This is a genomic window from Palleronia sp. (assembly GCF_042089775.1).
Lineage (GTDB): Bacteria > Pseudomonadota > Alphaproteobacteria > Rhodobacterales > Rhodobacteraceae > Palleronia.
In genome coordinates this window covers 1-54823 of the sequence record NZ_JBELKF010000011.1, presented here as the reverse complement: position 1 = coordinate 54823, position 54823 = coordinate 1, and the positions used below count along the sequence as shown (strand labels likewise).

Here is a 54823-nt window from a genome sequence, read left to right as displayed (position 1 = left end):
CGCCAACTCGCGGCTGACCCGCCGCTTCGGCGTCCGGCGCCTGTCGCAGACGGCGCTGGTGGCCTTCATAATCCTTGGAGGAATCCATCTCGGGCTGGCGATCGCCTTTGGCGGCGCGACGCCATTTCCGCTGTTCATGGTGATGTTCATCATGACGATGTGCTGCTTCGGCTTCGTCCCGCCGAACCTGAACGCGCTGGCCATGCAGCCGATGGGCCATGTCGCCGGCGTCGCCTCGGCGGTCTTGGGATGCGCGCAGACCTTGGGCGGCGGCATTCTGGGTGGCGCGGTGGCCTACCTCTACGACGGGACACTCGTGCCGCTGCTGAGCGGCTTCCTCGGCCTATCGATCCTCGCGCTGGCCCTCGTCGCCGTGGCCGAGCGCGGGCGGTTGTTCCGGGACGATTAACCGTTCATCTTGCTGAGGACGGCCTGCATCTCGGCCAGCTGGCGGCGGATCTCATCAAGTTCCGCCTCCTTCTTTTCGACCTCCTTCACGGGCACCGTCGACCCCGCCTCGGACGCGGTCGAACCCGCTGCGGCCGACCAACCGCCGGTCATCGCCTTCAGGAACGCCTCTTGCTGCTTCTGCATGGCGCCGAAAGCCGGCACGGCGGCCATCGGGCCCATCATGTTGGCCTGCCCCTTGCGCAGCATGTCAAACGACATCTGCAGGAACTGGGGCACGACCGAGTTGGCCTGCGTGGTGTAGGAGCGGACGAGATCCGTCAGCACCTCGATCGGCAGGACGCTTTCACCCTTCGATTCGTGCTCGGCCACGATCTGCAAAAGATACTGACGGGTCAGGTCGTCGCCCGACTTCAGATCGATCACCTTGATGTCCCGGCCGTCGCGGATGAACCCGGCGATGTCCTCGAGCGTGACATAGTCACTGGTCTCGGTGTTGTAGAGCCTGCGGCTCGCGTAGCGCTTGATCAGAAGCGGTTTTTGATCTTGCGGCATGGCGTTGCCTCCCATGCGTCTCGTGTCTCACGGTTGAGCGTATGCGCGTGAATTACAAAAAGAAAGGGCGGACCGAAGTCCGCCCTGCCTCACGCCGCCGGGGAGGGATACGCGACGTTTTTCGAGTAGTTCACTTGGCCGGGGCCGGGGTCTTGCGCGCGGTGGCGCTTGCTTCGCCGGTGGCCTTCTTGGCGGCGTTGGTCAGGTCCTCGGACACGTCCTTGCCGGCGGCGAGCATCAGCTCGACCGTTTCCATCTGCACCTTCTTCGCGACTTCGGCGAACATCGCCATCGTCTCGGCGGTCATCTCGGCCTGAGCCGAGGCGAAGTCGGTCAGCGCCTTGCCGTAATCGGCCGGCTCGTCACGGACGACCGTGGCCGAGTTCATGCGCTTCAGGGTGTCCTGGGTCCACTTGGCCGAAATCTCGGTCGACTTCTCGGCGGCTTCGATCGCGACCTTCGACATCTTCTCGCCGAAGCTGGCGTAGGACCTGAATGCGTCCTGGTAGGCCGACATGTCGGAGGGAACCGATGCCATCATCTCTTGCATCATCTTGGTGTAGTCGGTGGTTGTCTTGGTCGCCATTATCTATCGCTCCAATGAATTCTTCAGTCAGTGCGGTACGGGTGGGCGTTGGGTCGCCCCTGTTGTGTTGTAACACAAATATGGCGCTGCAGTGCGGCATTGCAAGCGCGATTTCTGCGCTGCGGCAAAAAAAGTTCCGTTGGGGCAACTTGCCCTCAGAGGCAGTTTCACCCGCTTGATGCCGAATCATGCAGCAGGATGCCTGCGCTGCGGGCGCCAACAGACCGCCCCCGGGCGCGTCATGTTTGCGCCCGCAGCATGGCAGTCAGAGCTTGGGAACCTCTGTCACATAGGTACCGGGGGCGTCGCAGAGGCCGTTTTCCGGCTGGCGCGCCGCAACCATGCGACCCGAGCGCTTCGCCAGCCATTCGCCCCAGCGCATCCACCAGGTGCCGGCGTGGAACTCGGCCGCGGCCTGCCATTCTTCGGGCGTGCCGTCCCATTTGCCGTTCGTGTAGTGGCCGTACTTCTTCTTGGACGGCGCGTTCACGATGCCCGCGATGTGCCCTGATTCAGACAACAGGAAAGTCTTGGATCGCGCGCCCATCTTCTGGATCCCGCGATACGAGCTTTTCCAGGCGGCGATGTGATCGGTTTCGCATGCGACGGCGATCAGCGGCACCTTCACATCCTTGAGCGTCACCGTCTCGCCCAGCACCTCGAACCCGTCGGTGGCCAGCTTGTTCTCCTGGCATAGGCCGCGCAGGTACTCGATCGCCATGTCGCGCGGCAGGTTTGTGCCATCCCCGTTCCAGAACAGCAGGTCGAAAGCGGGCGGCGTCTCGCCCATCATGTAGCTGCGGATCGCGGGGCGGTAGATCAGGTCGTTCGACCGCAAGAACGAAAAGGTGCGGCTCATGTAGAAGCTGTCGAGGTAACCCTTGCGCGTCACCTCTTCCTCGATCCCGTCCACGAAGTCGTTGTCGAGGAAGACGCCCACCTCGCCCTGGTCCGAAAAGTCAGTCAACGTCGTGAAGAAGGTCGCGGACTTCACGCTCTTGTCGCCGCGCTTGGACATCAATCCCAGCGTCAGCGCCAGCGTCGTCCCCGCGATGCAGTAGCCGACTGCGTTGACCTGCTCTTCGCGGGTGATCGACTTTACCTGGTCTATCGCCTCGAGAAACCCTTCGGAGACGTATTCGTCCATGCCGACCTCGGCATAGTCCGGACCGGGGTTCTTCCAGCTGACGACGAAGAGGGTGAAGCCCTGGCTGACGATCCAGCGGATCAAGCTGTTCTGCTCGCGCAGGTCCAGGATGTAGAACTTGTTGATCCAGGGCGGAAAGATGACGAGCGGGGTCTTGTGGACCTGCTCGGTCGTCGGCGCGTACTGGATCAGCTCGAACAGGCGGTTGCTGTAGACCACCTTCCCCGGCGCGGTGGCGAGGTCCACGCCTACGGTGAAGGCATCGGGATCTGCCAGCGTAACGACAAGCTCGCCCCCATTGCGCTCTAGGTCGCGCACGAGGTTCTCGAGCCCGTCGACAAGGCTCTTTCCCTCGGTTTCGATCGCGCGCGAAAGCGCCTCGGGGTTGGTCCCGAGGAAGTTCGTCGGGCTCATCATGTCGACGATCTGCTGGCTGAAGAAGTCGAGCCGTTTCTTGTCGCGCTCGGCCAGCCCCTCGACCGAGGCGACGGCATTGCGCACCAGTTCGGCGTTCATCAGGTATTGCTGCTTGAGGTAGTTGAACATCGGATGACGTTCCCACACCTCGTCGGTGAAGCGCGTGTCCGACCCCGTCTCGTCCGGCGGCGGAGAGAAATCACCGTGCATGAGCCGCGACTGCGCCTCGACATAGTGGGTCAGCGTCTTGCCCCAGTAGTCGACCTGCGCCTGCATGATCTTGGCGGGGTTCTCCATCATCTCGCGCATGAAGGCGAGGCCGGCCTTGGCATAAAGCTCTTGCGCGGGACCTTGCAGCGATGCGGGGACCTGCCGCTTGTTCGCCATGACCGCCGCCAGCCGCGCGGACAGGACTTCGAGCCGGGCCAGGTTCTTGGCCATCGCCTCGGAATATTGCGCAACATTTGTATCGGTTTCGTGATCCTTCGTTGCCATGGACCCCTCCCGTCCTTTATTGCTGCATGGCAGCAGGCTCTGCTGCGGCCGCTCGGACCCTACCGGGCGTCGTCGTCCACTCGTGTGACCCTAGCAGAGCCGAGCGCGAATTAAATAGCGGGCCCGGTTTTGAAGGAGCCTTCATGTACAACATGTTCGCCTACGATTTCACGGAAACGATGCGGGTCACGAACCAGTGGCTCGGGGCTTCGGCACAGGCGCTGGGGTCGTACCCGGTGCACGGGCTCGCGCCGAATCCCATGTTCCGGTTGCTCTCGGCCTGGGGCGACGTGACCGAGCGCAGCTTCGACCGGATGGTCGCGCGGCCCGATTGGGGGATCGATACGGTCGTCGGCGAGGATGGTCGCGACCACGTCGTTCAGGTCGAAAAGGTGATGAGGCGCGATTTCGGCGACCTCATCCGGTTCCGCGTGCAGGGCCGCCGCGAGAGCAAGCGCAAGGTGCTGATGGTGGCGCCCATGTCAGGCCACTATGCGACGCTCATGCGGTCGACCGTGACCTCGCTGCTGCCCGATTGCGAGGTCTATGTCACCGATTGGCACAATGCGCGCGACATCCCGGTCTCGGCCGGGAAGTTCGATATCGAGGACTACACCCGCTACGTGATCGACTTCGTGCGCGAGCTTGGCCCCGACACCAACCTCGTCGCCGTCTGTCAGCCCGTGCCGCTGGCGCTTGCCGCGGTGGCATGGCTGGCCGAGCACGAGCCTGCGGCGCAGCCTGCCACGATGACGCTGATCGGCGGGCCGGTGGACCCGGACGCCCACGCGACCGACGTGACCGATTTCGGCCGGCGCGTGACGATGGGCCAGCTCGAGCACCTTGTGATCCAGCGGGTCGGCTTCAAACATGCGGGCGCGGGGCGGCAGGTCTATCCGGGATCGCTGCAGCTGGCCTCGTTCATCTCGATGAACCTCGACACGCACGCCGCCGCCTTCCGCGACCAGATCATGAGGGTGGCGAAGGACGAGGCCGGCGACCACGACCGGCACAACAAGTTCTACGACGAGTATCTGGCCGTGATGGACATGACGGCCGAGTTCTATCTTTCGACGGTCGAGAGGGTCTTCAAGAACCGCGAGATCGCCCGAAACGTGTTCGAGATCGACGGGCAGCGGGTCGACATCTCCAAGATCAAGGACGTGGCGACGATGATCGTCGAGGGCGAGAAGGACGATATCTCGGCGCCCGGCCAGTGCCTCGCCGCAATCGACCTTCTGACGAACCTGCCGGCCAAGAAGGCCCGGACGCATCTCGAACCCAACGCCGGCCATTTCGGGATCTTCGCCGGCCGCGCCTGGCGTGATAACATCCGGCCGCTGGTTCTGGACTTCATCGACAGCAACGCCGGTCGTCCGGCGACGCGCCGTCCGGCCAATGCCAATGGCGAAGCAAATAATGGCGTCGTCGACAAGCCCGCGCCCACCGGCAGCGGCCCGACCCCGATCTGAGCGGACGCCCCGCTATACAGCGGGGCGCCTCCGACGTCAGATACTTCCCATCCAGTCGAGGATCCTGGCGACCACGTCCGCGGTCGCGGCGGGGCTGAGGATGTCGCCCGCAAGCACGTGGTTCATCGGGTCGATCCCCTCGCCCGGCTCGATCTCCATCACCGTAACCGGACCGCCCCACTCGGCCATCTCCGCCCGAATCGCGGACGGACGCACGACCTCGTCCTCTTCGGAATAGATCAGCAGGACCGGCGCATCGGCGGCCGAGAGGTCCAGCTTGCGGGCGCGGGCGACGGCGGCCTGCATCGGGATCGCCGCCACGGTCGGATAGCTCTCAGTCCAGTAGCGGGCGTGAAGCTCGTTCACCGGCTCGAACTCCCGGGTCTCGCCCGCGATCAGCGGCAACCACCAGTCCGCGAACGGCCACGTTAGCACCTGTGCCGCCCGGTTCTGCAGCCCGAAATTGGGCGAGATCATCACGTGCGCATCGATCCTCCCCGAAGTCACCGGGTCGGCGGCCGCAATGGCCGCCAGCGTCGCGCCCGTCGAGGTCGAGATCGCCAGAATCCGGTCGCCGATCCGTTCACCTACGGCGATCGCCTCGGCGATGTCGCGGCCCCAGCCGGCCGTGGTGGCGTTGTACATGGCATCGGCATCCCGGCCATGTCCCTGGAACCGGGTGTAATACACATTGGCACCCAGCGCCTGGGCGATCAGTTCGGGCACCGGTCGGATCTCTTCCGACGAGGCGGAGAAGCCGTGCAGGTAGACGACGGCCCAGTCCGTACGGGCCCCACGTTCCCCCGCCCAGACGACACGCTTCTGCGTGCCCTCGACGATTCCCTCGGACCGCGCCTCGCGCTTCTCGAGGTAGAACGTGACATCGCGCCCGATATCGATGGCCTCGGACGACGGCAGGCGCCGCATCTCGGCGCCCGGTACGTAGTAATAGACGCCCGCAGCCGCGGCGATGAGCAGACAGACGACGGCTGCGATCAGACGCACGCGAGCACCTCCTCAACAGTCCGTTCGATCAGCTTGAGGCAGGCATCGTCAGAGAATCGATGGTCCGCCCCCTTCACGAAGGTCAGCCGCACGTCGCCCTCGAGGTGGTCCAGGAGCCGCAGGGCGGTGTCGCGGCTGACATCGGCATCGGCGGTCCCCTGCAGCAGGCGCACGGGGCCAAATGGAGTTACGGGATCGCGCAGGACGAGGTTCTCGCGCCCGTTCTCGATCAGGCGGCGCGTGATGAGGTAGGGCTCGCCATAGTCCGACGGCAGGTTGATGCGGCCTATGTCCGCCAGCTCGGCCCGCTGGGCCTCGTCGAAGCCGGCCCACATGCTGTCCTCGGTGAAGTCGGGTGCCGCGGCGATCCCGACGAGGCCGACCACACGGTCGATCCGGCGTGCGACCAGCAGCGAGATCCAGCCACCCATGGACGAGCCGACCAGCACCACCGGGCCCTCGGTCAGGGTCTTGATCGCCTCGACCGCGTCCTCGGCCCAGTCACCGATGGAGCCGGCCTCGAACGTCTCGGACGACGCGCCATGGCCGGAGTAGTCGAAGCGCAGGAAGGCCTGTCCGGCGCTTCGTGCCCAGCCTTCCAGGTGCACCGCCTTGGTGCCGTTCATGTCGGATTTGAACCCGCCGAGAAAGACGACCCAAGGCCCTTTTCCCGCCGTGCGATGGTAGGCGATGCGCCGCCCGGTACTGGTATCGAGATGCTCCATGTTCTGGACCGTCACGCGCCTACTCGACCTCGTCAAGCCGGATCGCGAGCAGGCAGGCCGCCGCCGACATCGCGGCAAAGAGCCAGAGCGTGACGTTCGGCCCCGCCAGCGACGCCAGCGCCCCGAAGAGGCCCGATCCCAGCAGCACGACGCCGATGACGGCGTTCGCCACGGCCGTGTAGGCCGCCCTGCGGCCATCCGGCGCCATGTCCACAAGATAGGTCGACCGCCCCTGCCGAACACCGTCATAGGCGATCATCAGCACGAACAGCGCCAGCGGCAGGGCCCACCACGTCCCCGACACGCCCATCGCGGCAAAGACGAGGGCCAGAATCACTCCGACGGCTCCCAGGGCACCCGACGCCATCAGCACCTGCCGCGACGATCGGTCCGCCAGTCGCCCCCACACATAGGCCGACAGGAAAGATGCCGCGGACGAGGCAAGGATCAGCGCGCCGAGCCGGTCAAACGCCCCCTCACCGGGCGAAAGAAGGATCAGGTAGGGCGGCGCCAGAGCCGTGGCAGTCAGAAACCCGCGCACCACGATGAAAAGCCGCAACTGCGGGTCCTCGCGGATCAGGGCAAGCTGGGCCCACGGCGCCCCCTCTCTCTTGCCGGGGCGGGCCTCCTCCTCCAGTGTCGCGAAGAAGGCCGCCGCGGCAATCCACAGCGCCGCCGCGAGGGACAGCGCCGCGATGGCGAGGCCGAACCGCGCCTCTCCGCCCAGGACGAGGATCAGCGCGAAGGCAATCACGCCGATGCTGGCGACCGACGCCGCCAGCCCCGACGCCGTTCCCCGCCGCGACGCACCCACCGTTTTCCCCAGAAGATCCTTGATCGTGACCGAGCAAACCGACCGCGCGATCGCGAGGATTGCCAGAAGGGTGCAGATCGCGACGCCCGCCGCGGCCCCCTCGAACGTCAGCCCCGCCAGCACGATGCCGGCACAGGCCAGTCCTTGGACGAGGCTGCCAGCCGCCCACGCCCATTTGCGCCGGGCGAGCGCCTGAAGGCGCGGGGCGACGACGATCTGCGGAAGCAGGGCGAGGCTCTCGCGGATCGGCACCAACAGGCCCACGAAGACGCTGCCCGCGCCAAGGTGGGTCAGAAGCCACGCGAGGATCAGCTTGGGTGACAGCAGCCCGTCGGCGAGCTTCGTCATGGCGAGCGCGCCCGCGTGGCGCACGAAGGCGCCCGCTTCGACCTCGTGCGCCGCCGGAGACAGACCGCCGGGACTGGTCGTGTCGTGGGTCAGCGCCTCGAACAGCCTCGTTTCGAATCGTCTCACTCACTCTGCCCTTGCTACCGCTCTGCCTCGCCGGATCTAGGGCGCAATGCTGTCCCGGCCCTTGTTGAACCTCGAAAACGCGTGCCCGCGACGTTGTGATCGCAACCGAGCGCCTCGCAGGTCTTCGCGAAGGGGCGGCGAAGCCCTACATTCCCCACATGATCAAGCGTTTCATCCTGCCTGTCCTGCTTTCTCTGCTTCCGCTCCTCGTCGCGCCCCTTGCCGCGCAGGAGGCCGAGGACCCCGTTTCGCGCTGGCAGGAGGACCCGACGACGGTTTTCGACGCGTCCGAGGTCGACCTCGATGATTTCCTCTGGATCGCGCGCCCGGTCGTGGTGTTCGGTGACGCGCCGCAGATGCCGGCCTTCCAGGAACAGATGGAGCGAATTGCGGATCGCGCCGACGATCTTGCCCGGCGTGACGTGGTCGTCATCACCGATACCGACCCCGATACGCTGAGCGACGTCCGCCGCCGCCTGCGGCCGCGGGGTTTTCAGCTGACCGTTCTCGGCAAGGATGGAGAAGTGTCGCTGCGCAAGCCCTTCCCCTGGGACGTCCGCGAGATCACCCGATCGATCGACAAGATGCCGATGCGCCAGCGCGAGATGCGCGAGGGCAGCTGACGCCGCTCAGGCCACCAAGGCGATGTAGCGCGCGACCATCAGGTCAAGATGTGCGCCGCCGCCGTTCTTGAACACCGTGATCTCGTCGTCCGATCTGCGCGCCGCACCGCCGGGAACGAGGTCGTAGAAGTCGCCCCGCAGGTCGTCCGGGGTGATGACGCCGGCCGCAATCGGGATGCTCAGTTCGCCGATGTGGGCCAGCGCCGTCTCGCGGCTGTCCACGAACAGCGTCCCGCCCGAGATCAGCGCGTCGTCGGCCTCGCGCATGTCGGGCTTGAAGGCGCCGATCAGGTCGACATGGGTTCCCGGCGCGATCCATTCGCCCTTCAGGATCGGCTCTTTCGCCATCGTGGCGGTCGAGATGATGTCGGCGCGCGCCGCCGCCTGCGGCAGGTTGTCCACCGCGGCCACCGCAGCCGAGCGGGACGCGAATTCGTCTGCCAACGCCTCGGCCTGCGCCGTCCGGCGGGCCCAGATCGAGATCCGCTCGAGCGACGGGAATGCGGCGCCGTAGGCCAGGATCAGGCTGCGTGCGACGGTCCCTGCGCCGACGATCAGCAGCTCGGCTGGATCGGGACGAGCGAGCAGGCGGGCACCGAGGATCGAGTCGCCGGCCGTCTTGAATTCGGTGACGAGGCGGCTGTCGACGATCGCCTCAAGGCGACCGTCATCGGGCGCATAGACAAACATCGCCCCCTGCACGGTCGGCAGGCCGCGCGCCGCGTTGCCTGCGAAAACGGTAATCGACTTCACGCCATAGCCCAGTCCCTCGATGTAGGCGCCGCGGGTCAGGAGGGTCCCGTCCGGCGGACCGAGGAACAGGTCGCCGATCTCGGCCCGGGGGCGCATGTGGCCCTCGCGGATCGCCTCCATCGTGTCGGTCCAGGAAAGCCGCGGGCGGGCGTCGTCGTAACGGATGATGCGGGCGTCCAAGATGTCCTCCGTCGCTTTGGCCGCAGTGAGACACGGAGGACTGGGGAATGTCGAGGCGCCTAGGCCGCGGTCGCGCGCGCGCTGCCCCGCAGCACCCGGTTGAGGAACGCCGCGATGAAGAGCGCCGTCAGGACCAGGATCACCGTCGGCGCGGGCGCACTGTCGAGGAAGAAGGACAGGTAGGTCCCGCCCAGCATTGCGAGAATGCACGCCGCCACCGATACCGCCAGCATCCCGCGGAAGGTCCGCGCCGTCAGGAACGCGATCGCGCCGGGCGCGATCAGCAGGCCGATCGCCAGGATCAATCCCGCCGCCGACAGGGTCGCGACGATGGTCATCGACAGCATGGCGAGCATCCCGTAGTGCAGCCACCCCACCGCCAGCCCCGACGCTCGCGCCTGCGCAGGGTCGAACGCGTGGAGCAGCCAGTCGCGCCACTTCAGCAGGATCGCGCCCCCCACCCCGATCGAGATCGCCACGGCGGTCCAGAGTTCCGAGGTCGAGACGCCGAGCATGTTGCCGAACAGGATGTGGTCGAGATGCGCGTTCGTCTCGACCGAGACGAACAGCACGATGCCCACGGCGAACATGCCCGAATAGACGACGCCCATCACCGTGTCCTGCTTGACCCGCGAGTTGCCCGACAAAAAGCCGGTCGCCACGGCGCATCCCATCCCCGCCGCGAAGGCCCCCACGATCAGCGGCAGGCCAAGGACGTAGGCCAGCAGATCCCCGGCAGGACCGCGTGGCTGACTGCGTCGCCCATCAGCGCCCAGCCCTTCAGGACCAGAAAGCACGACAGCAGCGCCGCCGGCACCGACACGACTGCGCCGATCAGGAAGGCGGTCTGCATGAACGGAAACTGGAAGGGGAGGAGCAGGCCGTCAGCGCTCATGCCGCGCCCCTTTCCCGCGCGCCCCGGCGGCGCGCGGCCAGCATCCCGTGCTTGGGCGCAAAGGCAAAGGCGACAAGGAACAGCAGCGTCTGCAGCGTCACGATGATCCCCCCCGTCGCGCCGTTCAGGAAGTAGCTCGCCCAGGCGCCGACGAAGGCGCTGCCTGCCCCGATCGCGACCGAGCACAGGATCAGCCGCGGGAAGCGGTCGCACAGCAGATAGGCGGTGGCGCCCGGCGTCACGACCATGGCAATGACGAGGAACGCGCCCACCGCCTGCATCGCCGCCACCACGCTTGCCGACAGCAACACGAAGAAAGTGGCCTTCAACGCGTTCACGGGCAGGCCGATGCTGCGGGCGTGGGCCTCGTCGAAGAAGGTCACCATCAGGTCCTTCCACTTCGCCGTCAGCACCGCCAGCGACACGAGTCCGATGATCGCCAGCTGCACCGTGTCTCCGGGCGTGATGGCCAGGATGTTGCCCATGGTGATCGTCTGGACCGACACCGCCATCGGGTTCACCGAGATCAGGAACAGGCCCAGCCCGAAGAACGAGGAGAAGATCATGCCGATGACGACGTCGATCTTCAGGCCCGACCGGTTCGCCAGGAACAGCATCGCGGCCGCCGCGAGGCCACCGGACAGGAACGCGCCCAGTGCGAAGGGCAAACCCAGCATGTAGGCCCCCGCCACACCCGGCACGACGGAATGGGACAGCGCGTCGCCGATCAGCGACCAGCCCTTGAGCATGAGGTAGGCGGACAGGAATGCGCAAACCGCCCCGACCAGCGCCGAAACCCACATGGCGTTGGTCATGTAGGTGTAGGAGAATGGTTCGAGCAGGACGCTCATCCCGCAGCCACCGATCGCAAGGCCGCGGGCGTTGCATCGCCCGGAAGGTCGAACCGGCGCAGCACCCCGCCGAACGCGGCCTCGAGATTGGGGCGGGTGAAGACCTCGGCCGTGGGACCCTGGATCAGCACCGTCCCCCGGACCAGCGCGGCCCGGTCGCAGAACTGTGGCACGGCGCCGAGGTCGTGGGTCGAGACGAGCATCACCCGCCCCTCGGCCCGAAGCTCGCGGATCAGCGCGATGATCGCCTCTTCGGTACCCGCGTCGACGCCGGTGAACGGTTCGTCCAGCAGGATCACCTGACCGTCCTGCGCCAGCGCCCGCGCGAGGAAGACCCGCTTGCGCTGGCCGCCCGACAGCTCGCCGATCTGCCGGTGACGGAAGGGTTCCATGCCGACACGGGCAAGGGCTTCATCGACCGCCGCACGGTCCGCTAGTTTCGCCCGGCGCAGGAAGCCCATGTGCCCGTAGCGCCCCATCATCACGACGTCCTCGACGAGGACCGGAAAGCTCCAATCTACCTCCTCGGCCTGCGGCACGTACGACACGAGGTTGCGCCGCAGCGCGTCCCGCACGGGCAGCCCCAGGATGCGGACCCGCCCGGCCGAAAGGGGGACGAAGCCCATGAACGCCTTGAAGAGCGTCGACTTCCCGGCCCCGTTTACCCCAACCAGCGCCGTCACGCTGCCCCGGGGCGCGGCGAGGCTCGCGTGTCGCAGCGCGGTATGGCCGTTGCGATAGGTGACGGTGACGTCCTCGGCCAGAAGGCCCGGCTCCGTCTCAGGGGCAAGGTCGCGCATGGGCTAGCCCTCGCCCCGGGTCAGTCCGTCGGCCACGGTCGTCGCGGTCACGCGGAGCAGGTCGAGGTAGGTCGGCACCGGCCCGTCAGGCTCGGAGAGCGAGTCGACGTAGAGCTGGCCGCCATAGGCTACGCCGGTTTCGCGCGCGACCTGCTGTGCGGGTGCGGTGTTCACGGTGCTTTCGCAGAAGACGACAGGGATGTCGTGCTCGCGCACCCCGTCGATCACCGCGCGGACCTGGCGCGGAGTGCCGATCTGGTCGGCGTTCATCGGCCAGAGGAACAGCTCGTGCATGCCGAAGTCGCGCGCGAGGTAACTGAACGCCCCCTCGCAGGTGACGAGCCACCGCTCATCCTCGGGAAGGCTCTGGATACGGTCGCGCAGGGGCCCGATGGTGCGGTCGAGCGCGTCCTTGTAAGCGGTGGCATTCGCGGCATAGGTCGCGGCGTTCGCGGGATCGCGTTCTGACAGGGCGGCAGCAATGTTGTCGATATAGACGATCGCGTTGTCCGGCCCCATCCAGGCGTGAGGGTTCGGCGCGCCCTCGTACTCGCCCGAGCCGATCGGGATCGGGTCGATTCCTTGGGTCAGCGTAGCCGACGGCACATCCCCGAGATTGTCCAGAAACTGCTCGAACCACAGTTCGAGGTTCAATCCGTTCCACAGGATCAGGTCGGCGTCCGAGGCGCGCACGATGTCCTGCGGCGTCGGCTCGTAGCCGTGGATCTCGGCGCCGGGCTTGGTGATCGACACGATCTCGGCCGCGTCGCCGGCGACGTTTTGCGCCATGTCGGCAAGGACCGTGAAGGTCGTCGCGACCTTCAGCTTCTCGGCGGCCAGCGCGGGCGCCGCGGCAAGGGATGCAGCAAGAAAGAGCGGAAGGCTTCGGATCGGCACGGACCCATCTCCGGCTAAGGACACGACATGCATCTAGGAATGATTTGCAACAGTCAAGCAGTTGCGAATGACTTGCAGGAACGACTTGATGCCGCGGGCGGGCCAATGCAATAGGATGGCCATGTCCGACCCTCATCAACGCGCCCAGGAGCTGACCGATGCGCTCCGCGACAGCGGCATCCGCATCACGCGGCAGCGCAGGCTGTTGCTCCACATCGTGTCGCGGTCGGACGACCACCCCGACGCGGTCGAGTTGCACCGCCGTGCCTCGGAAGAGATGCCGGGGATTTCCCTGTCGACGGTCTACCGGACGCTGACGGCTCTTGAAGAGCACGGCGTGATCCAGCGCCACCAGTTTCAGAACGACATCGCAAGGTTCGAACGCGCGGACGCGGACCACCACGACCACATGATCGACCTCGACAGCGGCGAGGTGGTCGAATTCCACTCCGAGCAGATCGAGCGCCTGCAATCCGAGCTTGCCGCCGATGCGGGCTACGAGATCGTCGCCCACCGGATGGAGCTTTACGTGCGCAAGATAGACAAGGACAACTGATGGCGCGGATCGTCTTCGATCTCGACGGCACGCTGGTGGATTCGGCGCCGGACATCCGCGCCGTGGCGAACTCTGTCCTGGCAGAGGAAGGCCGCCCGCCCCTGTCGATCGAGGAAACGGTCGCCTTCATCGGCGAGGGCACCGCCGTCTTCGTCGCCCGGATGCGCGCCGCCCGCGATATTCCCGATACCGAGCAGGAGCGTCTGCACGCTGCCTTCCTGCCCCGCTACAAGGGTGCGGTCACGCTGACCGAGCCCTATGACGGCGTGATTGACGCCCTGAAGTCGCTCAGGGATGACGGACACAGGCTCGGGCTCTGCACGAACAAGCCCGAGGGTCCGACGGACGCCCTTCTGCGGCATTTCGGATTGCAGGACTTCTTTGCCGTGCGGATCGGCGGCGACAGCATGGCTGCGCGCAAACCCGACCCTGCGCCCCTTCGCGTTGCCTGCGAGGCGCTGGGGTCAGGCCCCTGCCTTTATGTCGGGGACAGCGAGACGGACGCCGAAACGGCCCACCGCGCCGGCGTGCCGTTCCTTCTGTTCACGCGCGGCTACCGAAAGGCCGCGGTAGAGACCCTGCCCCACCGCGCCACCTTCGACGACTGGTCCACGCTGCCGGGCGTCGTCGCCGCGGCGCTCTAGCCGCGGTCGGCCCGGCCGGTGACGACCGCCAGCCCGCCCAGGATCAGCGCGACGCCCAGCGCGCTGCGCAGCGTCACCGGCTCGCCCACCGCGAAAGTGGCGAGCATCCAGGCCGTCACCGGCTCGGCCAGGGCCAGCGTCACGGCAGTCGAGGCCGCAACCCGCGTCAGGCCCCACGTGTAAAGCGCGTAGGACAAGCCGGTCGCCGCCACGCCCAAGAATGCCAGCGCGCCCCACGCCACCGGACCGACGATCCACCCTGTCGGGACCATGACCAGAACCGGCGCCGTGAACAGCGCAGCCACGGTGAAGGTCGCCGCCGCGATGGCGGTGCTGGGGGCGCGGTGACCGATCGCCGAAGTGGCGAGCGAGTAGGACGCATAGGACGCCCCCGCCAGCAGGGCGAGCCCGACTCCCAACAGAGAGTCCGCCGGTCCGCCGCCCGACAGCGACAGGATCGCCACGCCAAGCACCGACACCCCCTGACCCGCCAGCCGGACCGGGCCCGGTCGACGCCTCGCCACGCAAACCTCGTAGAGCGTCGCCCAGATCGGTGCGCTGCCGATAGCCAATGCGGTGCCGACGCCCACGCCAGCCTTCGTGACGGCCCAGAAGAAGAACAGGTTGTAGAGGCCGATGGACAACCCCGCGAAGACGATCCCGCCCCACGGCAGGCGGGCCAGGGCGCGTCGGCTGGCGGGATCGGCCAGCGCCAGCGCAACAAGGGCCAGCGCACCAAAGAGCAGGCGCAGCGCACCGACAGCCAAGGGCTCGCGCCCTGCGGGCAGAAGGGTCTGCACCGTGCCGGTCGTGCCCCAGAGGATTGCCGCCGCGATGACGGCCCCCACCCCGAGGGTTCTATGGGTGACCATGCCTTGCTGCCCCCGCCTCGCGTCCCTCTGGCCGACTGCCACGACCCGCCCCGCCGCGCAACTGACGGCAGCGGCGGCAAGGGCCGTTTACAAACCGCGCCGGCCTCTCTAGCATTCGATATATTGAAACTCGGTTCTGCATTGTGGAACACGAGGTCAAGGGAGGAAAACATGACCAAGTTTCTGACGACGGCGGCGCTTGCGCTTGTCCTCGGCGCCGGCGCGGCCGCTGCCCAGACCACCCTCTTCTTCGGTGAAGCGGGTCCCAACCGCGGCGCGCGTGCCGACGCGATCAACTTCTTTGCGGACGAGGTCGAGCGTCGCTCGGACGGGGACCTGACGTTCGATATCCAGTGGGGCGGCGCGCTGTTCAAGGCCGAGGCGGCCCGCAGCGGGATCGCGGACGGCGTGGCCGACGCGGGCACCATCATCGCCGTCTATTTCCCGCAGGAGATGGCTGGCTACGGCATTGCAGACCTGCCGATCAACAACCCGGACCCCTGGGTTGGCATGAAGGCGACCGACGATCTGATGCGCTCGAACGAGCAGATCCAGCAGAACCTGGCAGATCAGAACCTCGTCTATATCGGCACGTTCACCACCTCGGCGATCAATGTCGGCTGCAAGGGCGCGACCATCGCCTCGGTCGACGACATCGAGGGGCTGAAGGTCCGCGGCGTCGGCGCCTATGGACAGGCCTTCGCGGACCAGGGCGCGAACCTCGTGTCGATGTCGATCTACGACGCTTATCAGGGCCTCGATTCGGGGCTCATCGACTGCAGCCAAGGCTACAGCTATGTCGTTCCCGCCCTCCAGTGGCAGGAAATCATCGACAGCTACACGATCATGAACTGGGGCCAGGTCGGCGCGCTTGGCGTGTTCATGAACAAGGACGTGTTCGACGGTCTGAGCGAGGAAGAGCAGACCTGGCTGATGGAGGCCGGACAGGCGATCCCCGACGAGCTGGGCGAGATCCTCTCGGTCGAGAATGACGCCGCCGTGCAGATGATGCGCGACAAGGGGATCGAGGTGGTCGAGCTGCCCGACGCCGAGCGTCAGAAGCTGGTCGAAGCCGGGTCCACCTACGTGGACCAGTGGAAGCAGACGGCTGCGAATGTCGGTATCGACGGCGAAGCCCTGATGACCGAGTACCAGTCGTTGATCGACCAGTACACGCAGGAAGTCGCCGACCAGGGCTATCCCTGGGAGCGCTGAATCCCTGTCCCGCACCCCCGTCGCGGGGTGCGGGCGATCCACTCTGAACGAGAGGCCGCCATGCTTCGCTGGACCGAGCGTTTCCTGCTCGACCTCGCCGCCGCCGCGATTGCAGCACTGGGGGTGCTGATCACGCTGAGCGTCCTTTTGCGTGCGACGCTGAACACGGGCATCCCCGACACCGTCGTCATGGTCACCGAACTGATGGTGGCCGCGATCGTCCTGCCGCTGGCTGCGACCGTGGCCGCGCGGGCGAATATCGTCGTCGAGGTGCTCAGCCAGCATTTCCCGCGCCGGGTGCAGGACTGGCTGGTGATCTTCGGCGGCGTGGTGGGGCTCTTCGCCCTGCTGCCGCTGATCTGGGCCGGCTGGAAAGAGGCCCACAGCGCCCTGACCGGCGGAGGCTTCTACTTCGGCCAGTTGAACCTGCCGAAATGGCCCGGCCGGGTGATCTTCCTCTTCGGCGTCAGCGTCTGCTGGCTGCGCCTCGCGATCCAGGTCGCGCAGGACATCCGCACCGTCGCCGAGGGACACCACATCGAAAGCGAGGCCGAACACAGCCTCATGGAGGAAGGCTGACATGGACGGCACTCTCGTCGGAATCGTCGCATTTGCGGCGGTCCTCGGTTTTCTGGCGATCCGCGTCCCCATCGCCTTCGCGCTGGCCGCCGTGGCGACAGTTGGTACGTTCGTCTTGTTCGCGTTCCGCACGGGCAGCTTCACGCCGGATCGCGCCATCCGGCCAACCTCGAGCCTGGTGTTCTCGAACTCGTTCGACCTGATTCACAGCTACGACCTGTCGATGATCCCGCTCTTCGTCGCGCTCGGGCACATCGCCTACCGTGCCGAGATCACGACCGCGATCTATCACGCCGCGCGCGTGTGGCTGGCCAAGATCCCTGGCGGCGTAGCGATGGCCAGCGTCGTCGGGTGCGGCGGGTTCTCGGCGATCTCGGGCAGCTCCATCGCCTGTGCCTCGACGATGGGCCGGATCTGCTCGCCCGAGATGCTGTCGATGGGCTATGACAAGCGCCTCGCGACGGCATCCGTTGCGGCGGGCGGCACGCTGGGATCGCTGATCCCGCCCTCGGTCCTGTTCATCATCTACGGTATCTTCACCGAGACGTCGATTTCGGCCCTGTTCCTTGCCGGAGTCCTGCCGGGCATCCTCAGCCTTGCCGGATTCCTGCTGGTCATCTGGCTGTGGGTCCGGCAACGACCCCAGGATGCGCCGCGCTACGAGGGCACCATCACCGGCGCCGAGCGCTGGCAGGCCGCGGTAAAGGCCTGGCCCGCCGCCGCCCTGTTCGTCGTCATCGTCGGCGGCATCTACGGGGGCATCTTCACCGCCACCGAAGCCGCAGCGATTTCCGTGGCGCTGGTGACGCTGACGGGTTTCCTGCAGCGCAAGCTGACGCTTGCCGGGCTTTGGGCCGCACTGCGCGAGACAGCGATCCAGACCACGTCGATCTTCCTCATCGCCGCGGCGGCCAAAATCTTCGTGGCCTTCATCGCCCTGACCCGTGTCGCGCCCGAGATCGTCGGCGCAGTCACCTCGGCCGAGCCGAATGTCGCCGTCCTGATGATCGTGATTGCGCTGATCTACCTGGCGCTCGGCATGTTCCTCGACCCAATCGGGATCATGGTGCTGACCCTGCCGCTCATGGTGCCGCTGATCGAAAATTACGGTCTCGACCTCATCTGGTTCGGCGTGGTGGTGGTAAAACTGCTCGAGATCGGGCTGATCACGCCGCCCGTGGGGCTGAACGTGTTCGTCATATCCTCGGTCGTGGGCAAGGAAGTCCCCATCGACCGCATCTTCTCGGGCCTCGTGCGGTTCCTGTCGATCGACATCATCGTGCTGGGCATCATCATGGCCGTGCCCGCCCTGTCCCTCCTGATCCCGGCGACGATGCAATGACCGACCTTTCGACCGCAGACCGCCGCTTTGCCACGACTCTCGCCCGCGGCCTGTCGGTTCTGCGTGCCTTCCGACCCGCCGATGACGGCCTTGGCAACGCCGAGATCGCCGAGAGGACGGGCCTGCCGAAAAGCACCGTTTCCCGGCTGACCTACACCCTGCACTCGCTGGGCTATCTGACCCATGCCCGCCACGGCGAGCGCTACCGTCCCGGTCCGGCGCTGCTGGCGCTTGGCAACGTGGCCGCGGCCTCGATCGGGTTCGTGGAGCTTGCCGGCCCGATCATGCAGCGCCTTGCGGACGAGACGCGGACGCTGACCCTGCTGGGCGTCCGCGACCGCGGGCGGCTTCTGCTGACCAAGGTCTGGCGACCGGCGGGCGTGTCGTCGATCTGGCTCGATGTGGGGCACCGGGTGCCGATCCGGGGCTCGTCCTCGGGGGCCTGCTACCTCGCCGCAGTGCCCGAAGACGTGCTGCCCCGCGTCGCCGACGAGGCGCAGGGCGACCGCGGCCTGACCATCGACACGGCGACCGCGATCCGTGCCGGTGCCTACGACCAGCTCTTCGCGCGGGGCTTCGTGATCACCGACCCGGCCGAATACTTCGCTGCCAACATCCACGCCGTCTCGACCCCGTTCCATCCCCGCGACCTGACCGAGCCCGTCGTCTTCACCTGCGGCGCCCTGCCCGAGGACCTGACCGTGGCCCGGATGGAGACCGAGGTCGGCCCTGCCCTTCGCGCCTCCGTGCGCGAGCTTGAAACCGCCCTCGGCCACGCCCCCGGCCCCGCCCGGCGTTGACCGACAAACAAGCGAAAGGAGATCCCCGATGGATCTGACCTACAGCGACAAGCACGAGACGTTCCGCCAGAACCTGCGCGCCTTCCTCAGGGACCGCCTGCCCGAGCACATCTCCGAACGCGTGCGCCTCGGCCAGCGCCTGACCAAGGAAGACCACGAGCAATGGCACGCCGCCCTGCAAGAGCGGAACTGGTTCGCCGGTCACTGGCCCAAGGAATACGGCGGCTCGGGCTGGGACCCGGTCGAGCGGCACATCTTCGAGGAAGAGACCGCCCGCGCCCATGCTCCCCGCGTCGTGCCCTTCGGCGTTGCGATGCTGGGCCCGGTGCTGATGAAGTTCGGCTCGGACGAGCAGAAGAACTACTGGTTGCCGCGGCTCCTGTCGGGCGAGGACTGGTGGTGCCAGGGCTATTCCGAGCCCGGCGCGGGATCCGACCTTGCCTCGCTCAAGACCACGGCCGAGCGGGACGGCGACCACTACATCGTCAACGGCCAGAAGACCTGGACCACCCTGGCGCAATATGCCGACCACATCTTCTGCCTCGTGCGCACCTCGAAGGAAGGCAAGAAGCAGGAGGGGATCAGCTTCCTGCTGATCGACATGAACGATCCCGGAATCGAGGTGCGCCCGATCGTCCTGATCGACGGCGGCGCCGAGGTGAACGAGGTCTGGTTCAAGGACGTGCGCGTGCCGGTCGAGAACCTCGTGGGCGAAGAGAACCAGGGCTGGACGATCGCCAAGTACCTGCTGACGCACGAGCGGACCAACATCGCGGGCGTCGGCTACTGCTCGGAGGCGCTCGCGAATCTCAAGCGGATCGCGGGGCTCGAGTATCAGAACGGCAAGCCGCTGATCGAGGACCCGCTTTTTTCCGCCGAGATCGCACGGCTCGAGATCGACCTGATGGCGATGGCCACCACCAACCTTCGCGTCGTCTCGGCTGCTGCCGCGGGCAACGCGCCGGGCGTCGAAAGCTCAATGCTGAAGGTCAAGGGCACCACCATCCGGCAGGAATTGAACGACCTGACGCGCCTCGCCTGCGGACCCCAGGCCATGCCCTTCGTGTCCGAAGCGCTGGAGCCCGGCTCGAATGTCGAGGCGCCCGGCCCCGACTACGCGACCGCGGCGACGCCCGGCTATTTCAACAACCGCAAGCTCTCGATCTATGGCGGATCGAACGAGGTGCAGCGGCAAATCATCGCCAAGACCAAGCTGGGGGCCTGAACCATGCGCTTTGAACTGACAGAAGAACGTCAGATGCTGCAGGACGGCCTGCGCCGCATGCTGGCCGATACCGTCGACCTGAAAGAGATCATCCACGACGAGACCCCGTGGTCCGAACGCACCTGGAACGCACTGGCCGAGATGGGCGTGATCGGCGCGCTCTTTACCGAAGACCAGGGCGGATTCGGCGGGGCCGGCTACGACATCATGGTGGCGTTCGAAGAGACTGGCCGCGCCGGCGCTCCCGAGCCGCTGATGGAAAGCCTGATCGCCGGCCGCCTGATCGCCGAGCTCGGCAATGTCGGGCAGAAGGCGCATATCGAAGAGGTCATCGCCGGCGGCACGCAGTTGGCCTTCGCCCATTCCGAGCCCGGCGCGCGCTTCGACCTTGCTCGCGTCGCGACGACCGCGCGGCAGGACGGCGACGATTGGGTCCTGACCGGGCGCAAAACCGTCGTGGTGAACGGCGGGGCGGCCGACTTCCTCGTCGTCTCGGCCCGCACCGCGGGGTACACCGGCGACGAAGATGGGCTGTCGCTGTTCCTCGTGCCGCGGGACGCGGTTAAGCTGCGCGACTACCCCCTGACCGGCGGCGGCAGCGCGGCCGAAATCGTGATGGAGGACCTTCGCCTGCCGGGCGAGTCTCTGCTGGGTGAAGCCGGCCACGCCTTCCCCGACATCGAGCTGGCGATCGCCCGCGGGATCGCCGCCCAGTGCGCCGAGGCCCTGGGCCTGATGGAGCGCATCCGCGACCTGACCGCCGATTACCTGCAAAGTCGCACGCAATTCGGTCAGCCGCTGATCAAGTTCCAGGCCCTCGCTTTCCGCATGGCCGACCTGCTGATCGAGATCGAGCAGGTCCGTTCGGCCGTGATCAACCTTGCGGGGCATCTCGACGCCGACCGCACCACGCGCGAGATCCACGTCTCAGCCGCGAAAGAGCTGACATCGCGCGTCGCCAAGCAGGTGGTCGAGGAGTCGATCCAGATGCATGGCGGCATCGGCATCACGCAGGAATACGACCTCGGCCACTTCGTGCAGCGACTGACGATGGTGCACCACCGCTTTGGCGACGCGCTTTTCCACCGCGCCCGGTTCGCGGGATTGCGCGCGGCATGACAGGAAGGATCGAGACCGGCCACCATGCGCTGATCGTCTGGAACGACAACCCGAACCGCCGCAACGCGCTGACGACGGACTACTACGCAACTCTCCGCGACGCGCTCGCCTGCGCAGCAGCGGACGGCGATGTGGGTGCGGTGATCCTTGCCGGCGCAGGGAACTACTTCTCGTCGGGCGGCGACCTGAACGCGCTCGCCACCCGCGCCGATCTGCCGAAACGCGAGCGGGCCGAGAAGATCGAAGCGTTGCACGACGTGATCCGCGCGATCCGCGCCTGCCCCGCCCCCGTGATCGCCGCGGTCGAGGGCGGCGCCGCGGGGGCGGGCTTTGCCCTCGCGCTGGCCTGCGACATCGTGGTGGCCGCCGAGGACGCACAGTTCACGGCCGCCTATATCCGCGCCGGCCTCACGCCAGACGGCGGCCTGACGCACAAGCTCGCGCGGCTTTTGCCGCCGGCAACGGTGCTGCCCCTGCTGCTGCACGGTGACAGCATTTCCGCCACGCGCCTCTACGCCTTGGGTGCGGTATCCGAACTGACGGCGACGGGCGGCACACTCGACGCCGCGCGCCACCACGCGCACCGGCTGGGCCACGGCCCCCGCGCGACGCAGATGCGGATCAAGGCGCTGGCCCACGCCGCCTTCGACCGCAATCCGGACGAGCAACTCGACGCGGAGCGCGACGCGATGGCCCGCGCGCAGGGCACGCCCGAGGCGGCCGAGGGAATCTCGGCCTTCCTCGAAAAGCGCCAGCCAGACTGGGGAAAGCACCGCAAATGACGCAGATCCACGCCCATATCGACCGCCACGCCGCCGAACGCCCGGACGGGCCCGCGCTGCGCGACAGCGACGGGATCGCGTTCGACTGGGCCCGGTACAAGGCCGCGACCGAATCCGCCGCGACGTTGCTGACCGACCACGGCGTCGGCGCCGGCGACCGCGTCATGGCGGTGGCCGAGAATTGCGCCGCGCTTGCCGCGCTAGTGTTCGGCACAAGCCGGATCGGCGCGCGCCTCGTGCCCGTGAACGCGCGGATGACGGCCCCCGAAATCGATCGCGTCACCGCCCATTGCCGCCCCCGCGTCACGATCTTCACCACCGGCGCCTCGCCCGCCGCGGTTGCCCATGCCGGCGAGGCCCCGCGGCTTCGGACGCCCTACGGCGAGATCGCCCTCACCAGAGATCCCGACGCGCCGGCCGAACCCGGCGACGACACCGCCGTGGTGCTCTATACGACGGGGACCACTGGTGATCCCAAGGGCGTCATGCTGACCCACGGCAACCTTGATTTCGCCGGCCATGCCTCGGCCGAGCTGCGCGGGATGGCCCCGGACGAGCGGCTTTACGGCGCCTTGCCCCTGACCCACGTGTTCGGCCTAGCCTCAATGCTGACGGCCGGCGCCGTGGCCGGCGCCGAGGTGCAGCTCGAGGCGCGGTTTGCGCCCGACAAGCTGCTGGCGGCGCTTCAGGACGGCGTGTCCGTGCTGCCGGCCGTGCCGCAGATGCACGCCGTGCTGATGGCCCACACCGCCGCGCAGGGGATCGAGCGGCTGACAGGCGGCAAGCTGCGCTATGTCTCGTCGGGCGCCGCGCCACTTGACCCAGCGTGGAAGCGCAAGGCCGAGGCGTTCTATGGCCTGCCCCTGCAGAACGGCTATGGGATGACCGAATCCACCGCCGGCATCTGTGCGACCCGCAACGAGATCGGCGATCCCGACACCTCGGTCGGGCCGCCCCTGCCCGGCTGCGAAATCCGCATCGTCTCCCCGGACTCCGAAGGCATCGGCGAGATCGAGACGCGCGGCCCTCACGTGATGAAGGGCTACTACCATGCACCTGATCTGACCGCAGAGGTGCTTGACCCCGACGGATGGCTCAAGACGGGCGACCTTGGTCGGATCGACGAGGCGGGGCGCCTGCACATCGCCGGCCGCAAGAAAGAGCTGATCATCCGCTCGGGCTTCAACGTCCACCCGCCCGAGGTCGAGGCCGCGCTGAACGACCACCCCGACGTCGTGCAATGCGCCGTCATCGGCCGGCCCCGCAACGGGAACGAGGATGTGCTGGCCTTCGTCCAGCCCGCCCGGCCCGGCGTCGATCCGACGGTGCTGGCGGATTTTGCACGCGAGCGCCTGTCGGCCTACAAGCGGCCCAGCGCGATCTTCGTGGTCGATGCCCTTCCGGCGGCCTCGACCGGCAAGATACTCAAGCACCGACTGCTGACGGCCTTTGCCGATCGCATCGCCGCGCATGACGCCGGGGGGTGACGTGCGCGTCGCCCAAGGCTAGCACTGCCGCAACGAAGCGGAGAGCGGCACATGGCGAACATCATCCAGTTCCGGCGCATGCCGGGGAACGACGACCTACCTCTGCCCGGCTACGCGACCGCCGGCGCGGCCGGCATGGATCTGCGTGCCTGCCTTCCGGATGGTGATGCCGTCTTCGAACACGGCACCCTGCGGCTGATCCCCACGGGCTTTGCCGTCGCTCTGCCCCCGGGGACCGAGATGCAGGTGCGCCCGCGGTCGGGGCTGTCGCTCAAGTACGGGTTCATCATCCCGAACGCCCCCGGCACGGTGGACGAGGATTACCGGGGCGAGATCATGGTCGGGCTCTACTACCTCGGGACCAAGCCGTTCACGATCCGTCACGGAGACCGTATCGCCCAGGCTGTCATCGCCGACGTCCGCCGCTATGCCGTCGAAGAAGTCGAGACCCTCTCGGACACGGTGCGCGGCAGCGGCGGCTTCGGCTCGACCGGCGTGGCGTAGGTTCACTTTTCCGATCTTTCGGTCCGGTCCCGCGGCCGTGGAGCCGCCCCGCATGACCTATTCCGACGTTCCGCCGGAAAGCGCGGCGGCAATCCGGTCGATGAGGCGGGCGGCCACGGTTTCCTTGCCGGCGCGCGGCCAGTCCTCGGACCCGTCGGCGGTGATCAGGGTGACGGCGTTCTCGGTCCCGCCCATGATGCCCGTCCCGTCGGAGACATCGTTCGCGAGGATCCAGTCGCAGCCCTTCCGTTCGCGCTTGGCACGGGCGTGATCGGCCACGTCATGCGTCTCGGCCGCAAAGCCGACGACAAGGGCCGGGCGCTGGGCATGGCGCGACACCTCGGCCAGGATGTCGGGATTCTCGGCGAACTCCAGCACCGGCAGGCTGCCGCCGGTCTTCTTCATCTTGCGATCCGACGGCGACGCCATGCGCCAGTCGGCCACCGCTGCGGCGAAGATGCCCACATCGGCCGGCAGCGCAGCCAGCACCGCCTCGCGCATCTGGCGCGCCGTCTCGACGCGGATCACGTCCACGCCCTCGGGTGGCGGCACGCTGGCCGGGCCCGTCACGAAGCTGACCCGGGCGCCCGCATGCAGTGCCGCCCGCGCAATCGCCGTGCCCTGCGCCCCCGACGAGCGATTGGCGATGTAGCGCACCGGGTCGATGGGTTCGTGCGTCGGGCCGCTGGTGACCAGCACGTGCCGCCCGGCAAGCGGTCCGCCCTCGGACTGCGCCTCGATCGCAGTCACGATGTCCGCGGGCTCGGTCATGCGGCCGGGGCCGTATTCTCCGCAGGCCATATCGCCGACCTCGGGCCCGACGGTCCGCACGCCATCGCCGCGAAGGGTCGCGAGGTTTCGCTGGGTTGCCGGATGCTGCCACATCCGCACGTTCATCGCCGGCGCGATCAGGACCGGCGTGTCGGTCGCGAGCAGAAGCGTCGAGGCGAGGTCGTCAGCCCGGCCCTGCGCCATCTTCGCCATCAGATCCGCCGTCGCGGGGGCCACGACGATCAGGTCGGCCACGCGGCTGAGCTGGATGTGCCCCATCTCGGCTTCGTCGGTCAGGTCCCACAGATCGGCGTAGACCTTCTCGCCGGCGAGGGCCGAGACCGAGAGCGGCGTCACGAATTCCGCTCCCGCACGCGTCAGAACCGGCGTCACCGCCGCTCCCGCCCGGCGCAGGCGGCGGATCAGGTCGAGTGACTTGTAGGCCGCGATACCGCCGCCGATGATGAGGAGGATGCGTTTGCCTGTCAGCATGGCGGGACCCTATTGCGCCGGCTGCACGGCCACAAGCTAGCGCAGCGCCGCGCAGGGATCGGCGTCGCGACCCGCCGGTGGCTCGGTCATCACAACCATGTCGAAGGGGGCAACGGTTTCATCCGTGGTCTGCCCGACGGACAACACCGACAGCTCTGGCCGGGCGCGCGCCAACAACGCCGGCACGCCGCGATCCGTCCGCGCGTGACCGTTTCCGGTGATGATCGCCACCGGCCCGCCCGTGTCATCAAACGCATTCAAGGCCGCCTGCGCGAGCATGGCGTCGCGCAGGCGCTGCGCCTCGACCATGCCGGGCAGCATCTCGTCGGGCAGAAGGCCGCAATGCGCTTCGGCCTGCTCGGTTCATCCGGACATCGCGTTCATCCTCGGAAAGAGGCTCGGACAGGCCGAAAGCCATGCCTCCGTCGAGGGCCGCCGCGGCCCCTTCGCGAACTGAAAGGCGCAGATCAGCGCGCGAGACTTCGGCCCCGACGATGCGTGCGTCTTCCGCCGCTTCAAAGATCGGCGCGTATAGGGCGAGGTCGGGCCAGCCGCGCTCTTCCCACTGCAGCGCCGGGCCCAGCTCTTCGGGCGGTGCTCCGGCCATGTCCGTGGCGACGGGGCCAAGTTCGGGGGGCAGCATCTCGAACACGACGGCTGCAGGCCGCAGCTCTTCAATCCAGCGTGCCTGGTTCAGGTGATGCTCGGGGACGTCGTGCTCTTCACCCATGACGACGATGTCGGCACCGGGCACAAGGTCTTGCGAAAACGTCGGCGCCGCCCCGAGGGATAGGAGGGCGGCGCCGAGACAGGCGGCACGGGCGATACGGACCCGGCCGTCATTCCTAAGTGTGTCCATCACGACAGGAAGTTGTGAACCTCGGAGCATTGCGTCTCGAGCGACTTGCGCATCTTGCCGAACGCCGCCGCCTCGAGCTGGCGGACCCGCTCTTTCGACAGCCCGAGTTCGGTGCCCAGACTTTCCAGCGTCCGGGGCTGGTCGCGCAGCTTGCGCTCGCGAACGATGAAGCGCTCGCGGTCGTTGAGTTGCTGCATCGCCTCGACCAGCCAGATCCGCAGCGTGTCGACATCCTTGGCGTGGCTTACCGTTTCGTCGGCCTGCGCCGCATCGTCTTCGAGCGCGTCGATCCATTGACGGCCTTCGTCCTCGGTCGACTGAGTGGCATTCAGCGAGAAGTCGGAGCCGGCAAGCCGCCCTTCCATCATTTCGACGTCGTGGAGGGGCACTCCAACCTCCGTCGAAATCATCTCGCGCATCTTCTGCCGGTCCAGCCGCTCGCCGCGGGCCGCGGCCTCGCGCTCAAGCCGGGCCTGAACGCGCCGCATGTTGAAGAACAGCGACTTCTGCGACGAGGTCGAGCCGGTACGAACCATCGACCAGTTGCGCATCACGTAGTCCTGGATCGACGCCTTGATCCACCAGACGGCATAGGTCGAAAAGCGCACGCCGCGGTCGGGGTCGAACTTGTCGGCCGCCTTCATGAGGCCCAATCCGGCCTCCTGGATGAGGTCGTTCATCGGCGCGCCGTAACGCTTGAACTTCGCGGCCATCGAGATCGCGAGGCGCATGTAGGCTGTGATCAGCCGGTGCAGCGCCGCTTCGTCGCGGTGATCGCGCCAGGCGTAGGCCAGCCGCAGTTCGGTTTCGGCGTCCAGAAGCTCTGCCTGCATCGCTCGGCGCGATAGCGTCTGATCGGAAAATCCATCGAAAGCCACGTGTCTTGCTCCCCAAGTGTTTTCGTAGGCGCGCGTGTTGTTCTCGGTCGAGGGCCCTGTGCCTTGATCCGCGCGTTCGAAGCATTAAGGCGCGGCAGCCGCGGAAAGTTCCCGACAAATGTTGCAAAAGACATGGTGCGCCCTAGGCGGTGACAACGTGATGACGCCACGCACATTTCGCAATTGGACGGGCGGCCGAGGTTCGCGCAACCTCCCTGCCATGCGTTACATTCTGCACATCGCCGATCCCGGCTATTCCTCGTGGTCGATGCGCGCGGGCCTGATCCTGGCGCGCTTCGACATCCCGCATGACCTCGTGATCCACCGCATCTACGAGAACCCGCCACTGCCCATGCAGATCGGGTTGCCGCCGGCGCGGACGGTTCCCGTCCTCGTCGCCCCGGACGGCACGGTGATCCGCGACACGTTAGCCATCGCCGAAGAGCTTGCCTCGCGCCATCCGGACCTGCCCCTCTGGTCCGCAGATCCGGCGTTGCGCATCCTCGCCCGTTCGCTGGCGGCCGAGATGCACGCTTCGTTCACGGCGCTGCGGTCCCGCTGCCCGATGTGCCTGCGGGTGGCTTATGACGACGTGCCGGTGCCGGACGATCTGGCCGCCGATCTCGACCGGCTCGAGGTTCTCTGGAGCGACGCGCTCGACCGATCTGGGGGGCCGTGGCTCGCGGGCGAGTGGTCGGTTGCCGACGCCTTCTTCGCGCCCGTGGCTGCGCGCATCGCGGGCTACGGTCTGCCTGTCGGTCCGACCGCGGCCGCTTACGCCACGCGCCACCTGCAGGATGATGCCTTCGTTGCATGGCGGGTATCGGGCCTGCGCGAGGGGGCGGACCTGCACGAGACGGTCTATCGCCAGCCCTACCCCCGCAGAGAGTGGCCAAAGGAGATCGCGGCCAAGCGTTAACCGTCCGCTAAGCAGAGTGACGCTACCGAGGCGCATGACCGCCCGCGCCTACACCGTCGCCTTCGAGGGCATCGAGACCCGAGAGGTCGAGGTGCAGTGCGCCATGGCCGCCGGCATGCCCGGATTTTCTATCGTCGGCCTGCCGGACAAGGCGGTCAGTGAGGCGCGGGACCGGGTGCGCTCGGCGCTCCAGGCCATGTCGATCGCGTTGCCGTCCAAGCGGGTGATCGTGAACCTGTCGCCGGCCGGCCTGCCGAAGGAGGGGTCGCATTTCGACCTGCCCATTGCCCTCGCGCTCTTGGCAGCCATCGACGTCCTGCCACGCGAGATGGTCGAGGGCGTGACCGCCCTCGGCGAATTGTCGCTCGACGGAACGTTGCTGCCCGTGATCGGCGCCCTGCCGGCCGCGCTGCACGCTGCCAGCCGTCACCGCACCCTCATATGTCCAAAGGCCTGCGGGGCAGAGGCCGCCTGGGTCGAGGCCGCGCAGGTGCTCGCGCCGGATACGCTTCACGCCGCCATCGCGCATTTCACGGGCCAGCGGCCCCTTCCCCCGGCCGAACCGGGCGAGGTCGAGAGGGCGACAGGTGGTCCCGATCTCGCCGAGGTCCGGGGGCAAGAGCGGGCCAAACGCGCGCTGGAAATCGCAGCCGCAGGGCGTCACCACCTGATCTTCGTCGGCCCGCCCGGCTCGGGGAAGTCGATGCTCGCCCGCCGCCTGCCTGGCCTCATGCCCCCGATGAGCGCGCGCGAGGCGCTGGATACGTCGATGATCCACTCGCTCGCGGGGCTGGTAGAGGAAGGCGGCATCACCCGCCACCGCCCCTTCCAGGAACCGCACCACACCGCCTCGATGGCCGCCATCGTGGGCGGCGGAAAGGGCGCGAAACCGGGCCAGATCAGTCTTGCGCATAACGGGGTGCTTTTCATGGACGAATTCCCTGAATTCGCTCGGTCCGTGCTCGAAACCCTGCGCCAGCCGATCGAGACGGGCGAGGTCGTCGTCTCCCGCGCGAACGCGCATGTCCGCTACCCGTGCCGCTTCCTTCTGGTCGCCGCCGCCAATCCCTGCCGGTGCGGTCACCTTTTCGACCCGGGCAACGCCTGTTCCCGCGCCCCCGCCTGCGGCGAGGATTACATGTCGCGCATCTCGGGGCCGCTGATGGATCGCTTCGACCTGCGAATCGAAGTACCGCCCGTGGCGTTCTCGGATCTCGACCTGCCGCCGACCGGCGAGGCGTCGGCCGTCGTTGCCGCACGGGTCGCTGCCGCGCGCGCCCTGCAGGCCGAGCGCTACCGCGACCACCCGGACGTCACCGTGAACGCCGATCTCGCCGGCGCGCTGCTTGACAGTGCCGCAGCACCGGACGAGGCCGGAAAGGCGCTGCTGCACAAGGCGGCTGACCGGTTCGGGCTGACCGCAAGGGGCTATCACCGCATCCTGCGCGTGGCCCGCACCATCGCCGACCTCGAAGGCGCGACGGCGGTGTGCAGCCACCATGTCGGCGAAGCGCTGTCCTACCGCCTCGTCACCCGGCGGTCGACGGACTGAGCCCGCTCAGCCGCCCTCTGCGACACGACGTTCAATCGCGTCCCAGATCGCGCCCGCGACGTTAGAGCCGTCGAACCGCTCCATCTCTTGGATGCCTGTGGGCGAGGTCAGGTTGATCTCGGTCAGGTAGTCGCCGATCACGTCGATACCGACGAAGACCTGGCCCTTCTCGCGCAGGGTCGGTCCGATTGCCGCACAGATCTCACGATCCCGCTCGGTCAGCTCGGACTTCTCGGCACGCCCGCCCACATGCATGTTCGACCGCGTCTCGCCCGTCTGCGGCACCCGGTTGATCGCCCCGGCCGGTTCACCGTCGACGAGGATGATGCGCTTGTCCCCCTTCGATACTGCGGGAAGGTACTTCTGCGCGATGAGCGGCTCGCGGTTGATGCCCGAGAACAGCTCGTGCAGCGAGGCGAGGTTGCCGTCGTCCTGCCGCAGGCGAAAGACACCGGCGCCGCCGTTGCCGAAGAGCGGCTTGACGATGATGTCGCCATGCTCGGCCTTGAAGGCCCGCAGCGCTGCCAGATCCCGCGCGATGACGGTGGGCGGGATGAGGTCGGGGAACTGCAGGACGAGCAGCTTTTCAGGATAGTTCCGCACCCAGAACGGATCGTTCACGACCAAGGCTTTTCCGGCGAGCCCGTCGAGCAGGTGGGTGGTTGTGATGTATCCCATGTCGAAGGGCGGGTCCTGCCGGAGCCAGACGACGTCGAACTCGGCCAGATCGACCTCGCGCGTCTCACCCAGGTGGGCATGGTCACCGCGGACCCGCTGCACCTTCAGGTCCGAGCCCCGGGCCAGAACACGCCCGTTCTGCCAGGCAAGGCGGTCCGGGGTATAAACGAAAAGTTCGTGCCCCCGCGCCTGCGCTTCTTCCGCCAAGCGGAAAGTGCTGTCGGCGTCGATATCGACCGCCTGGATCGGGTCCATCTGAATGGCAACGGACAGGGTCATGCGAGCTTTCTCCACGCTGGAACGCAGCGCAATCTGGGCCGTCGGGGCCGCCGAGGCAAGCCGATCACATGAAGGCGTTTTCCAGGATCTCCACCCGGCCGGCCCCGTCCACCGTCGCAACATCCACCCGCGCCTCGGTCAGAGAGCCGTTCGCTTCGGCCTCGAGATAAAGCTCGGCCGTCGCATGGATCCGCGCAATCTGCCGGGGCGAGACCCGCTCCAGAGCCCAGCCGTGGCGCTTGGCGCGCTTGACCTCCACGAAAACGACACGCTCGCCCTCGCGGAAGATCAGGTCGATCTCGCCCCAGCGCGAGCGCCATCGCCGCGCTACGAGAAGGGCGCCGCGGCGGGTGTAGACGCGGGCAACCTGATCTTCGGCGGCGAGTCCCGCGTGATGGGCAAGCGCGCCCGAAAGCTGCTTCTCACGGCTAGGTTCGGGCGGCTGAGACGGGGTCGGTCTGGGCTGATCGGGCACGTCGTCCTGCAACTGGCGCATTGGGCGCCGCTGCCCGCAGTGGTCGGCACCGCCCCCCGCAAACCTGAAAGAAAGCTGCGTGCTCAAGCCCCCCGCCCGAGGCGAAGCGCCATCTGGTACACGTCGCGTCGCGGCGCACCGACCGCCTCCGAAACCACCTTGGCCGCGTCCTTCACGCTCATCGTCTGGAGTGCCTCCTTCAACGCCGCCTCGATATCGTCTTCCCCGGCCTCGCGGCGGTCGCGGTCGATCACGAGCACGATCTCACCCCGCGGCGGGTCGCGCTCGATCCCTTCCAGCAGTTCCGAGAGGCGCCCCTGCCGCACCTCTTCGAATCGCTTGGTCAGTTCCCGGCAAAGGGCCGCCTCGCGATCCCCCAGCCGTGACACGATTTCCCTAATGGTTGCCGAACATCTCTGCGCCGTCTCGAAAAAGACCAGCGTCGCCGGCGTCCGCCCCAACTCGTCCAGCACGCGAGACCGGGCGCCGGAGGCGGCCGGCAGGAACCCCGCGAACAGGAAGCGGTCGGTCGGCAGGCCCGAAAGGCTCAGCGCGGCCAGGGCGGCGGAGGGCCCCGGCGCGGTGGTCACCTTGTATCCCGCGGCCCGCGCGTCACGCGCCAGCGCATATCCAGGGTCGGCGACAAGCGGCGTGCCTGCATCGGACGCGTAGGCGACGGATTTTCCCGCCTCGAGCGCAGCAAGGATGCCCGGCCGGGCGCGCTCTCCGTTGTGGTCGTGGTAGCTGACCAGGCGCCGGTCGCCGAGCGGGATGCCGTGAATCTCCATCAGGTGGCGCAGAACGCGCGTGTCCTCGGCCGCGAGCATGTCGGCGTCGCGCAGCACGTCCAGCGCCCGCAGTGTGATGTCGCGCGCCGCGCCGATCGGTGTGGCGACGAGGTAGAGCCCCGGAGCAAGACCGCTCATCGGCAGGCTCGCGATTTACAGCGGCCCCGCGCTTCCATACAACTCACCGTGTTCTCCACTCTCAGGGATGCCCGTGATGTTCGCCTTTCTTTCCGACCTCCGCAAGCGGGCCGCCGTCGGCCTCGTCCTCGCTCTGACCGGACTGGCAGGCTGCGCAGGTCTTCCCGTCGCCGGGCCGGGGGCCGGTGGCGACGGCCCGAGGGTCGACACGAGCGCCCCAGTGCCGGTGGCGCTTCTGCTGCCGCGGGGCGGTTCGGGCGGCGACGCCTCGGTCTCGGCGTCGATGGAGAACGCGGCGCGGCTTGCCATGGCCTCGGCCCCGGGCGCGCAGATCGACCTGCGGGTGTATGACACCGGCGGCTCGCCCGCGGGCGCTTCGGCCGCCGCGACCACGGCGGTCAACGAGGGTGCGCAGATCATCCTCGGGCCGCTCTACAGCCAGTCGATCAGCGCCGTCACGCCTGTCGTCTCGGGTCAGAACATCAACGTTCTGAGCTTTTCGAACAACACTGCGGTCGCCGGCGGCAACGTCTTCGTGCTCGGGCAGACCTTTGTCGACGTGGCCGAACGGCTGACGAGCTTCGCCCGCCAGCAGGGCCGCCCCTCTGTCGCCATCGTCCATGCCGAAGGCGTCGCCGGCGAAGCGGGGCGCGACGCGATCCTGCAGGCTGCGCAATCGGCAGGCATGGAGGTCGCGACCGTGCAGTCCTACCCGCTGAGCCAGCAGGGCATCACCCAGGCCGCGCCGCGCATCGCCCGGGCCGTCAACGAGTCCGGCGCCACCGCGATGTTCCTGACGGCCAACGTGGACGCCGACCTCCCGCTGCTCGCGACCGCCCTGCCCGAGAACGGCATCAGCCCGGCGCAGGTGCAGTACCTGGGTCTGACCCGCTGGTCCGCCGCCCCCGAGGCGCTGAGCCTGCCGGGCCTTCAAGGCGGCCTCTTCGCCCTGCCCGACAACAGCGCGCTCGAGCGGTTCAACGCGCAGTACCGCGCCGCCTACGGCTCGGCCCCGCACCCGCTGGCGGGCGTCGCCTATGACGGCATGCGCGCCGTGAGCACGCTGCTGGCCGAGGGCCGCTCGGACGCGCTGTCGCAGCGCGCTCTGACCCGCCGCGACGGGTTCGAAGGGGCGTACGGCGCCTTCCGCCTGCTGCCCAACGGCACCAACGACCGTGCGCTTGCGGTCGCCACAATCCGGAACAACGAAGTCGTCATCCTTGACCCAGCCCCATCCAGCACCGGTCGCGCGGGCTTCTGAAGCCGCCGGACCGGACGACACGCACCGCCTTCCGCCGGGACTCATCGTTCCGGCGGAAGAGCTTTTCGACGCCCCGACCGTGCGCGCCGCGATCGAGGCCGCGATAGACCCCGACGACAGCAGTACCGTGCGCAGGGCCGCCGTGGCCGAACTGCGCCGCGTCCAGGACGCCGCTCGCGCCCGCATTGCCGAGGCCTTCGCCGCCAAGCCCCTCGCATCGCGCGAAACGCTGTCCGCCTACTCCTGGCTGACGGACCGACTGGTCGAAACGATCTTCGATCTCATCATCACGCATCTTCACCCCAAGCCGAACCCGACGAAGGGCGAGCGGCTCGCCGTCCTCGCGGTCGGCGGCTACGGCCGCGCCGAGATGGCGCCGTTTTCCGACGTGGACCTTCTGTTCCTCAGCCCGTGGAAGCTGACCGCCTGGGCCGAGAGCGTCATCGAATCGATGCTCTACATCCTGTGGGACCTGCGGATGAAGGTCGGCCATGCCTCGCGCACGGTGACGGACTGCATCCGGCTGGGCCGCGAGGACGTGACGATCCGAACAGCGCTGCTGGAGCACCGCTTCCTCTGCGGCGAGCGACCCATCGCGGACGAGCTTGAGGCGCGTCTCTGGTCCGAGCTGTTCGAAGGGACCGAGGCCGAGTTCATCACCCAGAAGCTCGCCGAGCGGACCGAGCGCCACCAGAAGCAGGGCGGCCAGCGCTATGTGGTCGAACCCAACGTGAAAGAGGGCAAGGGCGGCCTGCGCGATCTTCAGACGCTGTTCTGGATTGCCAAGTACGTCAACCACGTCACCGACGTCGCCGACCTCGTCCAGAAAGGGACCTACACCGCGCACGAGTTCGAGAGCTTCGTCCGGGCCGAGAGCTTCCTTCTGGCCGTGCGCTGCCACCTGCACCTGATCGCGGGGCGGGCGCAGGATCAGCTGACCTTCGACATGCAGGTCGAGGTCGCCCAGCGCATGGGCTACCAGGACGGCAAGGGACGCCGCGCGGTCGAGCATTTCATGCAGGCCTATTTCCGCCACGCCACCCGCGTGGGCGAACTGACGCGCATCCTGCTGACCGCGCTCGAGGCCGACCACAAGAAGCAGGAGCCGGCGCTGATCGGCCTGTTCCGCCGGCGCAAGCGGCTGCGGCCGGGCTACGCCCTGAAGCAGAACCGCCTGACATACGCGGATGCCGACGCCTTCCTTTCGGACAAGCTGAACCTTCTGCGTATCTTCGACGAAGCGCTCCGGACAGGCTACCTGCTGCATCCCGACGCGATGCGCCTGATCGCGGCGAACCTGCGGCTGATCGACGACGAGATGCGGCGCAACCCGGAGGCGGTGCGCATCTTCTTCGACATGCTGCTGAAGCATCCGAACCCCGACCGGGCCCTTCGGCGGATGAACGAGCTTGGCGTGCTGGCCGCCTTCATCCCAGAGTTCGAGCCCATCGTGGCGATGATGCAATTCAACATGTACCACCACTACACGGTGGACGAGCACACCATACAGTGCATCCGCCACCTTTCCGAGATCGAGGCAGGCGAGCATCGCGACGATCTTCCCCTGTCATCCGGCATTGTGGACGGCGGCATCTCGCGGAAGCTTCTCTACACCGCACTGCTTCTGCACGACATCGGCAAGGGCCGGGACGAGGATCACGCCGTCGTCGGCGCCCGCATCGCCCGGAAGGTGTGCCCGCGGCTGGGGCTGAGCCGCGCCGACACGGAAACGGTCGAATGGCTGGTGCGCTATCATCTCTTGATGTCGGACATGGCCCAGAAGCGCGACCTGAGCGACCCGCGCACGGTGCGCGACTTTGCCAAGGCGGTGCGAACGAAGAAGCGGCTGGACCTGCTGACCTTGCTGACCGTCTGCGACATCCGCGGCGTGGGTCCCGGCACCTGGAACAATTGGAAAGCGCAGCTGCTGCGCACGCTCCACCGTGAAACGGCCTTCGCGCTGGAAAACGGGCTCGAGGCGCTGAACCGCGAGAACCGCGGCAACGAGGCCAAGCGTGCCCTGCGCGAGGCGCTGTCGGATTGGCCCGCCAAGGACCTGCGAGCCGAAACGGCGCGGCACTACCCGCCCTACTGGCAGGGCCTTGGCATCGCGAGCCACACGGCCTTCGCGCACCTGCTGCGCAACATCGAAGACAACCAGATCCGCATCGACATCACCGATGACGTGGACCGCGACGCCACCCGCATCTGCTTTGCGATGGTCGATCACCCCGGGATCTTCTCGCGCCTCGCCGGGGCGCTGGCGCTGGTGGGCGCGAACGTGGTGGATGCGCGAACCTACACCTCGAAGGACGGCTATGCGACGGCGGTTTTCTGGGTGCAGGACGGCGACGGGCATCCTTACGATCCATACCGCCACGACCGCCTGAAGGGGATGATCGACAAGACCCTGCGCGGCGAGGTCATCGCCCGCGACGCGATGGAAAGCCGCGACAAGCTGAAGAAGCGCGAGCGTGGCTTCCGCGTCCCGACCTCCATCGCCTTCGACAACGAGGGATCCGAGATCTACACGATCATCGAGGTCGACACCCGCGACCGCCCCGGGCTGCTGCACGACCTGACGCGGGTGCTGGCCAACAGCAACATCTCGATCGCGAGCGCGGTGATCGCGACCTATGGTGCGCAGGTCGTGGATACGTTCTACGTCAAGGACATGTTCGGGCTGAAGATCTACACCGACGCAAAGCAGAAGGCGCTGGAGCGCAAGCTGCGCGAGGCAATCGACGCCGGCGCAAAACGGGCCCGCGCCTGAAGGCGGCGGCTTCCCCCCACGTTCACCCGCTTGCCTCGCCCGTGCGGCGCATCCATAGCGGACGACGGACCGCCCATCTCGGAGAGACGAATGCCCCCCTCGCGCCTCATTTCCGGCTTCATGACTGTCGGCGTCTGGACGCTGGCCTCGCGTGTCCTGGGCTTCGTGCGCGACATCATGATCGCGGCCTTCCTGGGCGCGGGCCCCGTGGCCGAAGCGTTCCTCGTGGCCTTCGCGCTGCCTAACATGTTTCGCCGGTTCTTTGCCGAAGGCGCGTTCAACACGGCCTTCGTACCGATGTTTTCGAAGAAGGTCGAAAGCGGCGAGGACCCGCAGACCTTTGCGCAGAACGCATTTGCGGGCCTTGCGGCCGTGCTGATCGTTCTGTCGATCATAGCCCATGTCGCCATGCCTGCGCTGGTCTTTGCCATGGCCTCGGGGTTCACCGAGGATAACCGCTTTGATCTTGCGGTGACCTTCGGGCGGATCTGCTTTCCCTACATCCTGCTCATCTCGCTGGCGGCCTTGCTGTCGGGCGTGCTGAACGCCACGAACCGTTTCATCGCCGCGGCCGCCGCGCCGGTCCTTCTGAACGTTGCACTCGTCAGCGCGCTCATCATCGGCGATCAGCTGGGGTGGCCCGCGGGGCTGACGCTGGCCTGGACCGTGCCGATTGGGGGCATCCTGCAACTGGGCCTCGTCTGGGTCGCCGCGTCGCGCGCCGGCTTTACCCTCTATCCCCGCCTGCCCCGCCTCACGCCCGAGATGAAGCGCCTCGCGCGGATCATGGGGCCGGCCATGCTGGCGGGTGGCGTCGTGCAGGTGAACCTGCTGGTCGGGCGCCAGGTGGCGAGCTTCTTTGACGGGGCCATCGCGTGGCTCTCGTATGCGGACCGGCTGTATCAGCTGCCCCTGGGCGTCGTCGGCATCGCCATCGGCGTTGTGCTGCTGCCCGACCTGTCGCGGCGCCTGCGCGCGAGCGACGACGCGGGCGGTCAGGACGCCCTGTCGCGCGCGGCCGAGTTCGCGCTCGTCCTGACCGTGCCCTGCACCGTGGCCTTCGTCACTGTTCCGGTGCCTCTGATCGCGACCCTTTTCCAGCGCAGCGCGTTCGACGCCGACGACACCGCGGCGACCGCTCTGCTGCTGGCGATCTATGGGCTGGGGCTGCCCGCCTTCGTGCTGCAGAAGGTCTGGCAACCTCTTTACTTCGCGCGCGAAAACACCCGGACGCCGTTTCACTACGCGCTGGTGAGTCTGGTGGTGAACGCGGTCGTCGCCGTCGGCCTGGCGCCGGTGATCGGCTATCCCGCGGCCGCGCTCGGGACCACGCTTGCGGCCTGGGTCATGGCGGGCCTGCTGATCCGCGGCGCGCGCAGCATGGGCGAAGCGGCCCGCCCGGATGCCCGCTTCCGCCGCCGCCTGCCCCGCCTGATCGGCGCGTCGATCGCCATGGGCGTGGTGATCTGGGTGCTGAACGTGTTGCTGGCGCCGCTATTCGGCGGACCTTGGCAGATGCTGGCGCTGGCGATCCTGGTGGCGAGCGGCGCCGTGGCCTATTTCGCGATCGGTCACGCGATGGGGGCCGTCGCCTTCCGCGAGATCCGGGGCGCGGTCCGTCGCCGAAAGCAGGTTACCTCTGACGCAGCTTCGCCATCACCCGGCTCCACCCCCCAGGCGAAACGATGAAGGACAGCAGGAAGCCCGCGACGAACCCCGAAAGGTCGGCGACCCACGTGGCCGACCCGCCGAAGAGCAGACCGAACACCAGCTGGATGCCCAGAAGGAACGCGATGAGCGAGAACGCCCTGATCCGCTGCTCGCCCAGCGCGCCGAGGCCGGTCCACATCAGGAACGTGTAGCACCCGATCAGGCCGTAGACCGCCGGGTAGCCCCCGACGAGCGCCGTCTCGGCCCCCGGAACGAGGCCATAGATCAGGGCCCCGGAAATCGAGGCGACGGCCCAGACCGCGAGGACCGCCCAGGCGGCGAAGCTCTCGGCGACCAGCTTGCCCATCGCCAGCAGGAACACCACGACGAAGAGCATGTGCGTGAAGCCAAGGTGCACGAAGGAATAGCTGACCAGCCGCAGAAGATGGCGCGGCGGGAACTGCCCGACCTCGACCATTTGGTCCCAGCGCTGCGGCGAAAAGGCGAACCCGTTCAGCGCCTCGATCCGCAGGCCGACGCCGCGCGCGCCGCCGATCACGCCGGCGGTTCCGGCCTGGAACACAAGCTCGATCGCAAAGATCGCGACGGCCAGCGCCACGACCACGGGGGGCAGCGCGTTGAAGGGATTGGCGTTGTGGTCGGAAAGGGACATCGGGCAGCTTCCTTGACGGGGTCCGGCCCCCTCGGTAAGCCGTCCCGGTCCAATAAAAAAGCCCCGGATCCCACACATGGCCGAGACTCGTTTCACCCCCCGCGTCCTGTCTGGCATCCAGCCTTCGGGCGGCCTGACGCTCGGCAACTACCTTGGTGCCATCAAGCGCTTCGTGCAGACGCAGAATGCCGCCACCCACGAGACGCTGTTCTGCATCGTCGACCTGCACGCGATGACCGTGTGGCAGGACCCCGCCGCGCTGACCCGCAACACGCGCGAACTCGCCGCCGGATACCTGGCGAGCGGCATCGACCCCGAGAAGTCCATCCTGTTCAACCAGTCCCAGGTGCCCGAGCACACGCAGTTGGGGTGGATCTTCAACACCGTGGCCCGCATGGGCTGGATGGGTCGGATGACCCAATGGAAGGACAAGGCGGGCAAGAACGCCGAGGCCGCCTCGTTGGGGCTGTTCGCCTATCCCGCCCTGATGGCGGCCGACATGATGATCTACCACGCCACCCACGTGCCCGTGGGCGAGGATCAGAAGCAGCATGTGGAGCTGACGCGCGACATCGCGACCAAGTTCAACCACGACTACGACACCGCCTTCTTCCCTCTGATCGAGCCCGTGATCGAAGGCCCCGCGACCCGCGTCATGTCCTTGCGCGACGGGTCGAAGAAGATGTCGAAGTCGGACCCGTCGGATGCCAGCCGGATCAACATGACCGACGACGCCGACACGATCTCGAAAAAGATCCGCAAGGCCCGGACCGATGCCGAACCCCTTCCCGAAATCTATGAGGGCCTGAAGGACCGGCCCGAGGCGCGCAACCTCGTCAACATCTACGCGGGCCTCGCCGACTGCAGCGTGACCGACGTGATGGCCAGGCATGCGGGGGAAGGCTTCGGGGAGTTCAAGCCGGCGCTGGCCGATCTGGCGGTGGAGAAGCTCGCGCCGATCTCGGCCGAGATGGCCCGGCTGATGGAAGACCCGGCCGAAATCGACCGCATCCTTTCCCGCGGCGCCGAGCGTGCCCGCGAGATTGCCGCGCCGATTCTGGCCGAGACCTACCGGATCGTCGGCCTCGTCCGGTGACCTCGGACGCGTGAGAGAAGTGTAGGAGTCGTGTAGGACTTTCGTCGGACTCTTGTGCGAGCCTTGCGTCGGTGCGCGCGGGGGGGGGGCAGGTCTTACCCTTTGCCGAACGCCCCCCTCACTTGAGGCGAAACAGAAGCTCCCTGCCGCCGTCGAAGGTCAGCCTATCCGCGTGCCCGATCGCTTCGGCGCCGACCTTGCGCAACAGACCGAGCATCGGGTCGTTCTCTGGCTCGGTCGTCACGTAGAGGCGTGGGAATCTTCCGTCCGACAACGCCGCCCTGACCAAGGCTTGTCCGGCACCGCGCCGCCTGTAGTCAACCCGAACGCAAAGAAGCGCCAGCAGAGGCCATCCCAGGAACTCGATGGGTGAAGTTCGCAGGTAACCGACCGCGCGGCCGTCGCCGTCTTCGGCGACAAGCAGCTGCCCGGCCTGAAGGTTCAGGCGACGGTCCCCGATGAACTCGTCGAACGCGAGGAGATCGGGATAGTCGCCCAATGCGCCGAAACGGATACGCGTCATGATGAACGCATAGTCTCCTGTCGCGTCAGCCGGAAGCCTCTGTTCCACGTAGTCCGGTTTCACCGCGCTATCCCACCACCCCTCCAAATCCGGGCAGTTGCGCCATCTGGACGCCCCCCGGCCAATCGCGCTACCCCTGCCAGGCACGGACGAGACGAGGGAGCGCGGCATGGCGATCGGCACGGATATCAGGACCTGGTTCGAGGGGCAGTGGCACGAGGGCGACCCCGCCATCATCCGCGCCGCCGATCACGGGGCTTGGCTGGGGTCGTCGGTCTTCGATGGCGCGCGGTATGCCCGGGGGGTCGCGCCTGACCTGCTGGCCCATTGCGAGCGGGTGAACCGGTCGGCCAGGGCGCTGATGATGACGCCGACGATGGAGGCCACTCGCATGGTCGAGATCGTGCGCCAGGGGCTGGCGCTGTATCCCGCCGATGCCACACTTTACATCCGGCCGATGTACTGGGCCATCGACGGCGGCCCCGGCGCCATCGCGGCGGGCGAGACGACGGGCTTCGCCATCTGCCTCGAGAGCATCCCGCTCGCCCCCGAGGACGCCACGACGACGCTGACGACGACGCGGTTTCGCCGGCCGGTGCTGGAAAGCGCCGTGGTCAATGCCAAGGCGGGCTGTCTCTATCCCAACAACGCACGCATGATCCGCGAGGCGCAGGCCAAGGGGTTCGGCAACGCGCTGGTCGCCGACGCGCTTGGCAACGTGGCCGAAAGCGCCACAGCCAATGTCTTCATCGCGAAGGACGGCGTTGTGTTCACGCCCGTCCCGAACGGCACGTTCCTGGCAGGGATCACCCGCGCCCGGCATATCGACCTCTTGCGCCGCGATGGCGTGGAGGTGGTCGAGACGGTTGTGACCTTCGACGACGTGCGCGCCGCAGACGAGGTCTTCCTGACCGGCAACATGTCCAAGATCACGCCCGTCACCGCCTTCGACGACGTGACGTATGCCCCAGGTCCCATCGCGAAGCGGGCGCGGCAGCTTTACTGGGACTGGGCGCTGTCGGAATGAGCGGCGCGCCGGTGGACACAGGGCGCCCCCTCGGACAAGATCGCCCCGCGACAGGGGGGTCGTGATGCGCAAGTTCCTCGTCATTCTGGATGACAGCCGCGAGTGCCTGAACGCCATGCGCTACGCCGCGATGCGGGCGGCCAAGACGGGCGGCGGCGTGACCATCCTGTCAATCATCCCGCCTGAAGAGTTCCAGCACTGGCTGGGCGTCGGCACCCTCATGCGCGAGGAATCCCGCGAGCGGATCGAGGCCCATTTCGAGGTCTTCGCCAAGTGGATGCGCGACCGGCAGAACGTCTTTCCCGAGCTTGTCATCCGCGAGGGCGAGGCGGTGAACCAGATCCTCGCCCAGATCCGCGAGGATGAAAACATCGGGGTCCTGGTGCTTGGCGCCAGCGAAGAGGGCGGGCCGGGTCCCCTTGTGAGCCAGTTGTCGCGAGGTGCGGGCGGGCTGCCGGTGCCGCTGACCATCGTGCCGGGCGGGCTGAGCAAGGACCAGCTCGAGGCCATCACGTGAGTCCCGCGCCGGTTTCGGCCGCCCCGCCGCAACGCGTCGCGTGGATCGACCGGGCGCGGGGCGTCGCGCTGCTGGCGATGATCGTCTATCACTTCAGCTTCGACCTGGCGCTGTTCGGGGTGGTCCGGTGGGATGTCGGCGGCGCCCCGCACTGGCGCGGTTTCGCGATCCTGATCGCTGCGAGCTTCATCGCCCTGTCGGGGCTGTCGCTGGCGCTGTCGGCGCGAGGCGGGATACGCTGGCGGGCGTTCCTGCGGCGGCTGGCCCTGCTGGTCGCGGCGGCGGCGGCGGTCACGGTGGGCACGTGGTTCGCCATGGGCACGCCGGTCACGTTCGGCATCCTGCACGCCATCGCGCTGTTTTCGGTGCTGGCCCTGCCATTCCTGCGGACGCCGCCCTGGGTGCCGGCGGTGGTGGCGGTGGTCGTGTTCCTCGTGCCCTTCGCGGTGCAGTCCGAGGCGCTCTCGGCCTTGTGGCTCTATCCGCTGGGCCTTGACCCGACGCCGATCCCGTCCTTCGACTACGAGCCGCTGTTCCCGTGGTTTGCGGCCATGCTCGCCGGGATCGCCGCCGCGCCCTACCTGCCCACGCCACGTTCGCCGGTGGCGCCGGACCTGCTGGCGCGGATGGGGCGGCACAGCCTGGCGATCTACCTGCTGCACCAGCCGATCCTGTTCGGGCTGCTCCTCGGGGCGCGGCAACTCGCGCTACTTTAGAATCGTTCCAAGTCCTTGACCCGGCGCGGCCGATCCCGCATATAGGTCCCAGCGCCCCGAAGGAGTCCGCCCATGTTCATCCAGACCGAATCCACGCCGAACCCCGCGACCCTGAAGTTCCTGCCGGGCCAGACCGTGCTCGAGACCGGGACCGCAGACTTTCCCACGCGCGAAGCGGCGCAGGCCTCGCCGCTGGCCAGCCGGATCTTCGACATCGAAGGGACGACCGGGGTCTTCTTCGGCAACGACTTCGTGACCGTCACCAAGTCCGAGGCGACCGAATGGGATCACGTGAAACCGTCGATCCTGGGCGCGATCATGGAGCATTTCCAGTCCGGCCAGCCCGTCATGGCGGGTGAGAGCGACCACGCCTCGGGCCACGCCGAACACACCGGCCCGGACCAGGAGATCGTCGTCCAGATCAAGGAACTGCTCGACACCCGCGTGCGCCCTGCCGTGGCGCAGGATGGTGGCGACATCACCTTCCACGGCTTCGACCGCGGGGTGGTCTACCTGCACATGCAAGGTGCCTGCGCCGGGTGCCCCTCGTCGACGCTGACGCTGAAGATGGGGATCGAGAACCTGCTGCGGCACTACATCCCCGAGGTGGTCGAGGTGCGGCCGGTTGCCTGACCGGACCATCCTTGCCTTCGACACATCGGCCGCGCATTGCGCGGCCGCTTTGCTGTCGGGGGGGCAGATCGTGGCCGAAGCCTTCGAAGAGATGCCCCGCGGTCAGGCCGAACGGCTGATGCCGATGGTGGCCGAGTTGCTGGAGCGCGCGGGCGTGGCGGTCGCCGACGTGGATGCCATCGGGGTCGGGACCGGGCCGGGGAACTTCACCGGCATCCGCGTGGCCGTCGCGGCGGCGCGCGGGATGGGGCTGGGGGCCGGAGTGCCTGCCATCGGCATCTCGGGCTTCGACCTGCTGGCCGAGGGCGTCGAGGGGCGGGCGCTGGTGCAGATCCCGGCGCCGCGCGGCGCGTCCTACCTGCAATGGGTCGAGGACGGCGTGCCGCAAGGGGCGCCGTGGCTGGCCGAGGTGCTGCCTGACGCGCGCGTGGCCGAAGGGGCGATCGACTGGTCCACCGGGGCGGCGCGGATTGCGCGACTCGCAGCGGACCGAATGGGCGCGGCCATGGCCCGCCCTGCCCCGCTGTATATCCGCGACGCGGATGCCGCCCCCGCACGGCCGGTTCCCCCGGTCAGATGACGAACGAAGAGCTTGCCCGGCTGCACGCAGCCGCGATGGCGCTGCCGCGCCCCTGGGCCGCGCACGAGATCGGGACGCTGCGGCTCATGCCCGGGGGGATCGAATGCGTGCGGCCCGAGGGATTCGCGCTTGGCCGGATCGCCGCCGACGAGGCCGAGCTTCTGACCGTCGCCGTCCACCCGGATGCCCGCCGGCAGGGCGTCGGCCGGGCCCTTCTGGCGGCGTATCACGACGCGGCCAAGCGTTGCGGCGCGGTCACGAGTTTCCTTGAGGTGGCAGAGACGAACGATGGCGCCCGCGCCCTGTATGCCGCGGAAGGATATGGGGAAATCGGCCGTCGGCCCGGCTATTACACTGAGGTCGCTCCGCCCGTTGCCGCAATCGTGATGTCGCGCGTCCTCTGACGCGCCGTCACATGCCTGAAATAACGCCGCCTCGCGTTGAGGAGAGCGGAATTGCCGCGCGACTCCCTTGACCCTTCATCTGCCCTCCGGCCTTATCGGGCCATCAACAAGAGGGCGGCCGTCAGCGGCCGCCCCGGATACCCAGGGAGATACCCGACCCATGACGCTCATGCACAAGTTCCTGACGGCCGCTGCCGCCACGGCCCTGTCGGCCGGCGCCGCGCTGGCCGAGCCCGGCCTCATCATCGACCTTGGCGGCAAGTTCGACAAATCCTTCAACGAAAGCGCCTATACCGGCGCACAGCGCTGGGTCGAGGAGACCGGCGGCGACTACATGGAGACCGAGCTTGCCTCGGAAGCGCAGCGCGAGCAGACCATGCGCCGCATGGCCGAGCGTGGCGCGAACCCGGTCGTCGTGCTGGGCTTCGCCAACGCCTCGACGTTGGAACAGGTCGCGCCCGACTATCCCGACACCAAGTTCGTCATCGTCGACGCCGTCGTGGACCAGCCGAACGTGCAGTCCATCGTGTTCTCCGAGCACGAAGGCTCGTACCTTGTCGGCATGATGGCGGCGATGGCCTCGGAAACGAACACGGTCTCGTTCGTCGGCGGGATGGACGTGCCGCTGATCCGCAAGTTCGCCTGCGGCTATGCCCAGGGCGCCAAGGCGGTGGACGAGGATATCGAGGTCATCGCGAACATGACCGGCACCACGCCCGCTGCGTGGAACGACCCGGTGAAGGGTGGCGAGTTGGCCCGCTCGCAGATCAGCCAGGGTTCGGACGTGATCTTTGCCGCAGCCGGCGGCACCGGCGTGGGCGTCCTGCAGGCCGCCGCCGACGAGGACGTGCTGGCCATCGGCGTCGATTCGAACCAGAACTTCATGCATCCGGGCACCATGCTGACCTCGATGGTCAAGCGCGTGGACAACGCCGTCTATGACGCGTTCGAGGCGGGCGAGAACGTCGAGCCCGGCGTGCAGGTCAAGGGCCTTGAGGACGAGGGTGTCGCCGTCGCCATCGACGAGTACAACGAGGACCTCGTGACCGACGAGATGATGCAGCGGGTCGAAGAGGCCAGGCAGCAGATCGCCTCGGGCGAGATCGACGTCCACGACTACACCGAAGACGACAGCTGCCCCGCGCTGACGTTCTGATCGCACGATGCTAAGAGGGGTCCCGTGCCTTGCGGTGCGGGGCCCTGTTCATTTCCAGAGGAACCGCCATGACCGCACCGGCCATCGAGCTTCGCGGGATCTCCAAGTCCTTCGGCCCCGTCCATGCCAACAAGGACATCGACCTGCGGGTCATGCCCGGGACGATCCACGGCATCATAGGCGAGAACGGCGCGGGGAAATCCACGCTCATGTCGATCCTCTACGGCTTCTACAAGGCCGACAGGGGCGAGATTCACGTCCGCGGCGAAAAGGTGGACATCCCCGACAGCCAGGCGGCGATCCGCGCCGGCATCGGGATGGTGTTCCAGCACTTCAAGCTGGTGCAGAACTTCACCGTGCTGGAAAACATCGTGCTGGGTGCCGAAGGCGGTGCGCTGCTCAAGACGTCGCTGGGGCGGGCGCGCAAGTTGTTGAAGCAGCTGTCCGAGGAATACGAGCTGCATGTCGATCCCGATGCCCTGATCGAGAATCTGGGCGTGGGAATGCAGCAGCGGGTCGAGATCCTGAAGGCACTGTACCGGCAGGCGGACATCCTGATCCTCGACGAGCCGACGGGCGTGCTGACGCCGTCGGAGGCCGACCACCTGTTCCGCATCCTCGAAGGGCTGAAGCGCGAGGGCAAGACTGTCATCCTGATCACCCACAAGCTGCGCGAGATCATGGAGGTGACCGATACGGTTTCGGTCATGCGCCGCGGCGAAATGACGGCGACGGTGAACACCGCAGGCACCAGTCCCGAGGAGCTGGCCGAGCTGATGGTCGGCCGCAAGGTCCTCTTGCGCGTCGAAAAGGCGCCGGCAAAGACGGGCGATACGGTGCTCGAGGTTCGAAATCTGCAAGTCATCGACGAGGCGGGCGTCGAGCGGGTGCGCAAGATATCGCTTGAGGTCAAGCGCGGCGAGATCCTCGGGATCGCCGGAGTCGCCGGGAACGGCCAGTCCGAGCTTCTGGAAGTGCTGGGCGGGATGCGCGAGGGCACTGGCGAGGTGCTGCTGAACGGCAAGCCGCTGGCGCTTTCGGGCAAGGGCTCGGACGCGCGGACGCGGCGGCGGGTCGGCATCGGGCACGTCCCCGAGGACCGCCAGCGCGAGGGTCTGATCATGAATTTCCACGCGTGGGAGAATGTCGGCTTCGGCTACCACGACGACCCGCGCTACAACCGCGGGCCGCTGATGAACAACCGCGCCCTGCGCGAGGATGCCGAGGCGAAGTTCGCGAAGTTCGACGTGCGCCCTGCCGACCCGTGGCAGAAGGCGCAGAACTTCTCGGGCGGGAATCAACAGAAGATCGTCATCGCCCGCGAGCTGGAGAAAGAGCCGGACCTGCTGCTGATCGGCCAGCCCACCCGCGGCGTCGATATCGGCGCGATCGAGTTCATCCACGAGCAGATCGTCGCCCTGCGCGACCAGGGGAAGGCGATCCTGCTGGTGTCGGTCGAGCTCGACGAGATCATGTCGCTGTCGGACCGCATCGCGGTGATGTTCGACGGGCGCATCATGGGCGAGCGGTCGCCCGCGACGACGAACGAGCGCGAGCTGGGCCTGCTGATGGCTGGCGTCACCGACACCGAGCACGAACATTCGGCCGAGGGGGGCGCAGAGAACCTCTCGCGGTCCACCGGAAAGGTCCGCTGATGCAGAAGCTTCCCACCTGGGTCGACGTGGCCCTCATCCCCGCGATCAACCTGGCGCTGGCGCTGGTGGTGTCTGGTATCGTCGTCAGCCTGATCGGGCAGGACCCGTTCGAGGCGCTCGCCATCATGGTCAACGGCGCGGTCGGTTCGACCTATGGCTGGGGCTACACGCTGTTCTACGCGACGAACTTCGTGTTCACCGGCCTTGCCGTGGCGGTCGCCTTCCACGCCAAGCTGTTCAACATCGGCGGCGAGGGCCAGGCGCAGCTGGGCAGCCTTGGGGTGGCGCTGGTCTGCCTTGCGGTGCCGTGGCCGCACTGGGCGCTGGCCCTGCCGGCCGCGATCGTGGGCGGCGCACTGTTCGGCGCGGCGTGGGCCGCAATCCCGGCCTACCTGCAGGCCAAGCGCGGCAGCCACATCGTCATCACGACAATCATGTTCAACTTCATCGCCTCGGCGCTGCTGGTCTACCTGCTGGTGGGTGCGCTGAAGGCGCCGGGCATGGCGCCCGAGACGGTGCGCTTTCCCGAAGGCGCGCGGCTGCCCTCGGCGCAGGAGGTGCTGGCCGTGATCGGCATCCCGTTTTCGCGCACGCCGCTGAATGTCAGCTTCCTTGTGGCGCTGGTGGCCTGCTGGGGCGTGTGGCTGCTGCTGTGGCGGATGCGGCTGGGCTACGAGATCCGGGCCTTTGGGCATTCGGAACCGGCGGCGCGATACGCCGGGATATCGCCGCTCAGGATCACGATGCTGACGATGCTGATCTCGGGCGCGCTGGCCGGGTTGATGGCGATCAACGCGGTGATGGGCGAGCAGGAGCGGCTGATCCAGGACAACGTGCTCGGCGCCGGGTTCGTCGGCATCGCGGTGGCGCTGATGGGGCGGTCGCATCCCGTGGGGGTGCTGTTGGCCGCGATCCTGTTCGGCGCGCTCTACCAGGGTGGCGCCGAGCTGGAGTTCGAAACGAACGTGCCGCGCGAGATGGTCGTGGTGATCCAGGCGCTGGTGATCCTGTTCACCGGCGCACTCGACGGCATGGTGCGCGGGCCGCTGGAAAAGAGCTTCCTGCGGTTCCGCACCAAGCCGAAGCCCGGCGTTCCCGCCGAATGATCGCGCGCCACACGGGCTCAGAGGGGCTGACATGACCTATATCGACATCGTCCAGATCTTCGATTCGACCATCCGCCTGGCGACGCCACTGCTACTGGCCTGCCTTGCCGGCCTCTTCAGCGAGCGGTCGGGCATCGTGGATATCGGCCTCGAAGGGAAGATGCTGGTCGCGGCCTTCTTCTCGGCCGCGACCGCCGCGCTGACCGGAGACGTCTGGCTGGGGCTGCTGGCCGGGATCGCCGCGGCGGTCGTGTTCTCGCTGATCCACGGGGTCGCCTCGATCACGTTCCGGGGGGACCAGCTGATCTCGGGCGTGGCGATCAACTTCCTGGCCGCCGGCATGACGGTGCTGATCGCGCAGGACTGGTTCCAGCAGGGCTCGCGCACGCCGTCCCTGACCGGCGACGCGCGCTTTGGGTCGATCGACCTGCCCTTCGCCGAGGCGCTGTCGGGCGTGCCGTTCCTCGGCCCGCTTTATGCCGACGCGCTGTCGGGGCACACGATCCTTGTCTATGTCGGCTTTCTTGCCGTCCCGGCGACATGGTGGGTGCTCTTCCGCACGCGGTTCGGCCTGCGCCTGCGGGCCGTGGGCGAGAACCCCGGCGCGGTGGACACCGCCGGCGTCTCGGTCAACCGGCTGCGCTATGCGGCCGTGCTGATCACCGGGCTGCTGACCGGTCTTGCGGGCGCCTACCTTGCCACCGGGCTGGCGGCCGGGTTCACCAAGGACATGACGGCGGGCCGAGGCTACATCGCGCTGGCCGCGCTGATCTTCGCCAAGTGGCGGCCGTGGTACGCGCTGTTCGCCTGCCTGCTCTTCGGGTTTCTGCAGGCCGTGTCGAACCGCTACTCCACCCTGGATTTCGGCCTGATCGAGATCCCGAACGCCTTCGTCCTCGCCCTGCCCTACATCCTGACCGTGGTGATCCTGGCGGGGTTCGTGGGACGGGCCACGCCGCCGCGCGCCGGTGGCGAACCCTACGTGAAGGAGCGCTGAGTGATGCCCGACCGCGAATCCGCCGACCTCGTCCGTTTCATCCATGACCGCGCGGGGGCCGAGCCGGTGCGGCTGGGCCTGATCCTGGGCTCAGGCCTTGGCCATGTCGCGCAGGCCGTGGACGGGGTGTCGATCCCCTACGACCAGCTACCGGGTTTTCCCCATGCCGGGGTTTCGGGGCATTCGCCCGAGCTGACCATCGGCACGCTTGAAGGGCAGCGGGTCGCCGTGCTGGGCGGACGGGCGCATTACTACGAAAAGGGCGACCCGCGGGCGATGCGCCTGCCGCTCGAGGTGCTGGCGGCGCTTGGGGCCGAGACGCTGATCGCGACGAACGCCGCCGGGTCACTGGCCGCCGAGATGCCGACGGGGTCGATCATGATCCTGTCGGACCACATCAATTTCTCGGGCCTGAACCCCCTGATCGGCGAGCCGACAGACAGCCGCTTCGTGCCGATGACCGACGCCTACGATCCGGAGCTGCGCCGCCGCCTGCGCCGCGCTGCCTTGCAGACCGGGACGCCGGCCTTCGAGGGCGTCTATGCGTGGTACTCCGGCCCCTCGTTCGAAACGCCGGCCGAAATCCGGGCGATCCGCACGCTGGGCGCCGATGCGGTCGGCATGTCCACAGTGCCCGAGGTGATCCTGGCGCGCTACATGGGGATGCGCGTCGCCGCGATCTCGGCCATCACCAACATGGCCGCCGGGCTGTCGTCGGAGAAGATCGGCCACGCCCATACCAAGGAGATGGCCCCCCTGGGCGCCGCCAAGCTCGAGACCGTGCTGCGACGGGTGCTGGCCGACCTCTAAAAGGCGCTGGAACATCTGGCGCGCTCCGCCGGATCATGAGACATCGGATGGCATCGACGCACGAGGCGTTTCCTTGCAGCTTTACCTTCCCATCGCCGAAGTCTCGGTCAATGCATACCTGATCCTCGGGATCGGGGGCATCGTCGGCATCCTGTCGGGAATGTTCGGCGTGGGCGGAGGCTTCCTGATCACCCCCCTGCTGTTCTTCGTGGGCATTCCGCCTGCGGTGGCCGTGGCGACATCCGCGAACCAGATCGTGGCGTCGTCCGTATCGGCCGTCCTGGCCCATATCCGGCGCAGGACAGTCGACTTCCGCATGGGCTGGGTGCTGCTGGCCGGGGGCCTCGTCGGGTCGGCCATCGGGGTCTGGATCTTCACCATCCTGCGCCGGCTGGGCCAGGTCGATCTGCTGGTGAACCTCTGCTACGTCGTCTTCCTCGGGATCATCGGCGGCCTGATGTTCATCGAGAGCCTGAACGCCATCCGCTCGTCACGCAGCGGCAAGCGCCCCCAGCGCAAGCGGCACAACTGGATTCATGCGCTGCCGATGAAGATGAAGTTTCGGACCTCGGGGCTTTACATCTCGGTCATTCCGCCGGTGCTGGTCGGCATGGCGGTCGGCGTGCTGGCGGCGGTCATGGGCGTGGGCGGCGGCTTCATCATGGTGCCCGCGATGATCTACCTGCTGGGGATGCCCACCAAGGTCGTGATCGGGACGTCGCTGTTCCAGATCATCTTCGTCACGGCCTTCACGACGATCCTGCACGCCACCACCAACTACAGCGTGGACATGTTGCTGGCGCTGCTTTTGCTGATCGGCGGGGTCGTGGGCGCGCAGTTCGGCACCCGGCTGGGTAGCTACCTGAAGGCCGAGCAGTTGCGCATCCTGCTGGCGCTGATGGTCCTGGCGGTGTGCGGCAAGCTGGCGCTCGACCTGCTGCTGCGCCCGAACGAGCTGTACTCCATCGGTCTGGCGGGCGCGTGATGTATCGGCTGATCCTCGTCCTCATGCTTCTTGCCCTGCCCGCTTCGGCGCAAGAGATCGTCGCGGGGCTCAGCCAGAACCGCATCTCGATTTCGGCGAATTTCGACGGATCCGAGATCCTGATCTTCGGCGCGGTGAAGGACAGCAATGTGCCGATCGACGAGGAAAGCGGTGTCATCGTCACGATCGAGGGGCCGAAGGCGCCCCTGACCGTCCGCCGCAAGGACCGTCTTGGCGCGATCTGGGTGAACCGCACCTCGGTCGAGATTGACGAGGCGCCGAGCTTTTATGCCGTGAACACGTCGGGGCCGCTCGAACGCATCCTCGACTATACCGAGAACCTTCGGCACGAGATCACCGTGAGCGAGGCCATCCGTTCGGTCGGCGCACCGCCAGAGGTGACCGACAGCCTTGCATTCACCGACGCGCTGGTCCGCATCCGCGAGGGAAGCGGTCTCTATCAAACGAATATCGGTGCGGTGACGGTGCGCGAGGCGACGCTGTTCAATACGTCGTTCATCCTGCCGGCGAACCTGTTGGAGGGCGTCTATACCGCGCGCCTGTTCCTGACCTCGGGCGGTGAGGTCGTGTCCGAGGCCTCGCAGACGATCTATGTCGAAAAGGTCGGGCTGGAGCGGTTCCTGTATAGCCTCGCTCACGAGCAGCCGCTGGCCTATGGGTTCCTGTCGCTTGCCATCGCGATTGCCGCAGGCTGGGGTGCCTCGGCCGTGTTCCGCTACATTCAGTCCTGAGCGCCGGGCTCGAGCGTCAGGGCGGCGGGCGTGGCGTCCAGGTCATCTGTGCCCAGCGCCTCGGCCGGGCGAGCGAGGCGGTTGCGCATGACCCAGAACAGCCGGGTTTCGGCGCGCGTGATCGCGACATAGGCAAGGCGCTTCCACAGGGGCTGCCCGGCTTCGACCCGGCCGACACGCGCGGCGGCCCAGAGGTCGGGGGCGAAGACCTGCACCTCGGGCCATTGCGAGCCTTGCGCCTTATGGATCGTGACGGCGGCGCCGTGAAGGAAGGCGGCGCCCATGCGAGCGGCGAAGGGGATGAAGGGCTCTTCCTCGTCCGGCATCTCGATCTTGACGATCGAGGCGACGTTGACGCGGGGATCGGGGGCGCCGACCACGTGCAGGCGCGAGAAGCCGGGCTTCTTGCCCTCGCCCAGATAGATCACCTGCGCGCCCTTGATGAGGCCCCGCGCCTCGAGGTCGATGCGCTTCTTGCGGTGCTTCAGGGGCAGCTCGATCCCGTCGCAGATCAGCGGCTCGCCCGGCAGCAGCGCATCGGCGGGGGCGCCATAGGCGGCACGGAAGGCATGGATCAGGCGGATGCGCGTGGCGTTGCGCCAGACCAGGACAGGCGAGCGCGCCATCTTGGCCGCCTCGACCCGGCCGGCGACGACGACGCGGTCATCCTTAGCGGCGGCGTTCTCGACCATCTTCTCGAACATCTCGAACGTGAGGTCGGGGTCGGCGAGCGCGTGGGCGAGGTCGAGGATGGGATTGCCGGCCTCTTGCCGGTGCACGCGGCTGAGATGAACGACACGCTCGGGCGGCAGGTCATCGAATACCATGCTGCCTGATTGCTGCACGGGGGCGAGCTGCGCGGGATCGCCGAACAGGAGGAGCGTCGGAAAGATCTCCTGCAGATCCTCGAACTGGCGTTTGTCGAGCATCGAGGATTCGTCGACCATCCCGATGTCGAGCGGCTCGTCCCGCCGCTTCCAGCCCGAGATGAAGTCCGACCCGCGCAGACCGGCGGCGGCGAGCGCGCCAGGGATCGAGTTCATCTGCTGGAAGAAGGCGTAGGCGCGGTCCAGCGCCTGTTCTGTCATGCCCTCGATCTCGACCTCGGGGCGGTCGCCCTGCCCCGACAGCCATTCGGCGATGCGCTCGTATTCCGGGGCATAGACGGGGGTATAGAGGATGCGGTGGATCGTGGTCGCCGGAACGCCGCGGCTGCGCAGGACGCTGGCGGCCTTGTTGGTGGGCGACAGGATCGCGAGGGTGCGGTGATCGCGCTTGCGCCGCGCCTCGTAGTCGCCCGAGATCACCTTGACCCCGGTATCCGCGAGCGCGTGGTAGAGGGTCGACAGCAGCATCGTCTTGCCCGACCCGGCCTTGCCGGTCACGCCCATGACGGACGAGCGGCCTTCTTGCAGAGGGGTCAGCTTTGCCTGGTCCAGGTCGACACCCGCGTTGCGGAGCAGGTCGTGGACCATCGCCCTGGCGCGGGACTGGTCGGGGGAAAGTACGGGAAGAGGCTCGGCCATGGCCCCCGGCTTATCGCGCGCCGGAGGCCGTGCCTAGGCCTGTCAGGCGACGGCTTTCATGGTTGCCGCGGCCGCGTCGCGGAAGGCCGTGCGAAACCAGGTCTCGGATTGCTGGGAGGTGATGCCCGCGCGACGCATCAGCTTGGCATGGGCGGATTCGGTGAACTCCCACAGGCCGACGCCGATGGCGTCCGGGCCGTCGCCCGACATGCCCAGGATGTCGGGCGAGCCACCGAGCATCTTGTAGACCCGGATCATCCGGGCATCGAAGACGCCGACGAAGTGATCGAGATAGAAGCCCCGCAGGATCTCTCCGCCAGCGAGCATCAGCGCCGCCGAGATGCGGGGCGAGGCGTCGGGGGCGAGGCAGAAGCGGGTGCATTCCCAGATCAGCGGGCTTTCGATGCGCACGCCATCGGTCAGGTCCAGGAAGTGTTCGTTGACCATCGTGCGGCCCGTGGTGGGCAGGAACCGCATGGAGCCGCCGTGGGTGCCGTCGGGCTGCTCCCAAATCACGTAGAGGGGGTTCAGCACGTCGTACTGGTCGCGCTCGTGGCCGTTTTCGTCGACCGTCACGTCCCAGCCCAGACGGTCGTGGAACTGCGCCGCGCGGTGACGGAACATGCTGTCGGCGAGGACGGGGAAGTTGACGAGCTCGTTGGCGTAGACGTAGCGGATCATCGGTGGGGCCTCCTGGGCGGGCTTGGAATGATCCTATTCAGCCCAGGAGGAATTAAGCGTTCCGCGCCGTGCCGCGCACCGGATTAACCTTCAGGTAAGGATCAGTCCGAGACGAACGGCCCGAGCGATGGCGCCTGTGGTGTTCGCGGCGCCGAGCTTGTGGCGCGCGCTCTCGATATAGACGCGCAACGTGTGCTCGGAGATGCCGAGCTGGTCCGCCGCACGCCCCCGGTTCACACCCATCGCGAGGTATTTCAGGGCTTCGGTCTCGCGCGGAGACAGAGAAACGTCGTCGGACGTCGCGAGGTAGCCACAGATTTCGAGCACCTTGCGGTTCACGAAATGCCCGAGCAGAATTAGCGCACGACCGTTGCGATCCTTGAACTCTGCCCACTCTTTCGCGCTGCCCTGAAGCGTAGCGGTTAGGTGGGCGAACTGGCCGCGCGGTCCGTGGATCGGGATGGTCAGGCCGTTGTTCCCGATGGCGAATCGCTCGGCATCGGCGGCGAGCTTCTGGGCGCGCTTGCTGCTCCAATCAAGCTGGCCCCACTCGATCACGTGAAAGCCCTGCGCGGCGGCACGAATCACCGGGTCCACCGCTTGAAAGTTCTCGGCGATGTAATGCGTGCGCCAGGCGTCGGTGTAGGTCCCCGCGCCGATCAACTCGCCGCCCGCATTCACCCAGTGATAGAGAAGATGGCCTGCGCCGATCTCGTCCCGGACTTGCGCGATCCGGGCTTCAAGGTCCGGGATGGTTTGCGCGCTGTCCATGTGTTCGATCGCGGCAGCGACCGCATCGTCCGGTGACAGTTGGTCCAAGAGCATCGGCTCCCTCCATAGGCAGATGGAGCTTCCGCGTCTTGAACGTGTCTCAGGCCAGCTTGACGCTGAGACCTGCCTGCTGTGCAGCTGCGCCGCGCACCGTTCCGTCACCACGCACCATGCTCGACCGGGCCACTACTGTGGTTTCGTCAAGCTTCGACACGAGGTCTTCAAGACCGTTAAGCGCCGCGAACTCCCGCAGGTCGTTCAAAACCTGGATCATCCAATCTTGTTTCATGACGTAACTCTCCTGAAAGTCCTAACGAACTCTTAACCACGGTCTGTTAATTTCTAACTTAACGTTTGGTGCACAAAGCGAACCTCACCAGAATTGGGTAGGCTGGAAATGCAGTCGGCCCAGCCGAGTGGCAGGACAATCGCAGTTGGCCTCACGCCTCGGCTAAGCCATTGAGAACCTTTCGAAGGAAG

General features: G+C 67.3%; 57 protein-coding genes and 1 pseudogene (1 of these 58 cut by a window edge). 33 read left to right on the top strand and 25 right to left on the bottom strand.

Annotation, left to right across the window (positions count from 1 at the left end; translation table 11 throughout):
* On the top strand, positions 1-409 hold the 3' end of the coding sequence (locus tag ACFDS3_RS04955) for a multidrug effflux MFS transporter (RefSeq protein WP_375261236.1). It extends 827 nt beyond the left edge of the window; 409 of the gene's 1236 nt are visible here — the last part of the coding sequence; its start codon lies beyond the left edge, outside the window; its stop codon occupies positions 407-409.
* Here the strand turns inward: ACFDS3_RS04955 and phaR are convergent.
* From phaR to ACFDS3_RS04940, 3 genes are all read right to left on the bottom strand, one after another.
* On the bottom strand, positions 406-963 hold the full coding sequence (gene phaR, locus ACFDS3_RS04950) for a polyhydroxyalkanoate synthesis repressor PhaR (protein WP_375261235.1): 558 nt from the start codon (positions 961-963) through the stop codon (positions 406-408). The two genes, ACFDS3_RS04955 and phaR, sit on opposite strands and share 4 nt — an antisense overlap.
* Positions 964-1093: 130 nt before the next feature.
* Positions 1094-1549, bottom strand: a complete 456-nt coding sequence (locus tag ACFDS3_RS04945; RefSeq protein ID WP_375261234.1) for a Phasin — start codon at positions 1547-1549, stop codon at positions 1094-1096.
* Between the two features lie 265 nt (positions 1550-1814).
* Complete coding sequence (locus tag ACFDS3_RS04940) at positions 1815-3608, bottom strand: PHA/PHB synthase family protein (RefSeq protein WP_375261233.1); 1794 nt, start codon at positions 3606-3608, stop codon at positions 1815-1817.
* Between the two features lie 143 nt (positions 3609-3751).
* On the opposite strand from ACFDS3_RS04940, the gene phaZ reads away from it, so the two are divergent.
* Positions 3752-5080 carry a polyhydroxyalkanoate depolymerase gene (gene phaZ, locus ACFDS3_RS04935; protein ID WP_375261232.1) on the top strand — a complete coding sequence of 443 codons (1329 nt, stop codon included), beginning with the start codon at positions 3752-3754 and terminating at the stop codon, positions 5078-5080.
* 36 nt (positions 5081-5116) lie between these two features.
* On the opposite strand, the gene ACFDS3_RS04930 is transcribed toward phaZ, so the two are convergent.
* The 3 genes from ACFDS3_RS04930 to ACFDS3_RS04920 are packed head-to-tail and all read right to left on the bottom strand — an operon-like array spanning position 5117 to position 8098.
* Entirely contained in the window at positions 5117-6085 is a 969-nt protein-coding gene (locus ACFDS3_RS04930) for an alpha/beta hydrolase (protein WP_375261231.1), read from the bottom strand.
* Positions 6076-6810, bottom strand: a complete 735-nt coding sequence (locus ACFDS3_RS04925; RefSeq protein WP_375261250.1) for an alpha/beta hydrolase — start codon at positions 6808-6810, stop codon at positions 6076-6078. The genes ACFDS3_RS04930 and ACFDS3_RS04925 overlap by 10 nt, the downstream gene beginning before the upstream one ends.
* A gap of 19 nt (positions 6811-6829) precedes the next feature.
* Complete coding sequence (locus tag ACFDS3_RS04920; RefSeq protein ID WP_375261230.1) at positions 6830-8098, bottom strand: MFS transporter; 1269 nt, start codon at positions 8096-8098, stop codon at positions 6830-6832.
* 158 nt (positions 8099-8256) lie between these two features.
* Here ACFDS3_RS04920 and ACFDS3_RS04915 point away from each other — a divergent pair, with 158 nt between their 5' ends.
* A complete protein-coding gene (locus ACFDS3_RS04915) occupies positions 8257-8721 on the top strand; it encodes a DUF4174 domain-containing protein (RefSeq protein WP_375261229.1) in 465 nt (154 codons plus the stop codon).
* Between the two features lie 6 nt (positions 8722-8727).
* Here ACFDS3_RS04915 and ACFDS3_RS04910 read toward each other — a convergent pair whose 3' ends face one another.
* The 5 genes and pseudogenes from ACFDS3_RS04910 to ACFDS3_RS04890 form a co-directional block, all read right to left on the bottom strand.
* Positions 8728-9654, bottom strand: coding sequence for an ornithine cyclodeaminase family protein (locus ACFDS3_RS04910; RefSeq protein WP_375261228.1), 927 nt, complete (start codon positions 9652-9654; stop codon positions 8728-8730).
* Positions 9655-9713: 59 nt separating this feature from the next.
* A pseudogene (locus tag ACFDS3_RS04905) lies at positions 9714-10549 on the bottom strand (metal ABC transporter permease).
* On the bottom strand, positions 10546-11400 hold the full coding sequence (locus ACFDS3_RS04900) for a metal ABC transporter permease (RefSeq protein ID WP_375261227.1): 855 nt from the start codon (positions 11398-11400) through the stop codon (positions 10546-10548). The pseudogene ACFDS3_RS04905 and the gene ACFDS3_RS04900 overlap by 4 nt, the downstream one beginning before the upstream one ends.
* Entirely contained in the window at positions 11397-12200 is an 804-nt protein-coding gene (locus ACFDS3_RS04895; RefSeq protein WP_375261226.1) for a manganese/iron ABC transporter ATP-binding protein, read from the bottom strand. Before ACFDS3_RS04895 ends, ACFDS3_RS04900 begins: the two co-directional genes overlap by 4 nt.
* A gap of 3 nt (positions 12201-12203) precedes the next feature.
* Positions 12204-13130 (bottom strand): metal ABC transporter substrate-binding protein, encoded by a 927-nt coding sequence (locus ACFDS3_RS04890; protein WP_375261225.1) that lies wholly within the window; start codon positions 13128-13130, stop codon positions 12204-12206.
* Between the two features lie 88 nt (positions 13131-13218).
* Between ACFDS3_RS04890 and ACFDS3_RS04885 the strand changes: the two genes are divergently transcribed.
* Positions 13219-13653 (top strand): Fur family transcriptional regulator, encoded by a 435-nt coding sequence (locus ACFDS3_RS04885; protein WP_375261224.1) that lies wholly within the window; start codon positions 13219-13221, stop codon positions 13651-13653.
* Positions 13653-14297, top strand: coding sequence for a phosphoglycolate phosphatase (gph, locus tag ACFDS3_RS04880; RefSeq protein WP_375261223.1), 645 nt, complete (start codon positions 13653-13655; stop codon positions 14295-14297). Before ACFDS3_RS04885 ends, gph begins: the two co-directional genes overlap by 1 nt.
* Here gph and ACFDS3_RS04875 read toward each other — a convergent pair.
* Positions 14294-15169, bottom strand: coding sequence for a DMT family transporter (locus ACFDS3_RS04875; RefSeq protein WP_375261222.1), 876 nt, complete (start codon positions 15167-15169; stop codon positions 14294-14296). The two genes, gph and ACFDS3_RS04875, sit on opposite strands and share 4 nt — an antisense overlap.
* Positions 15170-15340: 171 nt before the next feature.
* Between ACFDS3_RS04875 and ACFDS3_RS04870 the strand changes: the two genes are divergently transcribed.
* The 9 genes from ACFDS3_RS04870 to dut are packed head-to-tail and all read left to right on the top strand — an operon-like array spanning position 15341 to position 24222.
* On the top strand, positions 15341-16384 hold the full coding sequence (locus ACFDS3_RS04870; protein ID WP_375261221.1) for a C4-dicarboxylate TRAP transporter substrate-binding protein: 1044 nt from the start codon (positions 15341-15343) through the stop codon (positions 16382-16384).
* Between the two features lie 60 nt (positions 16385-16444).
* On the top strand, positions 16445-16963 hold the full coding sequence (locus ACFDS3_RS04865; RefSeq protein WP_375261220.1) for a TRAP transporter small permease: 519 nt from the start codon (positions 16445-16447) through the stop codon (positions 16961-16963).
* A 1-nt stretch (position 16964) separates the two neighbouring features.
* The gene (locus ACFDS3_RS04860; protein WP_375261219.1) at positions 16965-18305 is read left to right on the top strand and encodes a TRAP transporter large permease; all 1341 of its coding nucleotides are present in this window, start codon (positions 16965-16967) and stop codon (positions 18303-18305) included.
* Positions 18302-19105 (top strand): IclR family transcriptional regulator, encoded by an 804-nt coding sequence (locus ACFDS3_RS04855; protein ID WP_375261218.1) that lies wholly within the window; start codon positions 18302-18304, stop codon positions 19103-19105. Before ACFDS3_RS04860 ends, ACFDS3_RS04855 begins: the two co-directional genes overlap by 4 nt.
* 28 nt (positions 19106-19133) lie before the next feature.
* Positions 19134-20330, top strand: a complete 1197-nt coding sequence (locus ACFDS3_RS04850; protein ID WP_375261217.1) for an acyl-CoA dehydrogenase family protein — start codon at positions 19134-19136, stop codon at positions 20328-20330.
* 3 nt (positions 20331-20333) lie between these two features.
* Positions 20334-21449: an acyl-CoA dehydrogenase family protein gene (locus ACFDS3_RS04845; protein ID WP_375261216.1), complete on the top strand. Its 1116-nt coding sequence runs from the start codon at positions 20334-20336 to the stop codon at positions 21447-21449.
* Positions 21446-22231, top strand: coding sequence for an oxepin-CoA hydrolase, alternative type (locus ACFDS3_RS04840; RefSeq protein WP_375261215.1), 786 nt, complete (start codon positions 21446-21448; stop codon positions 22229-22231). The genes ACFDS3_RS04845 and ACFDS3_RS04840 overlap by 4 nt, the downstream gene beginning before the upstream one ends.
* On the top strand, positions 22228-23718 hold the full coding sequence (locus tag ACFDS3_RS04835) for a class I adenylate-forming enzyme family protein (protein WP_375261214.1): 1491 nt from the start codon (positions 22228-22230) through the stop codon (positions 23716-23718). Before ACFDS3_RS04840 ends, ACFDS3_RS04835 begins: the two co-directional genes overlap by 4 nt.
* 51 nt (positions 23719-23769) lie before the next feature.
* Positions 23770-24222, top strand: a complete 453-nt coding sequence (dut, locus tag ACFDS3_RS04830) for a dUTP diphosphatase (RefSeq protein WP_375261213.1) — start codon at positions 23770-23772, stop codon at positions 24220-24222.
* Between the two features lie 57 nt (positions 24223-24279).
* Here the strand turns inward: dut and coaBC are convergent, their stop codons facing one another.
* The 4 genes from coaBC to ACFDS3_RS04810 are packed head-to-tail and all read right to left on the bottom strand — an operon-like array spanning position 24280 to position 27222.
* Complete coding sequence (gene coaBC / locus ACFDS3_RS04825) at positions 24280-25485, bottom strand: bifunctional phosphopantothenoylcysteine decarboxylase/phosphopantothenate--cysteine ligase CoaBC (protein WP_375261212.1); 1206 nt, start codon at positions 25483-25485, stop codon at positions 24280-24282.
* 36 nt (positions 25486-25521) lie between these two features.
* A complete protein-coding gene (locus ACFDS3_RS04820) occupies positions 25522-25794 on the bottom strand; it encodes a ChaN family lipoprotein (RefSeq protein WP_375261211.1) in 273 nt (90 codons plus the stop codon).
* Positions 25733-26344, bottom strand: coding sequence for a ChaN family lipoprotein (locus ACFDS3_RS04815; RefSeq protein ID WP_375261249.1), 612 nt, complete (start codon positions 26342-26344; stop codon positions 25733-25735). Before ACFDS3_RS04815 ends, ACFDS3_RS04820 begins: the two co-directional genes overlap by 62 nt.
* Positions 26344-27222 (bottom strand): RNA polymerase factor sigma-32, encoded by an 879-nt coding sequence (locus tag ACFDS3_RS04810; protein WP_375261210.1) that lies wholly within the window; start codon positions 27220-27222, stop codon positions 26344-26346. Before ACFDS3_RS04810 ends, ACFDS3_RS04815 begins: the two co-directional genes overlap by 1 nt.
* 220 nt (positions 27223-27442) lie before the next feature.
* Between ACFDS3_RS04810 and ACFDS3_RS04805 the strand changes: the two genes are divergently transcribed.
* Both ACFDS3_RS04805 and ACFDS3_RS04800 read left to right on the top strand, forming a co-directional pair.
* Positions 27443-28141 carry a glutathione S-transferase gene (locus ACFDS3_RS04805; RefSeq protein WP_375261209.1) on the top strand — a complete coding sequence of 233 codons (699 nt, stop codon included), beginning with the start codon at positions 27443-27445 and terminating at the stop codon, positions 28139-28141.
* 34 nt (positions 28142-28175) lie between these two features.
* On the top strand, positions 28176-29693 hold the full coding sequence (locus ACFDS3_RS04800) for a YifB family Mg chelatase-like AAA ATPase (protein ID WP_375261208.1): 1518 nt from the start codon (positions 28176-28178) through the stop codon (positions 29691-29693).
* Between the two features lie 6 nt (positions 29694-29699).
* On the opposite strand, the gene gshB is transcribed toward ACFDS3_RS04800, so the two are convergent.
* The 3 genes from gshB to rsmI form a co-directional block, all read right to left on the bottom strand.
* On the bottom strand, positions 29700-30644 hold the full coding sequence (gene gshB / locus ACFDS3_RS04795) for a glutathione synthase (RefSeq protein ID WP_375261248.1): 945 nt from the start codon (positions 30642-30644) through the stop codon (positions 29700-29702).
* Positions 30645-30714: 70 nt separating this feature from the next.
* A complete protein-coding gene (locus ACFDS3_RS04790) occupies positions 30715-31146 on the bottom strand; it encodes a YraN family protein (RefSeq protein WP_375261207.1) in 432 nt (143 codons plus the stop codon).
* Positions 31147-31208: 62 nt separating this feature from the next.
* Entirely contained in the window at positions 31209-32051 is an 843-nt protein-coding gene (gene rsmI / locus ACFDS3_RS04785; protein WP_375261206.1) for a 16S rRNA (cytidine(1402)-2'-O)-methyltransferase, read from the bottom strand.
* Positions 32052-32127: 76 nt separating this feature from the next.
* Between rsmI and ACFDS3_RS04780 the strand changes: the two genes are divergently transcribed.
* The 3 genes from ACFDS3_RS04780 to murJ all read left to right on the top strand — a co-directional run bounded on the left by ACFDS3_RS04780 (position 32128) and on the right by murJ (position 37774).
* Positions 32128-33312, top strand: a complete 1185-nt coding sequence (locus ACFDS3_RS04780) for a penicillin-binding protein activator (RefSeq protein WP_375261205.1) — start codon at positions 32128-32130, stop codon at positions 33310-33312.
* A complete protein-coding gene (locus ACFDS3_RS04775; protein WP_375261204.1) occupies positions 33272-36085 on the top strand; it encodes a [protein-PII] uridylyltransferase in 2814 nt (937 codons plus the stop codon). The genes ACFDS3_RS04780 and ACFDS3_RS04775 overlap by 41 nt, the downstream gene beginning before the upstream one ends.
* Before the next feature lie 90 nt (positions 36086-36175).
* Positions 36176-37774 (top strand): murein biosynthesis integral membrane protein MurJ, encoded by a 1599-nt coding sequence (gene murJ / locus ACFDS3_RS04770; protein WP_375261203.1) that lies wholly within the window; start codon positions 36176-36178, stop codon positions 37772-37774.
* Here murJ and ACFDS3_RS04765 read toward each other — a convergent pair.
* Positions 37719-38408: a rhomboid family intramembrane serine protease gene (locus tag ACFDS3_RS04765; RefSeq protein ID WP_375261202.1), complete on the bottom strand. Its 690-nt coding sequence runs from the start codon at positions 38406-38408 to the stop codon at positions 37719-37721. The two genes, murJ and ACFDS3_RS04765, sit on opposite strands and share 56 nt — an antisense overlap.
* Before the next feature lie 76 nt (positions 38409-38484).
* On the opposite strand from ACFDS3_RS04765, the gene trpS reads away from it, so the two are divergent.
* Positions 38485-39504, top strand: coding sequence for a tryptophan--tRNA ligase (gene trpS, locus ACFDS3_RS04760; RefSeq protein ID WP_375261201.1), 1020 nt, complete (start codon positions 38485-38487; stop codon positions 39502-39504).
* 118 nt (positions 39505-39622) lie between these two features.
* On the opposite strand, the gene ACFDS3_RS04755 is transcribed toward trpS, so the two are convergent.
* Positions 39623-40027 carry a GNAT family N-acetyltransferase gene (locus ACFDS3_RS04755; protein WP_375261200.1) on the bottom strand — a complete coding sequence of 135 codons (405 nt, stop codon included), beginning with the start codon at positions 40025-40027 and terminating at the stop codon, positions 39623-39625.
* A gap of 169 nt (positions 40028-40196) precedes the next feature.
* On the opposite strand from ACFDS3_RS04755, the gene ACFDS3_RS04750 reads away from it, so the two are divergent.
* The 13 genes from ACFDS3_RS04750 to ACFDS3_RS04690 all read left to right on the top strand — a co-directional run bounded on the left by ACFDS3_RS04750 (position 40197) and on the right by ACFDS3_RS04690 (position 51365).
* The gene (locus ACFDS3_RS04750; RefSeq protein ID WP_375261199.1) at positions 40197-41054 is read left to right on the top strand and encodes a branched-chain amino acid aminotransferase; all 858 of its coding nucleotides are present in this window, start codon (positions 40197-40199) and stop codon (positions 41052-41054) included.
* A gap of 64 nt (positions 41055-41118) precedes the next feature.
* Positions 41119-41571 (top strand): universal stress protein, encoded by a 453-nt coding sequence (locus ACFDS3_RS04745; protein WP_375261198.1) that lies wholly within the window; start codon positions 41119-41121, stop codon positions 41569-41571.
* Positions 41568-42287: a heparan-alpha-glucosaminide N-acetyltransferase gene (locus tag ACFDS3_RS04740; protein ID WP_375261197.1), complete on the top strand. Its 720-nt coding sequence runs from the start codon at positions 41568-41570 to the stop codon at positions 42285-42287. Before ACFDS3_RS04745 ends, ACFDS3_RS04740 begins: the two co-directional genes overlap by 4 nt.
* Before the next feature lie 72 nt (positions 42288-42359).
* Positions 42360-42920 carry a NifU family protein gene (locus ACFDS3_RS04735; RefSeq protein WP_375261196.1) on the top strand — a complete coding sequence of 187 codons (561 nt, stop codon included), beginning with the start codon at positions 42360-42362 and terminating at the stop codon, positions 42918-42920.
* Positions 42913-43500: a tRNA (adenosine(37)-N6)-threonylcarbamoyltransferase complex dimerization subunit type 1 TsaB gene (gene tsaB, locus ACFDS3_RS04730; protein ID WP_375261195.1), complete on the top strand. Its 588-nt coding sequence runs from the start codon at positions 42913-42915 to the stop codon at positions 43498-43500. The genes ACFDS3_RS04735 and tsaB overlap by 8 nt, the downstream gene beginning before the upstream one ends.
* Positions 43497-43904 carry a GNAT family N-acetyltransferase gene (locus ACFDS3_RS04725; protein WP_375261194.1) on the top strand — a complete coding sequence of 136 codons (408 nt, stop codon included), beginning with the start codon at positions 43497-43499 and terminating at the stop codon, positions 43902-43904. Before tsaB ends, ACFDS3_RS04725 begins: the two co-directional genes overlap by 4 nt.
* A 160-nt stretch (positions 43905-44064) precedes the next feature.
* Positions 44065-45060, top strand: coding sequence for a BMP family protein (locus ACFDS3_RS04720; protein ID WP_375261193.1), 996 nt, complete (start codon positions 44065-44067; stop codon positions 45058-45060).
* 68 nt (positions 45061-45128) lie between these two features.
* Positions 45129-46715 carry an ABC transporter ATP-binding protein gene (locus ACFDS3_RS04715; RefSeq protein ID WP_375261192.1) on the top strand — a complete coding sequence of 529 codons (1587 nt, stop codon included), beginning with the start codon at positions 45129-45131 and terminating at the stop codon, positions 46713-46715.
* A complete protein-coding gene (locus tag ACFDS3_RS04710) occupies positions 46715-47821 on the top strand; it encodes an ABC transporter permease (RefSeq protein ID WP_375261191.1) in 1107 nt (368 codons plus the stop codon). The genes ACFDS3_RS04715 and ACFDS3_RS04710 overlap by 1 nt, the downstream gene beginning before the upstream one ends.
* A gap of 31 nt (positions 47822-47852) precedes the next feature.
* Entirely contained in the window at positions 47853-48818 is a 966-nt protein-coding gene (locus tag ACFDS3_RS04705) for an ABC transporter permease (RefSeq protein ID WP_375261190.1), read from the top strand.
* A 3-nt stretch (positions 48819-48821) separates the two neighbouring features.
* On the top strand, positions 48822-49628 hold the full coding sequence (locus tag ACFDS3_RS04700) for a purine-nucleoside phosphorylase (RefSeq protein ID WP_375261189.1): 807 nt from the start codon (positions 48822-48824) through the stop codon (positions 49626-49628).
* A gap of 73 nt (positions 49629-49701) precedes the next feature.
* Positions 49702-50613 carry a sulfite exporter TauE/SafE family protein gene (locus tag ACFDS3_RS04695; protein WP_375261188.1) on the top strand — a complete coding sequence of 304 codons (912 nt, stop codon included), beginning with the start codon at positions 49702-49704 and terminating at the stop codon, positions 50611-50613.
* The gene (locus tag ACFDS3_RS04690) at positions 50613-51365 is read left to right on the top strand and encodes a TIGR02186 family protein (RefSeq protein ID WP_375261187.1); all 753 of its coding nucleotides are present in this window, start codon (positions 50613-50615) and stop codon (positions 51363-51365) included. Before ACFDS3_RS04695 ends, ACFDS3_RS04690 begins: the two co-directional genes overlap by 1 nt.
* On the opposite strand, the gene ACFDS3_RS04685 is transcribed toward ACFDS3_RS04690, so the two are convergent.
* The 4 genes from ACFDS3_RS04685 to ACFDS3_RS04670 form a co-directional block, all read right to left on the bottom strand.
* On the bottom strand, positions 51356-52891 hold the full coding sequence (locus ACFDS3_RS04685) for an ATP-dependent RecD-like DNA helicase (RefSeq protein ID WP_375261186.1): 1536 nt from the start codon (positions 52889-52891) through the stop codon (positions 51356-51358). The two genes, ACFDS3_RS04690 and ACFDS3_RS04685, sit on opposite strands and share 10 nt — an antisense overlap.
* Before the next feature lie 42 nt (positions 52892-52933).
* Positions 52934-53572: an acyl-homoserine-lactone synthase gene (locus ACFDS3_RS04680; protein ID WP_375261185.1), complete on the bottom strand. Its 639-nt coding sequence runs from the start codon at positions 53570-53572 to the stop codon at positions 52934-52936.
* 90 nt (positions 53573-53662) lie between these two features.
* A complete protein-coding gene (locus tag ACFDS3_RS04675; protein ID WP_375261184.1) occupies positions 53663-54397 on the bottom strand; it encodes an autoinducer binding domain-containing protein in 735 nt (244 codons plus the stop codon).
* 46 nt (positions 54398-54443) lie between these two features.
* Positions 54444-54632 carry a hypothetical protein gene (locus ACFDS3_RS04670; RefSeq protein ID WP_375261183.1) on the bottom strand — a complete coding sequence of 63 codons (189 nt, stop codon included), beginning with the start codon at positions 54630-54632 and terminating at the stop codon, positions 54444-54446.
* Positions 54633-54823 lie beyond the last annotated feature (191 nt).

Excerpts from the sequence above, each read along its gene's own strand:
- ACFDS3_RS04720 (WP_375261193.1), top strand. The coding sequence starts at position 44,065 with ATGACGCTCATGCACAAGTTCCTGACGGCCGCTGCCGCCACGGCCCTG.
- ACFDS3_RS04900 (WP_375261227.1), bottom strand. The coding sequence starts at position 11,400 with ATGAGCGTCCTGCTCGAACCATTCTCCTACACCTACATGACCAACGCC.
- dut (WP_375261213.1), top strand. The coding sequence starts at position 23,770 with ATGGCGAACATCATCCAGTTCCGGCGCATGCCGGGGAACGACGACCTA.
- ACFDS3_RS04765 (WP_375261202.1), bottom strand. The coding sequence starts at position 38,408 with ATGTCCCTTTCCGACCACAACGCCAATCCCTTCAACGCGCTGCCCCCC.
- ACFDS3_RS04805 (WP_375261209.1), top strand. The coding sequence starts at position 27,443 with ATGCGTTACATTCTGCACATCGCCGATCCCGGCTATTCCTCGTGGTCG.
- ACFDS3_RS04865 (WP_375261220.1), top strand. The coding sequence starts at position 16,445 with ATGCTTCGCTGGACCGAGCGTTTCCTGCTCGACCTCGCCGCCGCCGCG.
- coaBC (WP_375261212.1), bottom strand. The coding sequence starts at position 25,485 with ATGCTGACAGGCAAACGCATCCTCCTCATCATCGGCGGCGGTATCGCG.
- ACFDS3_RS04735 (WP_375261196.1), top strand. The coding sequence starts at position 42,360 with ATGTTCATCCAGACCGAATCCACGCCGAACCCCGCGACCCTGAAGTTC.
- ACFDS3_RS04890 (WP_375261225.1), bottom strand. The coding sequence starts at position 13,130 with ATGCATGTCGTGTCCTTAGCCGGAGATGGGTCCGTGCCGATCCGAAGC.
- ACFDS3_RS04855 (WP_375261218.1), top strand. The coding sequence starts at position 18,302 with ATGACCGACCTTTCGACCGCAGACCGCCGCTTTGCCACGACTCTCGCC.
- ACFDS3_RS04925 (WP_375261250.1), bottom strand. The coding sequence starts at position 6,810 with ATGGAGCATCTCGATACCAGTACCGGGCGGCGCATCGCCTACCATCGC.
- ACFDS3_RS04690 (WP_375261187.1), top strand. The coding sequence starts at position 50,613 with ATGTATCGGCTGATCCTCGTCCTCATGCTTCTTGCCCTGCCCGCTTCG.
- rsmI (WP_375261206.1), bottom strand. The coding sequence starts at position 32,051 with ATGAGCGGTCTTGCTCCGGGGCTCTACCTCGTCGCCACACCGATCGGC.
- murJ (WP_375261203.1), top strand. The coding sequence starts at position 36,176 with ATGCCCCCCTCGCGCCTCATTTCCGGCTTCATGACTGTCGGCGTCTGG.
- ACFDS3_RS04820 (WP_375261211.1), bottom strand. The coding sequence starts at position 25,794 with ATGGTCGAGGCGCAGCGCCTGCGCGACGCCATGCTCGCGCAGGCGGCC.
- ACFDS3_RS04815 (WP_375261249.1), bottom strand. The coding sequence starts at position 26,344 with ATGGACACACTTAGGAATGACGGCCGGGTCCGTATCGCCCGTGCCGCC.
- trpS (WP_375261201.1), top strand. The coding sequence starts at position 38,485 with ATGGCCGAGACTCGTTTCACCCCCCGCGTCCTGTCTGGCATCCAGCCT.
- ACFDS3_RS04745 (WP_375261198.1), top strand. The coding sequence starts at position 41,119 with ATGCGCAAGTTCCTCGTCATTCTGGATGACAGCCGCGAGTGCCTGAAC.
- ACFDS3_RS04680 (WP_375261185.1), bottom strand. The coding sequence starts at position 53,572 with ATGATCCGCTACGTCTACGCCAACGAGCTCGTCAACTTCCCCGTCCTC.
- ACFDS3_RS04710 (WP_375261191.1), top strand. The coding sequence starts at position 46,715 with ATGCAGAAGCTTCCCACCTGGGTCGACGTGGCCCTCATCCCCGCGATC.
- ACFDS3_RS04870 (WP_375261221.1), top strand. The coding sequence starts at position 15,341 with ATGACCAAGTTTCTGACGACGGCGGCGCTTGCGCTTGTCCTCGGCGCC.
- ACFDS3_RS04940 (WP_375261233.1), bottom strand. The coding sequence starts at position 3,608 with ATGGCAACGAAGGATCACGAAACCGATACAAATGTTGCGCAATATTCC.
- ACFDS3_RS04895 (WP_375261226.1), bottom strand. The coding sequence starts at position 12,200 with ATGCGCGACCTTGCCCCTGAGACGGAGCCGGGCCTTCTGGCCGAGGAC.
- phaZ (WP_375261232.1), top strand. The coding sequence starts at position 3,752 with ATGTACAACATGTTCGCCTACGATTTCACGGAAACGATGCGGGTCACG.
- ACFDS3_RS04685 (WP_375261186.1), bottom strand. The coding sequence starts at position 52,891 with ATGGCCGAGCCTCTTCCCGTACTTTCCCCCGACCAGTCCCGCGCCAGG.
- ACFDS3_RS04755 (WP_375261200.1), bottom strand. The coding sequence starts at position 40,027 with ATGACGCGTATCCGTTTCGGCGCATTGGGCGACTATCCCGATCTCCTC.
- ACFDS3_RS04715 (WP_375261192.1), top strand. The coding sequence starts at position 45,129 with ATGACCGCACCGGCCATCGAGCTTCGCGGGATCTCCAAGTCCTTCGGC.
- ACFDS3_RS04845 (WP_375261216.1), top strand. The coding sequence starts at position 20,334 with ATGCGCTTTGAACTGACAGAAGAACGTCAGATGCTGCAGGACGGCCTG.
- ACFDS3_RS04725 (WP_375261194.1), top strand. The coding sequence starts at position 43,497 with ATGACGAACGAAGAGCTTGCCCGGCTGCACGCAGCCGCGATGGCGCTG.
- ACFDS3_RS04780 (WP_375261205.1), top strand. The coding sequence starts at position 32,128 with ATGTTCGCCTTTCTTTCCGACCTCCGCAAGCGGGCCGCCGTCGGCCTC.
- ACFDS3_RS04750 (WP_375261199.1), top strand. The coding sequence starts at position 40,197 with ATGGCGATCGGCACGGATATCAGGACCTGGTTCGAGGGGCAGTGGCAC.
- ACFDS3_RS04670 (WP_375261183.1), bottom strand. The coding sequence starts at position 54,632 with ATGAAACAAGATTGGATGATCCAGGTTTTGAACGACCTGCGGGAGTTC.
- ACFDS3_RS04885 (WP_375261224.1), top strand. The coding sequence starts at position 13,219 with ATGTCCGACCCTCATCAACGCGCCCAGGAGCTGACCGATGCGCTCCGC.
- gph (WP_375261223.1), top strand. The coding sequence starts at position 13,653 with ATGGCGCGGATCGTCTTCGATCTCGACGGCACGCTGGTGGATTCGGCG.
- ACFDS3_RS04875 (WP_375261222.1), bottom strand. The coding sequence starts at position 15,169 with ATGGTCACCCATAGAACCCTCGGGGTGGGGGCCGTCATCGCGGCGGCA.
- ACFDS3_RS04945 (WP_375261234.1), bottom strand. The coding sequence starts at position 1,549 with ATGGCGACCAAGACAACCACCGACTACACCAAGATGATGCAAGAGATG.
- ACFDS3_RS04705 (WP_375261190.1), top strand. The coding sequence starts at position 47,853 with ATGACCTATATCGACATCGTCCAGATCTTCGATTCGACCATCCGCCTG.
- ACFDS3_RS04675 (WP_375261184.1), bottom strand. The coding sequence starts at position 54,397 with ATGCTCTTGGACCAACTGTCACCGGACGATGCGGTCGCTGCCGCGATC.
- ACFDS3_RS04840 (WP_375261215.1), top strand. The coding sequence starts at position 21,446 with ATGACAGGAAGGATCGAGACCGGCCACCATGCGCTGATCGTCTGGAAC.
- ACFDS3_RS04790 (WP_375261207.1), bottom strand. The coding sequence starts at position 31,146 with ATGCGCCAGTTGCAGGACGACGTGCCCGATCAGCCCAGACCGACCCCG.
- phaR (WP_375261235.1), bottom strand. The coding sequence starts at position 963 with ATGCCGCAAGATCAAAAACCGCTTCTGATCAAGCGCTACGCGAGCCGC.
- ACFDS3_RS04700 (WP_375261189.1), top strand. The coding sequence starts at position 48,822 with ATGCCCGACCGCGAATCCGCCGACCTCGTCCGTTTCATCCATGACCGC.
- ACFDS3_RS04860 (WP_375261219.1), top strand. The coding sequence starts at position 16,965 with ATGGACGGCACTCTCGTCGGAATCGTCGCATTTGCGGCGGTCCTCGGT.
- ACFDS3_RS04915 (WP_375261229.1), top strand. The coding sequence starts at position 8,257 with ATGATCAAGCGTTTCATCCTGCCTGTCCTGCTTTCTCTGCTTCCGCTC.
- ACFDS3_RS04800 (WP_375261208.1), top strand. The coding sequence starts at position 28,176 with ATGACCGCCCGCGCCTACACCGTCGCCTTCGAGGGCATCGAGACCCGA.
- ACFDS3_RS04835 (WP_375261214.1), top strand. The coding sequence starts at position 22,228 with ATGACGCAGATCCACGCCCATATCGACCGCCACGCCGCCGAACGCCCG.
- ACFDS3_RS04850 (WP_375261217.1), top strand. The coding sequence starts at position 19,134 with ATGGATCTGACCTACAGCGACAAGCACGAGACGTTCCGCCAGAACCTG.